Source organism: Streptomyces sp. NBC_00820 (assembly GCF_036347055.1).
Classification (GTDB): Bacteria; Actinomycetota; Actinomycetes; order Streptomycetales; family Streptomycetaceae; genus Streptomyces.
Window position 1 is genome coordinate 2,733,098 of sequence record NZ_CP108882.1, and the last position, 57,162, is coordinate 2,790,259.

Below are 57,162 nucleotides of genomic sequence, written 5' to 3' on the forward strand. Positions count from 1 at the left end.
GTGATCACCTCCAGGCTGCTGTGGAACTGGGTGCGCACCGAGGGCCTGGACGCGTGGCTGCGCTGGGGGCTGAAGCTGCTGGGCGTGGGCTATGTGGTGAACCTCGTCTTCGACGCGGCCAAGCTGGTCGCCGTCGGCGCGCGCTGGCTGGGGCGGAACCTGGACTGGCTGAGCACCGACCTCGCACCGCCCGTGGCCGCGCTGTCCGCCATCCTGATCGCCGTCGGCTTCATCCTTCCGCACGCCGGCCAGTACCTGCACGACCGCTGGCGCATCCGGCTCGCCCACCGCGAACTGCGGCCGCTGTACCAGCTGATGCGGTCCGCGACCGGCGAGGGCGTGCCGTTCGTGCTGCGGGCCACGCCCGAACTGCGGCTGATCCGGCGCGAGACGTTCATCCGGGACGTGCTGCTGCCGCTGGCCCGGCACATCGACACCGCGCTGAGCGAGCGGTGTTACGACGCCGCGCTCGCCCTCGGCCACCCGCCCCGGCGGGCCCGGGCGCTGGCCCGGGCGGTGGGGATCCTCGACGCGGTCGACGCCAGGGCCCGTACGCCGGAACCGCCGGACGCGGCCGCCGCGCCCGACACCACGCACCTCCTCAAGGAGATCGGGGCCGTCTCCCGAGCCCTCCGCCGTCCCGAGGACATCGCGGCGGTCCGCGCGCGTGCGGCCGCCCCAGCAGAGAGCGTTGCCGTACATGAGTGAACGCAAGTCCACGGCCGTCGTGCTCGGCGGCTCCCTCGCCGGTCTGCTCGCGGCCCGCGCCCTTGCCTCGGCCGGCGCCCGGGTGACCGTCGTCGAGCGGGACGCGCTGCCCGCGGGGCCCGAGCCGCGCAAGGGGCTGCCGCAGGCCCGGCATGTGCACCAGCTGTGGTCCGGCGGCGCGCGGGCGCTGGAGGAGCTGCTGCCCGGCGCGGTGGAGGGGCTGCTGGCGGCCGGGGTCCGCCGGGTGCCGATGACGACGGACATGGTCGGGCTGTCGCCGTACGGCTGGTACCGGCGGTGGGAGGAGTCGGCGTACATGCTGCCCGCCGGCCGGGACCTGCTGGACTGGGTGGTACGCCGACTCGTGCTGGCCGACGACCGGATCGAGCTGGTGGAGCGCGCCGAGGCGGTCGGGCCGACCGGTACGGGGCGGGCGGTGACCGGGGTGCGGGTGCTCCCCCACGACGGCGCCGAGCGCACCCTGCCGGCCGACCTGGTCGTGGACGCCACCGGGCGCGGCTCCCGTGCCTCCCACTGGCTGGCCGGCCTCGGGCTGCCCGCGGCCGAGCGGCGGGAGGTCGACTCCGGACTGGGGTACGCCAGCCGGCTGTTCCGGGCGCCCGAGGGTGCACGGGAGGGCTTCCCCGTCGTCAACATCGCCCCCGATCCCCGGGGTTCGGGGACCGGGCGGGGCGGTGTGCTGCTTCCGGTCGAGGACGGCAAGTGGCTCGTCACCCTCATCGGCGGCCGGGGCGACGAACTGCCCGCCGAGGAGGCGGACTTCCTCCCGTACGCCCTGGACCGGCTGCGGCATCCGCTGCTCGGGGAGCTGCTGGCGCACGCGGAACCACTGAGCGGGGTGACGGTCACCAGGACCACGGCCAACCGCCGCCACTTCTACGAGCGGGCCGCGCGCTGGCCGGAGGGGTTCGTGGTCCTCGGGGACGCGGTGTGCGCGCTGAACCCGGTGTACGGGCACGGGATGGCGCTCGCCGCGCAGTCCGCGCTGGCGCTGCGTGAGGTGGCGCTGCGGCGGGGCGGGGTCGGTGCGGCCGGGCTGTCGCGGCACGTCCAGAAGGCGGTCGGGCGCTCGGTGCGGGCGGGCTGGGATCTCGCGATCGGCTCGGACGTCTTCTACCCCGGTGCCACGGAGGCCGGTCCCACCCTGCGGGACCGGGTGCTCTCCGCGTACGTCGACCGTCTGCTGTACACCGCCACGGGCAACGGGCGCATCGCGCGGCGTATGACCGACGTGACGTCGTTGCAGCGGGGGGCGGAGAGTTTGCTGTCGCCTGCCGTGCTTTTGGCTGCCGCGGTGGGGCCGGTGAAGGAGCCTTTGGCTGGGCCGCCGTTGAGTTTGGCGGAGTGGGAGGCGGCGGGGGTTCGGTAGGTCGGGGGGCCTTGGGGGGCCTTTTTTGGAGGCGCTTTCGGGTGCGGGTCCGTTGTGGCCGGTCGCGCAGTTCCCCGCGCCCCTTGGGGGGTTGGGGGGCGGGTCGGCTGGGGGGCGGCCGGGGTTTTCCGCAGTCGGGTGCGGGTCCGTTGTGGCTGGGCGCGCAGTTCCCCGCGCCCCTTAAGGGGTTGGGGTGCGGGTTGGCTGTCGGGGCGGCCGGGGTTTTCCCCGGTCGGGTGCGGGTCCGTCGTGGCTGAGCGCGCAGTTCCCCGCGCCCCTTGGGGGGTTGGGGGGCGGGTCGGCCGGGGGCGGGCCGGGGTTGTTCGTTTTCGGGTGCGGGTCCGTTGTGGTTGGGCGCGCAGTTCCCCGCGCCCCTTGCGGCGGCCGGGGATTCAGGTGGGGAAGGGGGGTTGGGGGAGGCCTTGGGATGTGTTGGGGATGATCAGGAGTGAGCCTGCGAGGGGGTCGGAGGTGGGGAGGCCTTCGCGGGCTGTTGTGACGTAGAGGTCGGTGAGGTCGGGGCCGCCGAAGGCGCAGGCTGTCGTGCGCGGGGTGGGGAGGGTGATGACCCGGTCCAGCTTGCCGGCGGGCGTGTAGCGGCGGACCGCTCCGCCGTCCCACAGGGCGACCCAGACACACCCCTCCGCGTCGACCGTGAGCCCGTCGGGATAGCCCGCGCCCTCCTCGATCTCGGCCAGCGGGCGCCGGTTGCGGATGCCGCCGCCGTCACCGTCGTGGTCGAAGACGTCGACGCGCCGGGTGGGGCTGTCGACGTAGTACATCAGGCGGCCGTCCGGGCTCCAGCCCGTCCCGTTGCTGACGGTGACGTCCACCGGCACGGTCTCCACCGTGCCGGCGCCGGTCAGCCGGCTCAGCGTGCCGCCTCCAGGTGCCTCGTCGTAGCGCATGGTGCCGGCCCAGAGGGAGCCGTCGGGGGCGACGGCGGCGTCGTTGGCGCGGCGGCCGGGGACGGGCTCGTGGTGGAGCCAGCGGAAGGTGTCGTCGGGGTCGAGCAGGCCGACGCCGTCCCGCAGGTTCAGCACCAGGCCGCCGCCCGCGCGAGGCTTCGCGGCGCCGACGTGCTGCTCCGTCGTACGGACCGTGCGGCGGCCGGTGGCGGGGTCGTAGGTGTGCACGCGCATGCCCAGGATGTCCACCCAGAGCAGGCGCCCGGTCGCCGAGTCCCAGGTCGGGCCCTCGCCGAGTGCCGCCTCCGCCCGTACCGCGACCTCGTAGCCCGTCATGCCGCCCCCCGGTGTCCGAGCCGCTCGGACAGTTCCGCCGCGCCCTTCGCGGCCAACTGCTCCAGCTCCGCGCGCCGTTCGTCGCTCCAGCGGATCATCGGGACGGAGATGGACAGGGCGGCGACGACCTGCCCGGCCCGGTCGCGCACCGGCGCGGCCACGCAGCTGACGTCCGGGTTGGACTCGCGGTTCTCCACGGCGACGCCCCGGCGGCGGATCTCCGCGAGAGCGGTCCGCAGGACGGCGGGGTCGGTGATGCTGTTCGGGGTCATCGCGGTCAGTGCGGTGCCGTCCGGGATCCGCTCGGCCAGCTCCCCCTCGGGCAGCGCGGCCAGCAGCATCTTGCCGACCGACGTGCAGTGGGCGGGGAGGCGACGGCCCGCGGCGGAGACCATGCGCACCGCGTGCGTGGAGTCGACCTTGGCGATGTAGATGACGTCGGTGTCCTCGAGGATGGCCACGTGCACCGTCTCGTCGCAGGTCTCGGCGACCGAGCGGGCGACCTGCCGGCCCTCGGCCGCGAGGTCGAGCTGCTCGGCGTAACGGCTGCCGAGCTGGTAGGGGCGGACGCCGAGCCGGTACCGGCCGGGCTGTCCGGGCGCGGGCACGATGTACGAGCGGGCTGCGAGTGTGGTGACGAGTTCGTGCACGGTGGTGCGCGGCAGTTCGAGCCGGCGCACGATGTCGGGGGCGGAGAGTGTCCCGTCCCCGTCGAGGAACAGCTCGAGTATGTCCAGAGCCCGGGTCACGGCGGGCACGAGGCGTCCCACGTCCAGCCCCTCCCTTGTGTCTAAGGAACCTGCGTTCGAGATTTCAACAGGTGATCGGCATGACGAACACAGGCTAGCCAGGGTGGAGTACACGGGCAACGGCCGCGCCCGGGACGGGCACCATGGGTGGCATGGATCTCGACTTCCAGCTGGTGCTGCTGCGCCGCATGGCCGACCACAACCCGGACCTGGTGGAGGAGGCCCGGCACCGGCTGGGCGCGTCGGCCGCGGACATGCGGGAGGCGAACAGGCGCTGGCAGGCCATGGTCCACTCCCCCAGGTCCCGGTCCGCCGCCGCCCTCCCCCAAGTTCTCGGCTCCGCTCGAACAGGGGGGACCCCCATCCGCTCGGTGCTGGGCAGGCCGGAGTCCGTGCTCCCGCGCCGCCTCGGCGACGTCGACTGCGAGGCCTGGCAGTGGACGCTGCCGCTCTGGCCCGACCTGCGCTTCGAGGTGCTGGTCTCCCCCGACGGCGCGGTCTGGAACGAGTGGCTGGTGCGCGCGCCGGACGCCCCGGCCCCCGGCCTGCGCACCCTGGACGACCTCACCCCGTGGTCCTGCACGGTGGACGAGGCCGCCCGCGCCTTCGCCCCGGCCCGCCCGCTGCAGGGGACGGCACCGTCCCGGTGGGGGCTGGCCTTCACCGCGCCCGACCGGGACGGCGTACCGCGGGAGGTAGCCGCCGAGTTCACCTGGGGGCTGCTGCAGCGGACGGCGGTCCGGGACTGAGCGCGGCCGCCTCAGGCGTCGAAGGCCGTGTCCCGGGACCGCTTCTCCCAGGCGGCGATGTCGTCACGGACCTGGTCGAGGTGGGTGAGGACGGCGCCGACCCCGTCGTCGCCGAGCGGCAGCCGGAGCGGGGTCCGCTCAGCGTCCAGCGCGGCGAGGACGACGGCGGCCGCCTTCGCCGGGTCGCCGGGCGGGGTGCCCTCGTCTCCGCTGAGGAAACCGCGGGTCCGGCTCACCGTGGCGTACACCCCGGAGTCCGCGCTGACCCCGGGCCGGCCGGCGTCGAAGAGCTTGGTCCGGAATCCACCGGGCTCCACGATCAGCACCTTGACGCCGAACTCCCGCACCTCGTCGGCCAGCGCCTCGGACATGCCCTCCAGCGCGAACTTGGTCCCGCTGTAGGCCCCGAAGCCCGCGAAGGACATCTGGCCGCCCATGCTGCTCATCTGCACGATCGCGCCCGAGCGCCGTTCCCGCATGTGCGGCAGCACCGCGCGCACCAGGGCCGCCGGGCCGAAGACGTGCAGGTCGAACAGGTCCCGCAGTTCCTGGTCGGTGGTCTCCTCGACCGCGCCGACATGGGTGCGTCCCGCGTTGTTGACCAGCACGTCGATCCGCCCGTGCCGGGCCACCGCGCCCTGGACGGCCGCCTCGATCGCGGCCGTGTCGGTGACGTCCAGGCGCAGCGCCTCCACCTGGTCGGGATGGGCGGCGACCAGGTCGTCGAGCCCCTCGGTGTGCCGGGCGGCACCGATCACGACATCACCGGCGGCGACGGCCGCCTCCGTGATCGCGCGGCCCAGGCCGCTGCTCGCACCCGTCACCAGCCATACCTTGTTCACGGCAACTCCCCGCAAGTCCGTAGATCCTCGTGAGGCCTCGGCTCCGGCACCTGCTTCGGTATCCGCTCCGGCACCTGCTTCGGTACCCGCTCCGATACGTGCTGCGGCACCTGCTCCGGTCCCTGCTTCGGCCCCTGCCTTCCTGGCACGCCTCAGCCTGCCGCCCGAAGCCGTCGCCCGTCCAAGACCCACGGTGATAGCCATCGGTCATGACCCGGCCGGCCCCCCGCGGGGCCGCGAACCCGCGGAACCGGACAGCCCTCTTGACCTTCCCCTTCGGTGAAGCCCCAGCATCGGTGGCGAGCGAGGAACGCGAGGTCCTGATGACGCCGAGGTACCCATGGAACCGCTGACGATCGGCGCCTTCGCCAAGGCCTGCCGGCTGACCCCCAAGGCCCTGCGGCTGTACGACGAGCTGGGGTTGCTGCGGCCCGCCCGGGTCGACCCGGACACCGGCTACCGGTACTACGCCGTCGAGCAGTTGCCGCGGGCCCGGCTCGTGGCCTGGCTGCGAAGGCTGGGCATGCCGCTGGCGGAGATCCGCACGGTGTGTGCCCTGGACACGGCCGGGGCCGCGCGGGAGATCCGCGCCTACTGGGCGCGTGTCGAGGCGGAGACGGCCGCACGGCGGGACCTCGCCGCGTTCCTCGTCGACCAGCTGACCACAGAGTCACGAAGGGACCCCACCACCATGCTGGAACTGCGTTACGCCGCCCGGTCCGACCGGGGGCTCGTCCGCCCCGCCAACCAGGACACCGTGTACGCGGGCCGCAGGCTGCTCGCCGTGGCCGACGGCTTCGGCCCGGCCGGGGCGCCCGCGAGCAGCGCCGCCGTGGAGTCGCTGCGGTTCCTCGACGAGGGAGCGGAGCCGGCCGCCGGCAGCGTACTGAACCTGCTGGAGGAGGCCGTACGGGGAGCGGACGAGGCGATACGGGAGCTGGCGGCCGACGGCGAGGAGCAGGCCGGCACGACGCTGACCGCGCTGCTGTGGGCGGGGCCGAAGCTGGCGCTCGTGCACATCGGGGACTCGCGGGCGTATCTGCTGCGGGACGGTGAGCTGTTCCGGATCACCCACGACCACAGCGTCGTCCAGTCCCTGATCGACGAGGGGCGGCTGGCGCCGGAGGAGGCCGCCAGTCATCCGCAGCGGGCCCTGCTGCTGAAGGCCCTCGGCTCCGGCGCGGCCCCGCTGCCGGACCTGCGGCTGCACGAGGCGCGGGCCGGCGACCGGTACCTGCTCTGCTCGGACGGGTTGACCTCGGTCGTCCCGGACGGGCGGATCAAGGAGCTGCTCGCCGCCGAGGACGCCGTCGGGGCGCTGATCGACGAGGCCAACGCGGCGGGCGGTCCCGACAACGTGAGCTGTGCCGTGGCCGATGTCGTTGTCTCCACGGGGCCGGTGCCCGTCGGGTAGAAGTGAGCGTGTGGCGATTCACGGCACCGACGCGTACGCCGATCAGGACGGCCTCCCGCCTCTCGTGCGGGAGGCGCTGGCCGTCGCCCGCGCCCAGGACTTCCCGTACTCCTGCCGCCCCGAACAGGGCCGTCTGCTGCGCGTGTTGGCGGGCGGCGCCCGGACGCGCATCGCCGAGACCGGTACCGGACTCGGCGTCGGGCCGGCCTGGCCGGCCTCGGGAGCCGCCCCGGGGACACGGCTGTACAGCGTGGAGCGGGACCCGGAGCGGGCCCGGCTCGCCGCCGGGGTGTTCGCGGGGAGCCCGCAGGTGGAGGTGCTTCGCGGCGACTGGCGGCGCGTCGAGGCGTACGGCCCCTTCGACCTGCTCGTGCTCGACGGCGGCGGGCAGGGCAAGGTGCCCGGGGACACGTTCGCCGACGTCGAGCGGCTGCTGGCGCCCGGCGGGACGGTCGTCGTGGACGACTTCACCCCGGCCGCGAGTTGGCCGCCCCGCCACGAGCGCGCTCTCGACCTCGCCCGGCTGCACTGGCTGGAGCATCCCTCCCTGCGCGCCACCGAGCTGCGTCTCGCGGCCGACCTGAGCACGGTCGTCGGGACGAGGCCGCCGGTGCGGGAACTGGTGTAGGAAGGGGTTGTCGTCAGCCGTGGCCGCGACCACCAACACGGCCACGGGTTCAGTCACAGCGAAGGAGTGCGCCGCGTGTCCTCCCTCTTTCCCGCCCTGTCTCCCGGCCAGTCCCCCGCCCGCGCGGACGGTCCGGGCGACCGGGTCGCCCTGCGGTTCGGGCCGCGGACGCTGACGTACGGCGACCTGGCCGCCGCCGCCGGCGCGCTCGCCGCCCGCCTCCAGGGGCACGGCCGTGTCGCGGTGTGGGCGACCCCGGAACTGGAGACCGCGGTCGCGGTGACGGGCGCGCTGCTCGCCGGGGTGCCCGCGGTGCCGCTGAACCCGAAGTCGGGCGAGAAGGAACTCGCGCACATCCTCTCCGACAGCGCCCCGTCGCTGGTGCTGGCCGCCCCGGGTGCCGAACTCCCCGCGGCTTTCAGCGGCTTGGAGCGGATGGACGTCGACGTGTCCGGCACCGGGACCGCCCCGGACGTACCCGTCTGCGACGGCGACCCGGCGCTGATCGTCTACACCTCCGGCACCACCGGCCCGCCCAAGGGCGCCGTCATCCCGCGCCGGGCACTCGCCTCGACCCTGGACGCGCTCGCCGACGCCTGGCAGTGGACCGACGCGGACGTGCTGGTGCACGGGCTGCCCCTGTTCCATGTGCACGGCCTCGTACTGGGCGTCCTCGGGCCGCTGCGGCGCGGCGGTTCGGTCAGGCACCTGGGGCGCTTCACCACCGAGGGTGTGGCCCGCGAGCTGAACTCCGGCGCGACCATGCTGTTCGGCGTGCCGACGATGTACCACCGCATCGCCGAGGCCCTGCCGGACGACCCGGAGCTGGCCAAGGCCCTGGCCGGGGCCCGGCTGCTGGTCTCCGGCTCGGCCGCGCTGCCCGTGCACGACCACGAACGGATCGCGGCCGCGACCGGCCGGCGGGTCGTCGAGCGGTACGGCATGACGGAGACCCTGATGAACACGAGCGTGCGGGCCGACGGCGAGGCCCGCGCGGGCACCGTCGGGCTACCTCTGCCCGGGGTCGGGCTGCGGCTCGTGGAGGAGGACGGCACGGAGATCGCCGGGTACGACGGGGAGAGCGTCGGTGAGATCCAGGTGCGTGGCCCGAACCTGTTCACCGAGTACCTGAACCGGCCCGACGCGACCGCCGCCGCCTTCACCGCCGACGGCTGGTTCCGCACCGGGGACATGGCGGTGCGCGAGAGTGACGGCTACGTACGGATCGTCGGCCGCAAGGCCACCGACCTGATCAAGAGCGGCGGTTACAAGATCGGGGCGGGCGAGATCGAGAACGCGCTGCTGGAGCACCCCGGGGTGCGCGAGGCCGCGGTCACCGGGGAACCGGACGCGGACCTGGGCGAGCGGATCGTGGCCTGGATCGTCCCGGCCGACCCCGGTCTGCCGCCGTCCGACGAGGAGTTGGCCGATCACGTGGCGCGGCGCCTGGCCCCCCACAAGCGGCCGCGCGTGGTGCGCCGACTGGACGCCCTGCCCCGCAACGACATGGGGAAGATCATGAAGCGGGCGCTGGTCGCCGATGCCTGAACGGCTGTCGGCCCGGGAGATCCTGGCCCTGGTCACGGACGACTCGGAGTTCCGTGAACTCCCCTGCCGCATACGCGACTCACCACCCGACGGCCCGCTCGGCTGGCAGGGTTACGACGCCTCGCGCGCCCGTGCCGCCGAGCGCACCGGCGAGGAGGAGTCCGTCGTCTGCGGCACCGCGCGCGTCCACGGCACGCGGGCCGTGCTGATCGCGTTCGAGTTCGGCTTCCTCGGCGGCTCACTGGGCGAGCGCGCCGGTGACCGCCTGGAGGCGGCGTACACCTACGCGCGCGAACACCGGCTCCCCGTCGTGCCGTTGATCGCCACCGGCGGCAGCCGGATGCAGGAGGGGATGCGCGCACTCACCCAACTCCAGCGCGTGGCACGACAGTCGACGCTCACCCGCGAGGCCGGCCTCGCGCAGATCGCGGTGCTGCGGGACCCGACCACCGGCGGTGGCTGGGCCACCCTCGGCGCCGGGGCCGATGTGATCCTCGCCCTCCCCGGTGCCCAGGTGGGCTTCGCCGGCTCCCGGGTCCGCCCGCCCGGCGCGGACCCGGCCGCGTACACGGCGGAGGCCCAGGTGGCGGCGGGTTCGGCCGACGCGGTGGTGCCCATGGACCGGCTGCGGGACACGCTGGGCCTGTGGCTGCGGCTGCTCGCGGACGGGACGCGGACCGGGGCCGAGCGGTCCCCGGCACGGGCCGGTGCCCCCGACGGCCCCGTCCCCCCAGCTCCCGCTCCCGCCCCCGTCCCAGCTGCGCTCCCCACCTCCGCCGCCCCTCTCCCGCCCACCGCCCCCGGCCTCCCCGCGACCGGCTGGGAAGCCGTCCGCAGGGCCCGCTGCCCCGAACGCCCCCGCGCGCACGCCTACCTGGACGCCTACTTCACCCGCCGTGTCGCCCTCTGCGGCGACCGGTGCGGGGGCTCGGACCCCGAGGGCATGCTCTGCGGGTTCGGCGAGCGGGACGGCCGTACCGTGGCGTACGCGGCGCAGACCGGGCGGGCGACCCGGCCCGCCGGGTACCGGACGGCGGCCCGGCTGATCCGGCTCGCGGACCGGCTCGGGATTCCGGTGCTGACGCTGGTGGACACGCCGGGGGCCGCCCATGACGCCGAGGCCGAGCGGCAGGGGGCCGGGGCGGCGATCGCCGAGGTGTTCGGGGCGGTGGCCGCCGCACGGACGCCGGTCACGACGCTCGTGATCGGCGAGGGCGGCTCGGGCGGGGCGCTCGCGCTCGCCGCGCCCGGCAACACGTGGGCCACGCCGGACAGTTACTTCTCGGTGATCGCACCGGAGCACGCGGCGGCGATCCTCAAGCGCCCGCCGGAGGAGGCCGCGACGACGGCGGGACAGCTGCGCATCCGGCCGCAGGACCTGGTGGAGCTGGGGGTCGTCCGCGGAATCGTCGGCACCGCGGACCACCCCCACCCTCACCCCTGAGGGGAGCCAGGCAGTCCGGCCCCAACCCCCCGGACGGTCTCGCACGTCACCGAGCCGCCCCGGCCCCGGCCCCGGCGGCGAGGGGCACGGACCGCGAGGTGGCGCCGCCGTACGACACCTGGAGCCCTCCGCCGGCCGCGACGCCCCGGGGTTTTCCCGCCGCCTCCCCCGTTCAGCGGCACCCCACCCGGCCCCCCTCAGAAGGCACCGGCCTCCCGGCCCCCGCAGGATGCGAGATGGGACCGCCGGAACCAGGCGGCCGCCCATGGCCTGCGCACTCGGGAGGATCTGCCGTGACCGTCAGTCTGGAGCGCTTGCGCCGGTGCCACTTCGCCGTCGACCTGGGCGCGGCCCGCACCCGTGTGTATGTGAAGGGCGCCGGTCTCGTCGTCGACCAGCCCTCGGTCGCGGCCGTGAACACCCGCAGCGGGGCGCTCATCGCGGTCGGTGAGTTCGCGGAGAAGATGACCGGCCGGACGCCGAGTTACATCAGGGTCGTACGTCCGGTGTCCGGTGGCACGGTCGTCGACATCGAGATGGCACAGCGCATGCTGCGGCACCTGATGGGCGACAAGCTGCGCCGTTCCCTGCGCCGCAAGCCCCGGCTGCGCGCGGCGGCGTGCACCCCGCACGACGCCGATCCGCTGGCCCAGCGCGCGACGATCGAGACGCTGGTCGGGCTCGGGGCTCGGCGCGTGGAGCTGGTGGACACGCTGATCGCGGCCGCCGTGGGGTGCGCGCTGCCGGTGGAGCGGCCCGAGGCCACCATGATCGTGGTGTGCGGGGCGGCGGCCACACAGGTCGCCGTGCTCTCCCTGGGGTCGATCGTCACCGCCCAGCGGGTCCCGGTGGGCGGCGAGGCCGTGGACCACGCGATCGTGCAGCACCTGCGGCACCGGCACGAGCTGATGCTGCCCAGCCAGTCCGTACGGCCCCTGCAGCTGGCCCTGTCCGGCAACGGGCTCACCCCGCACGGGCCGGCGTCCACCGAGATCCACGGGCGGGACGTGGCCACCGGCCTCGCGCGCAGTGTGCGGGTGGACACGGCCGCGGTGCGCGAGGCCATCCAGACCCCGTTGACGGCCGTCCTGGACGGCATCGGCAAGGTGCTCCGCAACTGCCCGCCCGACCTGGTGGCCGACCTCACCGACCGTGGGATCATGATGGTCGGCGGCTCCGCCCTGCTGCCCGGCCTCGACCAGATGCTGGGTCAGTTCATCGGCGTTCCGGTGCACATCGCGGAACGGCCCGACGTGTGCGCGGTGGAGGGTCTCGGTGCCATGCTGGAGGGCAGGATCCAGCCGCTCGTCCTGAGCCCGCTGGCGGCCTGAACCGGGGGCCCCGGCCGGAGCCGGCACACCCCCGCACCCTCACATCCCCACACCCTCACGCCCCGTTCGACCCGACCCGGCGCGCGACGGTGACCGTCACGCGCCCGTCGGCCCGAGCCGACGCGGTCCTCAGTACGGCAGGATGCGCCCGGAAGGCGTCCTGCGGTCGATCTCCTGCCCGCGCGGGGCCGCGGGCCGACGACTGACACGCACCCGGATCCTTCGGTCCATGACGCCCTCCTCCTGCCGGCACCGTCCGGCGGTGGACGCCGGTAGGGGGACGGTGCCCCGGACGCGGCATGTCCAAGCCAGAACCGACCCAACTCTTCGATATCGAACGACTGTTGGGAAGGTGACCCGGGCGCCACCGCGCCCCGGCCGCTCCGCGGCGCCCGGAACGCCCCGCACTCCGGCCCCACGGAAAACCCCCGACAGCGCGAACCACCTGCGCGTCTGCGTGCCTGCGTGCCGCCAAGGACGGGGACGAGGCAGGGGCAGGGGCTGGGGCCGGGGAGTCACCAGGCCGCGATCTTCGGCAGCGCGACCCCCGGCATCTCCGCGCCCTCCGTCCCCGGCTCCTTCGGCAGGCCGTACAGCAGCTCGTGCAGGGCCTTCTCCCTGGCCCTGAGCGTCGCCATGTTGATCTCGCGCATCCGGTCGCGGAAGTCGGCCCCCGGAATCCCCGGCGGGGTGAAGTCGTCCCGGTACTCAGCGATCCGTTCCGCGATCTCGTCGCTCACCCGCGCGAAGAACGTCTCCGGCGGCGTGTTCTCCGCCAGCGCGGCCAGCGCCCCGGGCCGGTACGTCACCCAGTACGCCTTCACCAGCGCCTTGTACCCGCTCACTCCGCCGCTCCTCCTGATCGCCGCACTGCCGGACGCCGGCCGGCCCCGGAGTCCGATCATCACCCGGGGACACCCCCACCCGGCACCCAGAAGCCCCTCCGGGGCGTTGCGCGGCTCCCGGTGGAGGGGCGGGGTGCCGCAGCCGGCACGGGGACGTCCAGGGCGGGGTGGCGCGCTCGCGTCGCCGCTCGCCGCCGCGTTCGCGGACGCCGCTGCCGAACGGGGGGACGTGGACACGGATCTGACCGACCGGATCACGCCGTACGCACGGGTGGGACTCGCCGCCTGCCGGGATGTCGCGGACCTCGCCGCCCCGCCGGGGTGTCGCGGGCTCCGGCCGCGTCGGCCGGGCGTCCGCGCGTTCGTAGACCGTCTTCCATGGCCCGTAGCGTTCGGGCAGGTCGCGCCAGGCCGCCCCGGTGTACAGCTTCCACAGGCTGCCGTTGACGACCTGTCGGCGATCCCGCACCGGCCGGCCCATCCGCGGCGGAGCCAGCAACGGCTCGATCACCGCCCACGACTCATCAGCCAGCTCATGACGACGCACCACGAACAGCCCAACGACCCGACCACTTTGCGACACGGCCTAGTGACCAGCAGCGGAGGGATCCCTGTTCCTGGTCGGGCAGCGGCTGGTCGGTGGATCGCGGGCGGTATGACGGTGTGTCTGGAGAGCCGCGCTGGGCGGGTGTGGGTTGATCGTCGGGCGGTCCCGTCCGGGGCCTGAACACCAACCGACGTCCGTGGCACGTTCTGAGTGCCGCGCTCTTTGTCGAGGAGTCCCCATCGTGAGACCGACTCTGCAACATGCCACTTTTCATCGACGTGGTGCCGGAGCCGCGGGTGAGCGGCGGCGCCCGGCCCGGCGTGCTGCCGTCCTGCTCGCCACGGTGGCGCTGCCGGCGGCCCTGGTGGTGCCCTCGGCCACGCCCGCCGCGGCGGCGGTGCCCGTGACCGTCACCTTCAACGCCGGCGCCAACCAGCCCTTCACCGTCCCGTCCGGCGTCACCCAACTGACCGTCACCGCCACCGGCGCCGCAGGCCAAAACGCGCCTAACGGTGGCACAGGCGGGAGCGGCGCAACCGTCACCGGCACCCTGACCGCCACCCCGGGCAGCACCCTGTTCGTGAACGTCAACACCGGCGGCGGCACCATCACCGGAAACTTCCCGGGCGGCGTCGGCGGCGGTTCCAGCGACGTGCGCACCTGCAGCTCGACCGCCTCCGGCTGCACCCTGACCGGCAGCCCCGGCACCGACCCCCGCCTCATCGTCGCCGGCGGCGGAGGCGGCGGCGGCTACGGTTCCGCCATCGGCGACTTCCAGGTCCCCGAGGCCACCGGCGGGGACGCCGGCAACACCGGAGGCGATGGCGGCGACAGACCGCAGGGCGGCGGCGGCGGTGGCGGAGGTACCCAGACCACCGGCGGCACCGGCGGAGCCGCATGCTCGCAGAACCCAACCACCGCCGGCACCAACGGTACGGCCGGTGCCGCCGGCACCGGCGGCACCGGCTTCGGGGGAGGCGGCGGAGGCGGCGGCTGGTTCGGAGGAGGCGGAGGCGGCGGCTGCGGCCAAATCAACAGCGATGCCACGGCAGGTCCTGGTGGTGGCGGTGGCGGGTCGAACCTCGTTCCGTCGGGAGCTACATCCGGACCTGCAGCGGGAGCGGCCCAGGTGACCATCACCTACGAGCCGGCGCCCCCCACCTGCGCGACCGCCACGCCCACCATCACCGGTACCAACGGCAACAACGTCCTGATCGGCACTCCCGGCAATGACGTGATCTTCGGCCTCGGCGGCAACGACGTGGTCGACGGCCGTGGTGGCAACGACATCATCTGCGGCGGTGACGGCAACGACGTGCTGTCCGGCGGCGACGGCAACGACCGCATCGAAGGCGGCAACGGCACCGACACCCTGAACGGCAACAACGGCAACGACGCCCTCTTCGGCGGTCCCGGCAACGACGCCCTCTTCGGCGGCACCGGCACCAACACCAACGACGGCGGCACCGGCACCAACGCCTGCTTCAGCCCCTCCACCGGACCCGGCTGCTTCTGACCCCGCCCCACACGTCTCCGACTCGATCGACGGACATCAGAAACGGGCCCCGGCGCATCCCTCGTCGCGCAGCGGCGACCAATGCACGAGGCCCGTTTCAACGCTTTGTCCATCCGCGACGAGTAAGAGCTCCGACAAAAGGGCTGGGCTCCCCTTTTGTTCGGAGCTCCAAGACCGCGTCCTACATGGTCAGTTGGCAGTTGTGCTGGACATGGGGAGTGGACGGTGGGGGTGGAACACTCCCGAGCGCCAGGCGCCTCCCTCGGGGGCGGTAAAGAGGAGGTCGTTCGGCGCCTTCCCCTGACAGCGCCGCTGGAAGAGCTGCACCTGGTCAGGGGTGAGCACGAGGGTTCGGCGCGACTTCTTCGTCCTGGGAGCGCCGAGGAACGTTCCACCGCCCTCGCCACGTCGCTTCCACGCTCGCTGGACGCGGAGAGTCGGCCGCTTCGACACGAGCGTCAGGTCGCGACGCTGAAGCGCTGTCGCCTCACCCCAGCGGAGTCCGGTGCTCACGAGGACGTCGATGATGTCCACAGCATCAGCGCGAAGGCACGACCGGAGAAGCGCGTACTCCTCGGGTTCGAGGAAGACCTCGTCGTCCTCGGTCTCGTTGCCCTTGGGGAGTCGGGTGTGTGCCCAGGGGTTCGAGTCTCGCAGCGGGTCGGAGACGGAGTGCTCACCGAGCCACGGCACCATGTGGGACGAGGGATCCTACGGAACGTCGGCGCGGGGATCGTGCGGGAAAACCTCCGCAGTGTTAGCGTCTCCACGTCGTTTCCGCAGGTCACGACGATTCTGCTGTGGTGGGGCGGGTGGGACTCGAACCTAATTCGGTGACGCGTCTCACCTGCGGCTTTACCGAGGGAACGGACATATCCACCCGTTTGACTCCTCCTCCGTCCGCCTGGATCCAGCTGAGACGGGATCCGTGCGGGGATCCCCGCACGATGATCCGAGTAGCAAGCCACCGCTGGGAATGACGCAGACACACCAGGCCCACTCCCGGCGCCTCCACCCTAGCCACTCGGGGCATCAGCTTTCCGAAACCCGCTGGCCCACATTCCTGCACGACCACGCCGACTACGTTCCGTAATGGAGAACACGCGCCGCTGCTCGCCAGGCATAGAACGGACATCCCCTGCAGGCGGGGGGGTGCCTCTATGTCCTTCGTCAAGTCCGAGGTGGTCATGCGGTGACTGCCTCGGGCATGCGTGACTCGTAGAAGGCGCCGTCGCGGAGCATGGCGAACAGGACGCTGATGCGGTGGCGGGCGAGGCGGAGGAGGGCCTGGGTGTGGGTTTTGCCGCGGGTCCGGCAGCGGTCGTAGTAGGTGCGGGAGACGGGATCGTGCAGGGAGGCGAACGCGGAGAGGAACATCGCGCGTTTGAGCTGCCGGTTCCCGCTTCTGGGTGCGTGCTCGCCGTGGATCGAGGTCCCGGACGACTTGGTCGCCGGTGCGAGGCCCGCGTAGGAGGCGAGGTGGGCGGCACTCGGGAAGGAGCTGCCGTCGCCGATGGTGACCAGGAGGACTGCGGCGGTCCTGACGCCGACGCCTGGCAGCGACGTCAGGACCTGGGAAAGAGGGTGGGCCTCCAGCAGTTCGTTGATCTGGGCTTCCAGGGCTCGGCGTTGTTCGTGGACGGCCGCGAGCGAGCGGGCCAGGGACGGGACCACGATGTCGAGGGTGCCGGTGCCCGGGACGACGACGGTCTGTTCGTCGAGCGCGTCGAAGACGTCGTCGATGAGCCGGGTGGCCATGCGTGGGGCCTTCGGGCGGATCAGTTCGACGAGTCTGCGGCGGCCGGCTTTCCGCAGGGTGGCCGGGGATCCGTAGCGTTCCAGTAGCCAGGTCACGGCCTGGTGGTCGAGGCGGGGGCCGAGAACACGCTCCAGGCTGGGGTGGAACTGGGTGAGCAGGCCCCGTATCCGGTTGGAGGTGCGGGTGGCCTCGGCGGCGAGGTCCTGGTCGAAGCCGACGAGGACGGTGAGTTCGGCGGTGATCTCGTCGGTGAGTTCCAGCGAGCGCAGGGTGTGGGGCATGGTGCGGGCGGCGTCCGCGATCACCGCGGCGTCCTTCGCGTCGGTCTTGGCCTCGCCCGGGTAGAGGTCGGCTATGCGGCGCATGGCGAGTCCGGGCAGGTAGGCGACTTGGCAGCCCGCGTCCCGGGCCACCGTGAGCGGGAGGGCGCCGATCGAGGCGGGCTGGTCCACGACCACGAGGACGGTGCCGAACTTGTCGCGCAGCTTGTCCAGGACGGCCCGCAGCTTCGGTTCGCTGTTCGGCAGCGTCTTGTCGAAGACCTTCTTCCCGGCCGGGGTCAGCCCGTGCCCGTGATGCGTGCTCTTGCCGACGTCCAGACCGAGGAAGACGCCCACCCCGCTGATGTCGATCATCGTGCCCCCACTCGCTCGTTCCGTGCTGACCTGGGCGTCGGGGCCGTTCGCGCGCATCCACGTTATGCAGACCTGCCGCCCGCAGATGGCCGGGCATTGCGCCCGGCCGGGCGGTGGTCGGACCTCTCATCAGCGTCTCCGACGGCACCCCTCGGGCCCGGTGACACCACCCCCCAGGTCATGCCTTCGACAGGGGGACACAGTCATGCCGGGCCCGGAGGCCAGCGGCCCTCTTGCAGGACCGCGAAGAACATAACGGGGGGGGGGAGACAGATGGTCGAGATGGTTCGTCATCGGCCAGCCCGGACCATCCCCACGGGCGCGGGGTTCGAGGTGCTGCCGAGGCGGTGGGTGGTGGAGAGAACGCTGAGCTGGCTGGTTCACTCGCACCGTCTGGTGCGTGGCTACGAGATACTGCCGGACATACGGGAAGTCATGGTGCTGTGGTCGATGACCATGCTCATGCCCACCCGCCTGGCCAACGCCGACGCGATGCCCTCATGCCCCGGCGGCCAGCATCGGCCGGACCTCTTTGTGGCCCAGTCTCGTGCGACCACACGCTTGACCCACGAGCGCACGCCCTCAATCCGAGCCAGCGGCTGGCATAGCTCCTTGGGGAGACGGCAATAATGAACCGCGCGTCACCAAAATGCCTGCGACGGGCCAGGGGCAGCATCAGAGATTTCAGCCAATCGCTGCCTGCTAGTTTGGATCTCCTGTTATGACGAGAGAAGCAAGACGCTTTTTTCGCTGGCCGGACGCACATGGATTTCCACAACGGATCTCCTTTTCCGAGAAGCCGGCGCGGCGGTCAGGTGGGAGATGAAACTACTCGCTCGGCAATGGGTATCGTCCCAGACGACTAGAAGCTAGCGATCCGTGCTGTTTTCGGCAACCCACGACCAAGTGCATGGGACACCTATTTCTGGCTGGTCCGTCCTCTTGTCTCTTTCTCCCGGATCGGTACGGGAGAGTCGAAGGGGCCGCTCCGCCTGCTTATTCTCCGTTTCCCCCCGAGCGTCCACCTCGGCCAGCGCCATCGCGACGAGTGGTGTCCAGTCACTTTCGCGTCGGCTTGCCGGGTGCCTTCGGAACAGAGGGCGACGCAAAGTGATGCGGTGCGCGAAAGTGAGGGCGCGAGGGCGCGCCGAGGCGGATCCGTACAGGTTCCGCCGGTCAAGGAGGCGCCTGCCCGTCCTCGGCCGGCTACGTAGCTCCTTCCGTACCGGGGCCACCTGGACGCTCCGGCGACGGCATCCGGTACAGCAAGGGGAGGCAGGCCAGGAGCAAGAGGCCCGCCGCGGCCCAGGGGGCTCCGGGACCCACGTGCCCGGCCAGGACGCCCCCCAGTGCAGCGCCTACGGGCGTGGCCCCCCAGGCGGCCAGGCGGTATCCGCTGGTGACACGGCCCAGCATGTGCGGCGGGGCGAGCCGTTGCCGCAGCGAGACCGTGCAGACGTTCCACAGCACCACGGCGGCGCTGTTCACGGCCAGCATCAGAGCGACCAGCGGCCACCAGGGCACCACCGCGACGACCAGGTAGCTGAGCGCGGATACGGTCACGGACACCACCAGGCTCCGTGCGGTGCCCAGCCGGCGTGCCGTGGGGACCGCCGCCCTGGCCCCGGTCAGGCTGCCGAGGGCCGCTGCCACCAGCATCAGGCCGTACCCCCAGGACGGCAGGTCGAGCCTGCCCTCCACGTACACCACAAGCACCGCGTAGACCGCCTGCTGGCCCACGCCGAGCACCGCGACCACCACCATCAGACGGCGCAGGACCCGGTTTCCCGCGAGCATCTGCAGACCGACCCAGGTGCCACGCATCAGGCCCGCGAGACCACTTTCCGCCCGCGCGCCACCCTCCATCCGCCCGGCCGACGCGTGCGCGGCCAAGCCCCTGAGCAGCAGCGCCGATAAGAGGAACGTCACCGCGTCCACCGCGAACGGCCACGGCCGTCCGACCGACCACAGCGCCACCCCGAGCGGGGGTCCGAGAAATCCGGTCCCGATGATCTGTGCGGCGATGATCCGGGCGTTCGTCCGCTCCAGCTCCTGGTCCGCAGCCAGCCGCGGCACCACCGCCTGGGCCGCGCTGTCGAAGAACACCTCGGCGAGTCCGCACAGGAAGGCCGCCGGCACCAGCCACGCAACGGGCACCCGTCCCGTGGCCACACCCGCGCACAGCACGGCCAGCACGGCGCAGCGCGCCAGATCGGCGCCCACCAGGGAGCGGTGCGGCGGCGTGCGGTCCACGAGGGTACCGATGAGCGGCGCCAGCAACCAGGCCGCGCGGCTGGCGGCCGCGACCACGGAGACCCAGAACACGTCGTGCGTGACGACGGCGGCCAGCAGGGGCAACGCGGCGAGCCGCGCACCGTCCCCGACCGAACTGAGCGCGTTGGCGGTGACCAGCCGGCCCAGCGGGGTCGCACGGAGAGGAAGAAAGGTAACGGTGGACCGGGAGCCAACATTCATGGGGCCCGCACGTTCCGCGTCAGCGGAACATGGAGGACACGATGGTCGGTTGTTTTCCTCGGGATACACCACACCAGGCCTCGGTACCCAGTGCCGGCTCCACAGCACCTGCGGAGAACGGACTTTAAGTTCTCTTTTCCGTGTCCCACGTTCACCGTGCACTCCATTCGCTCGAATGGTTGACATCCCGTCGTGGTCCATGGCACGTTCGATGGCACGCAAGCGACGCCGAAAGACGCCCGATCGCCTGTTCGTCACACCAATTCCGGCGCGATTCGACCCCTGACCGGGCCGCAATTCTGGTCCACGGGGTCGGCGTCCGAGCAGGGACACCAGTATGCGAGAGCCCAAAATTGTGACGCTGGCTCGGCAGCCTGTCTTCGCTGACGCCGCCAGTATCCTCAACCGGTTATACGAGACGTACGACTTCCTCCTTGAGTGCGTCGTCCCCGACCTCCAGCCTGCCGCGTCGAACGGACGCCGGATCGCACTCGGCACCGCCCTCGAACCCACCGTACGACACCGACTCGATCAGGCCGTGCGGAAGATCCGTGACGTTCCGGCCTGCCGGGAGGAGTTGGCCGGCCTCGTGAGCGAACTGCGTGACAGGCGCGAGGTCACGCTCGCCGCGGAGGCGGAACGAGCCGGAACACGAGACGTGTTGGTGGCGGTCGGCGACCACGTGGACCTGCTCACTCGCCCGGACCTGCCAGCGCGCGCTCACCAGGACTTCACCGCGCTGTTCCGCGAGCACCTCAGCGCCGGTGAAGGCGCCGATCACCTCGCTCTCCTCACCTCGGACCAGGCCGCGGTCGCCCGAGACGCCGTGGACCTGATGCGGGATACCGCGCCCGACCTGTGCGCAGGACTGTTCCAGCACGCCCGCTACCTCGTCGCCGTCGACGGCCCCGACGCCTTCGACAGCGCCTCCACCTGGGAGATCCCCGGCGCCGCGTTCGTCGCGCTGCGCTGCATGCGCACCCCAGAACGGCTGGCGGAGGCCATGGTGCACGAGTTCGTGCACCTGCGCTTGTACGACCTGCAGATGACGCGGTCGGTCTTCGCTCCCGACTACGACACCCGCACGGCCCCCACGATCGCACCGGAGTGGCACCGGCACTCGACGGTGTCCCACTGGCCGGTCGACCGGGCACTTGCGGCCGCCCACGTCTACGTGCACTTGGCCGCCTGGTTCGAGGAGCGTGCCCGCGCCTGCCCGGACCCGGAACTCGAGCGTTCCGCGCTGACGGCGGACCTCCGGGCGTCCAGTCTGCTCGACAAGGTCGCCCAGTCGGCGGACACGTGTCTAGGTCCAGCCGGCCGAGATTTCCTGAGCTGGCTGGCGCAGGTGCACCAGGACAGAACGGCCCCCCGCCCGGCCACAGGCATGCCGGTGGCCTCGTAATCCCCGCCGCGACGACAGCGGACCCGGACACTGCGGCCGCCCGTGCCCCGACGCATCCGGTTCCCGTTCACGGCCGCCCTGCGACCCCGCCGTTTCCCTCGAGTGCGCGGCACACCCGCCCCCGTGCCGACCAGGACGGAGACCCATGGAACTCGTGCTCCACCAGCCACTCAAGAGCTGGCTGCAAGTTACCCAGTCGTGCAACCTCAAGTGCCGTCAGTGCTACGGGGACTGTTCCTCTCAGCCGCGGACCGGCGAACTCAGCCGCGACGAGTACTCCGCGCTCATCCGGGAGATGGCCGACTCCGGGCTCATCGAGGTCTTCGTCGAGGGCGGGGAGCCGCTCAACCGCCCCGACGTCCTTGAGGTGCTGAGCGAGCTGACCCCGCATGTGATGACCCGCGTCCGCACCAACGCCACCCTCTTGACCCCCGAGGTCGCCCGGCGGCTGAAGGAGATCGGTGTCGGCGAGGTGTACGTGGACGTCATGGGGGCAACGGCCGCTACCCACGACTGGCACGTCGACGTCGTAGGTAGCTTCGCCCGGACGATCGACGGACTGAAGAACGCCCAGGCCGCCGGGCTGCCCGTGGTCCTCCTGGTCATCATGACCCGGCGCAACGTCGGCGAACTGCAGCAGGTGCTCGACATGGCCGCCGAACTCGGCGTGCCGCGGGTCGGCGTGCTGCGGCTCTACCCCCTGGGACGGGCCCGCACCCATTGGAAGGAACTGGCGCTCCGCCTGCCCGACCAGATGGCCGCGCTGGACGCGCTGCGCGTTCCCGCATCGGTGCATCTGATGACCTCCTGGCATCCCAAAGACGGCAACTGCTGTTGGCAGAACGCCGGCGTCGATGCCACCGGCCGCTCCGTCGGCTGCGCCTACCTGCGGGACTACGCCGACTACGGCAACGTCCGCGAGATGAGCTTCCTGGAGACCTGGAACAACCCGATCTACGTGAACAACCGCTCCGGCCACGTGGACGGCGGCTGCGACGGCTGCGAGGAGACCCAGGGCTCCTCGGGCGGGTGCAGGTCCACGGCGTTCGCCTTCACCGGCCGCTGGGACGCCCCCGACCCCTTCTGCTCCGAGACCAACGGAGGCATCGATGTCTCACAGCTCCCCGATGACCTTGAGGAACGACGCGTCCGTCCTGCCATACCGGCGACGAGCCGACTGCTTTGAGCAGAGTTCCTCAGCCCGGTTTCGCCCGATACCGGAGTGGAACTGCATGCTCGCCTACACCCCGCGCAAGCCCGCCAGCCACTACCTCAACCCGGTGGCTTGGGTGGTGATCGAGCTGTGCGACGGATCGTCCGGATCACAGATCTACGCCACGTTCGAGCAGCTCAACAAGGGCCGGATCGGTGAAACGGAACTCAAGGAGGCGTTCGAGTCGGCCATGGCTCAGCTCGTCGACGGCGGGCTGGTGTCCGCCGAGGCAGCCGACTCGGCCCTGACGGGAAGGAGGTGACAGTCATGACTAGGAAGAAGACGGACCTTGAGCAGCTCATGGCCGCGGCCAGCGCGACCGGTGAGGGCCCTGCCGTGGAGGTGGTACAGCCCGAAGTACGCACGGGTGCTCAGTACGCCCTGCTGCCGTCCATGAAGGCCAAGCTGCCGGACACGTCCGCGGCAACGCCGCAGACGGAGGCGGAAGGCGAGTAACCGCGTCGTCTACCGGCGTCGCGCCGGTCGGCATCCGGGCACGGGTCCCGGATGCCGGCTGGCCCCGAAGACCGATGGGGAGAAGATGGGCAAGAAGACCGTCCTGGTGAACCCGCCCCTGTGGAACGCATACGCGCCGCACCTGGCGGTGCCCCTGCTCCTCGGTGACCTGCGAGCCCGCAGGTACGAGGCCGCCGCCTACGACCTGAGCATCGAGTGCGTCGACTGGATGTTGTCCGAGGCCACCCTTGCACGGCTGCGCGACAAGGCGCACCGGCGCCGGGCGGTCGGCCTGCGTGACGAATGGGCGCGCCAGCGCGCGCTCCTAGTCGCCCCCGCCGCGATCGCCGGCGTCGAAGAGGCCAAGGCGCGCCTGAAGTCACTGCCGACCTTGCACGAACCGGACGCCTTCCACCGAGCCCGACACACCCTGCGCGACGCGCTGTGGCTCATCTCCGGCGCCTTCCCCAACTGCGAGTTCGACCTGGTGTCCAACACCTCGGCGTACTCAGCCGAATCGACAGCGCAGGTGCTCGCGGCGACGGAGGATCCGGATGGCAACCCCTACTGCTGGGCCTTCGAGCGCATGCTCGACCGCAACCTCTTCCTCGATCCGGAGGTCGGTGTCGTCGGGCTGAGCATGTCCGCCGACACCCAGTTGATCGCCGGCGTCACGTTCCTGCGGATGCTGCGGGAGGTCCGGCCGGACGTGCATGTCGTCCTGGGCGGCAACTACGCGACCCGGCTGGTGGACCGGTGGCAGCGCCGCCACCCACTGTTCGACTACGTCGATACGGTCGTGACGGGAGAGGGCGAGGGAGCGCTCGCCGCAGTCGTGGACGCTCTGGACGCGCCCGCCGAGGGCGGGGGCGACTTCCGCGAGAAGATTCCCGGCGCCGTCTGGGACGACCACGGCATCCTGCTGCGCGCCCCCCGGCAGAGCGCCGACATCAGCACCACCGCCACGCCCGCCTATACCGACCTGCCCCTGGACAAGTACCTCGCGCCCGGTCCGATCCTGCCCGTCTACGCCTCCCGCAGTTGCCCTTGGGACTGCGCGTTCTGCTCGATCCCCTTCGCCAGCAACTCCTTCCGGCAACGCCCCGCGGAAGCGGTGGTGGACGAGATCGGCCAGCTGCGTGCGGACGTTGGATCCCCGTACTTCATGTTCGTTGACGAGATCATGAGTCTGCGTACGCTGCGCAATGTCGCCGAGGCGCTGGTGCGGACGTCGGCCGGCGTGCGCTGGTACGGCGAGACCCGGTTCGCACGCGGCCTCGATCAGGAACTGGCCGAACTACTGCACGCCTCCGGGTGCCGCCGGATGAACTTCGGCCTCGAGTCGGCCAGCCAGCGCGTCCTCGACCTCATGCGCAAAGGCACCAGGATCGACGACGCCTGTGCGAACATCGAGGACATGCTCTCCGCGGGCGTGCCCCTGCACCTCTTCGTCATCCACGGTTTCCCCGGGGAGACCGAGCAGGAAGCGGCGCGGACCGTGGCGTTTGCGGAGGCGGTACGGCGCCTGTCCGTGCACACCTACGGGGTCGCGCACACCACCTGGGGCGGCTCACCGTTCGTGCTCGACGTGCACTCACCGGTCGGCACGCGGCCCGATGCCTTCGGTGTCCGCATCGCGTCCCCGGCGCCCGGGGACGACCTGAGCCTGCGGCGGGACTACACGGTCGGCTCGGGCATGTCCCAGCAGGACAGCGTGCGGATCGCCGACACGTCGGCGGACTCCGTCAGCGACACAAACGTCTGGTTCCGGGCCGCCCGCGACCCGCTGGCCCGGGAGATCGAGGAGTTCACGTTCCTGCGGGCCTGTGTGGGAGCACCTCTGCCCGAGACCCCCGCAGTGCCCCTTTTCGACTGGCCACCGCCGGATCCCGAGGCTCGGCTCACCCTCGACCCGGACATGACCTACTGCCGGGTTCCCTGGCCGGCCACCGAGACGGACACCGGCCCCGCAACCGCGCTCTACCATCCGCGGCACGACCGTTTCCTGCAGCTCAACGCGCGGGACGCGGACTGGCGGGAGCTGGACGGCTCGACATGGCGCGACCTGGAGACCTGGCTGACCGAGCACGAGTGCCACTACCTGGGCGCCAGCCCCGTCGCCACGGCGGCGCTGCTCGTGCGGCACGGATTCCTGGCGCCCTCGCGGCGAGGGGCCGAGCCGATCCCCGGCCGGCTCCGACCCGAGATCGGTATCGCGGTGGAGAGTCGCGCCGGCATCCACTGCCTCACCAACCCGATCACGGGGGTAACGGTCCGGCTGCGCGACCCGGCCATCGGGACGTGGGAACGATGGACGAACGGCGAGGAACCCACGTCGAACCCGGCCGCCACCGATGCCCTGGTGCGGTTCGGGTTCCTGTACCGCGGCCCGGCCGGGGGCCGGCCGTCGCAGCCAGCGTACGTACGACAAGGTCAGGTGATGTGAACCCATGGAACCCTTCACGACGCGGATCCCGGGCGGGCCGACCGTCCGGCCGCTGCGGCCGGAGGACGAGTCCGCCGTCTCCCGGCTGCTGACGGACTGTGACGACTACTTCGTCGCCGCCACCGGCTCGACCGCCATGCCAGCGGATGTGCAGAGCCTGTACTACTCCCTGCCGGACGGTGTGGACTTCGACCGCAAACACCTCCTAGTACTAGTGCACGAGGACCGCCCGGTGGGTCTGGTCGACGCCGTGGAGGGCCACCCGGAGCCCGCCACCTGCTCGGTGGGGCTGTTCCTCGTCGAGCCGCACGCCCGGGGTAGGGGGCTCGGCCTCCGGGCGGCGCGACACCTGCTCCGGGAGGCCGCGGCCCGGGGAACGCGGCGCGTCACGGCCACCTGCCCGGAGGACTGGGCCCCGGGCATTGCATTCCTGCGGCGCCTGAGCTTCGACGTGCGCCCGCCCGAACCCGAACCGCTCGCCACGGTCGGTAAGCGGCGGCGGGGCCCCCAGGAGCGGCACCTGTGCACCGCTGTGCGGCTCCTCACCAAGGAGGACACCAGCGGTACCGCAGCGGCCGGCCGCGCCGGGGGCGGCACGTCATGACGGCCGTACCGCCTCTCCTCGAGGCAGGCCCCGGCGGCGTCGAGGAGGACCTGGCCTCGGCGCACGCCCTGGTCAGCGCCTTCGACTCGGACCAGGGCGGACCAGGGGGCGGTGATCCGCACAGGGAGTTCGCCGCCCTGCGCCGAACGGGCGCGGTGCACCGGTCGACCCTGGAGCGGATCTTCACCGGAGCGGACCTCTCCGGCACCACAGGTACGCCGGTGTGGCACGTGGTGTCCTTCGCCGCGGCCGATCGGGTACTGCGCGACGAGCACACCTTCTCGTCCTCCGCCTACGCCGACAGCATGGGCCAGGTGGTCGGCCGGTCGTTCCTCGAGATTGACGGCGGCGAGCACCGGGCCTGGCGGAACGTCCTGAACCGAGGATTCCATCGCCAGGCAGTCGCCAGCTGGCAGGCGCGGCTGCGCGCGGATGCGCTGTCCCGGCTGACGGCCATGGCAGACCGCGGCGGCGGGGACCTGGTGGGCGAGGTCGCCTTCCCGGTGGCGCTGACGACCATCGCGGGCATCATCGGGTTCCCGCTCGGAACACGGATCGGCACCCTGTACACCTGGGCGGTCGGCCTGCTCGACGACACCGACGGCAAGATCGCTACCGCGGTGGCGGAGTGGCTCGGGACACCGTCGACGTGGCCTGCGGACAGCGTCGTGGGGCGGCTGCTGCGCTGCGACGACCCGGCGATCGGCACGGGCTCCGCCCTCCTGCCCGCGGTCCGTCTGCTGCTCTCCACCGGCACGGAACCGCCGTACCGCGCCCTTGCCACCCTGATGTACGCGGTCCTACACGATCCAGCGGTCCTGGAGGCCGTCCGCGTAGACGTATCCATCAGCCCGGCCCTGGTTCAGGAGTGTTGGCGGTGGGAGTGTCCGCTGACCTGGGTCCTGCGCCGGTGCACCACCGACACAGAACTGTGCGGCGTGCGGCTACGCGCGGGCGATTCGGTCTGCGTCAACCTGGCATCGGCCAACCGGGACGGGAGCCGGTGGCCCGACGCGGACCGCTTCAACCCCCACCGCCGGCCCCTGCCGCACTTGGCCGTGGGATCCGGCCCTCACCTCTGCCTCGGGCGGCACCTCGCCGCGCTCGAGGCCGAGGAGATCCTCGGCGGACTGCTCCAGGTGACCGCGGGCCGGCCGTCCGGCCCCGTCCTGGACACCGACGGCGTGAGCGGGCGCGGCTTCCGGTCACCGCTACGCCTCACCCTGCGGTTCTGAGCCCCCGTTCTTTTCGTGATCCCGCAAGAGGGCCGCCGAACTCCGGTCCCAGCATGACTGTTGCCCCATCTCGAACGGATGACCTGGGGAGTGGTGTCACCGGGTCCGAGGGGTGCCGTTGAAGACCCTCATCAGAGGCTCGACCACCGCCCGGCCGGGCGCCATGCCCGGCATCCTGCGGGCAGCACGCCTGCATGACGTGGATGCGCGCGAACGGGCCCACCGCCGAGGCCGGCACCGGATCAAACCATGTGGGGAGGGCAGGGTGATCGATATCGGCGAGGTGGGCGGCTTCCTCAGCCTGGACGTCGGGAAGGGTACGCATCACAGCCCCCGGCCTGCGCCCCCGCAGGGAAGAAGGTCTTCGACAAGCTGCGAACCAAGTTCGGCACCGTGCTGGTGGTCGTGGACCAGCCCACGTCCATCGGCGCCCTACCCCTCACCGTCGCCCGCGAGACAGACCGCCAGGTCGCGTACCTGCCCAGACTCGCCATGTGGCGGATCGCCGACCTCTACTCCAGCAAGGCCAAGACCGACGCCAAAAACACGGCCGTCATGTGGGGCCATTGAAGGTCACCGTCGACAGATCCGCTCGCCCAGCGCCTCCAGGTCAACGGCGCGCACCGACCGCAGCCGGAAGTACCGGCGCTCCAAGTCAGCCGGTCCGGTGTCCAGGCCGGGGATTTGGCTCGTAGCGTGGGCCGAGCCGTCGGTAGCCGGACGGCCAGAACGCTCCGTTCGATGTGGCACCGCTGTGGATTGAAGTGGCGGCCGCGGGGGCGCGTCCCGTTTCCATGGAGCTCGCCTCTCCGAGAGACGCATTACTGAGCGTCACAGATTGGGCGCCCGACCTCAAGCCGAACCCTGAGGCATCTGCGCCCTCCACCTATACGAACCAGCTGCCGATCCCACTCCCCGTCAGCCACCCCATGCGGATGAACGGTCGGAATGCAGGCCCTGGGGTAGGCCCGGCGATGCCGTGGCGAGGTGCAGGCGATGCGTCCACTGGGGCAGGATGGAGGCCTCTGCCTGGTGTTTCCAGCGTGGTCTGGACTCACCCATGGCTACGGTGTGTGACCATCCAGCCAGCGGGTCACCCCCCTACCGCACCCCATACGCACTACGGCTCCGAGAAGAAGGCAGAACGCAGGAGCTTGCGGGAGCGCTCCTCCCACACCAACCTGCTGCCCGCTCCCGTACGCGGCGGTCTCTGGAGCCAGTCCCGAGAAACAGGCCTCCATCGTCGCGGCAGCCGGAAGCTCTGGAGTCGCCGGATCGGACGATCATCGTTCGTTGTGGTTGACGGCTATGGCGCCGTCGGCCAAGAGGGAGCCCTTGATCAGGCCCGCGTTCTACCGATGGACCGGAGTGGCCTTATATTCCGTTGGTGTACTTCTGCTACGTCGATGACTCCGGCGCCGATCAAGGCCGCACCCTTACGGGCCTGCTGGTCCCCGAAGTGGGCTGGAGCGACCTGCTCCACCACTGGCTTGAGGGGCGCCGCAAGCTGGAGCAGACGTGGGGCGTCCTCAAGAACACGGAGCTGCACGCCGTCCATCTGGTGAAGGGGCGTGGACGACCGTGTGCCACCGAGGAGCAGAACAAGAACTTCAGCCGGCAGGCACGGATCGCTGCTCACGATTTGATGATCAAGCATCTTGCCAAGTGCGAGAGTGTTCGCGTCCTCACTGTTGCTGGGGGCACGACCCGGATAGCCGCGGTGTACCGGTTGTTCGTGAGCCACCTTGAGGCCTGGGCGCTGGAGCAGGACACTCGAGTGGTGATCATGTTCGATGGTCAGTCTGGTCCTGACGAGGCGGAAGAAATGGGGCAGGATGCGGCCCGGGAGGCCTGGAAGCAGGCCATTCGTGGCGCCAAGCCGTACCGCGAAGCTCACCGCAGCCTGCCGTTGGCCTCCCGCCGGATCCTTGAAGATCCGATCATGCAGGACAGCAGATACAGCCAGTTCATCCAGGCCGCCGACCTGGTTGGATATGCCGCGTTCCACCATCTGATGCTTGAGCGTCCTGAGGCGTGGCCCAAGCTGACCCCGATGGGTTTCATGTCGAAGGCGTACAAGCGACTCGCCCAGCACTGGCTTCCTGGGCACGGAACCGACGGCATCGTCTGGGTTGACTCGGACACCGACAGCTGGCACTGAAACGCAGAAACCCCCGGAGAAACCGGGGGCCCACGAGAGCAAGACCCCCTGGGTATCCTCACTTGGATACATAGGGCCTTGCAGATTGAAGAATGTCAGAGCCAGCCAAGAATGGCAACAGGGCGCGACGGCTAAGTAGCCCAGGACTGCAGAAAATGGCAGGTCAGAGCGCTCTTGTACCCAGCGGCACCTCATTCGCATCGGGCCGCCTCCCCCGGTAAAGGCGGCCTGCCGGGTCGCTGGGTTATAGGTACACGGCGCCGCAGGCGACGATCGTGGCGGGTCCGGTCAGCTTCATGGAGCCGTCGGTGAGGGCGGCTATGCGGAGCTGCCCACCGGGCATGGCGACGGTGTAGGTGCCGGTCGGGGATCCGGCGTGGAGGGCAGCGACAGCGGCGCAGGCGCCGGTGCCGCAGGCGCGGGTTTCTCCGACGCCGCGCTCGTGAACACGAAGAGCGAGATGGTCTGCGCTATGGCGGACGACGAATTCGACGGTGACGCCGTGGGGGTATGCAGTGGTCGGCGTGACCAGGGGCGGCGAGGTGAGATCGCCGGGTTGGGTGAGATCGTCGACAAAGGCGACTGCATGCGGGTTGCCCATGTCGACGTGCAGTGCCGGCCATGAGCGACCGCTGGCGGTGACGGTGAGTCCTGTGGGGCCGGGCAGGAGGGGCTGGCCCATGTCGACGGTGACGGGTCCGTCGAAGGTGGCGGTGCGGTGGCTTATGTGGACGCTGCGGATTCCGGCGCGGGTGGCGAGGGTCAGGATGCCGGGAGGGCAGTGTCCGGCATCGACGAGGTAGCGGGCCAGGACGCGGATGCCGTTGCCGCACATCTGGCCGAGGGTGCCGTCGGCGTTGCGGTAGTCCATGAACCAGTCCGCGCTGTCGGCCATGGTGGATGCCTCTAGATGGGTGGCGCAGCGTACGGCGCGCAGGATGCCGTCGGCGCCGAGGCCGGTGCGGCGGTCGCACAGTCGCACTACGTCCTGGGCGGACAGGCTGAGGCGATCGTCGGGGTCGGGGAGGATGATGAAGTCGTTGCCGGCGCCGTGGCCCTTGACGAAGGGCTGAGGGGTGGGACGCGCAGCGCGGGTGGTCATGAGCGGAAGGTTTCTCCTGCCTCGATGCGCAGCCAGGCGACCTGGCCGGTGTCGGTGTCGGTGAGTCCGAAGTCGAAGCCCTGGGCGAGGAGGGCGAGCAGTTGCTCCCAATGGCGCTGCAGGGCCTCGGTGATGTCGACTTCGATCCGGACGGCGCCGAGCTCACGGACGACGCGTGCGGGAACGCCGGCGAGGGTCGTGAGCTCCGAGCTGACGTGGTGGATTGCGGCCTGCTGGGGGTCGTTGGCCACTGCGGCTCGCATTCGCTGGGTATCACAATGAGCACTTCTAGTTCACTAGCTTTCATCTGGTGGACTAGATTGTCAATGCGTACTGATCACACAAGCGCGCAAGGAGCGCCATGGCTGATGCCAGCTCACCCGGCGCGCCGTACCTGCGGGTTGCGGCCGCTGTCCGGGCCCGCATCGCGGAGGGGACTTGGGTCCCAGGCGACCGGCTGCCGTCCCGAGGGGAGTTGGGCAGAGAGTTCGGTGTCGGGGAGAACGTCGTACGCCGTGCGCAGGAGCTGCTGATCTCCGAAGGTGCACTTGAGGGTCGGGCCGGTTCGGGCACCTATGTTCGGGAGCCGGTCGTCCGCCGCACGCTGCATCGCACCTCCCTGCCCGGGCAGGGAGCAGGCGGCATCGCGCCGGCCGGCTTCACCGGTACGTGGGAAGCCGACTCCACTGCGAAGGTGCCAGCTCCGCCGGCCATTGCCGCCAGGCTGGGCGTGGAGCCGGGCGACCTGTGCGTGCGGACGGTCTACGAGTTCCTCGCCAACCGCCAACCGGTGATGCTGGCCACCAGCTGGGAGCCCATGGCAATCACCGGCGGCACTGTGGTGGTCCTGCCCGAGGGCGGCCCCTTCGCGGGCACCGGCGTGGTCGCACGCATGACACACCTGGGTATCACCGTCACCCGCGTCGTCGAGCAGCCTCGCCCGGCCCAGGCCGACCGCAGTCAGGCTCACCTGCTCGGCATCGCCACCGGTGCTCAGGCCATGCTCATCGAACGCACCCACTACGACACAGACGGCCGGTCCGTGGAGACAGCGGACATCCTCGTCCCCGCCGACCGCTGGAACATCGAGTACGCCATCGCCCTGACACCGGGCGGCTGAGCACCCAGCCGCACGCCGGCCGGGGGACGACGAGACATCGGGCGGCGGCCGACCGTCCGCACAAGGGGGAGGACTTGAATGCCGGAGAAGCGCCGCGACCCGCTGACGAGGATCACGGACGCACTTGGCTCGCCGGTGCTGGGCACGCTCATCGGGATCGCCGGTCTCGTCACGCCGGTGATCGGCTGGGCTGTCGAGCGTGTCAACCTCAAAGTGCTCCTCCTCGTTCAGGCCGTGCTCATCCTGGTCCTGGCCGCCGGCCATCTGTGGACGCGCCGGGCCTACATCCACCTGCGCCGAGCCAATAACCTCAAGGGCATGGACGACGCCCGGTACTACGACCTGGTCCGTGCCCAACTGGAGCGCGAACTCATCTCCGACTACGGCGACATCGCAGACGGACACCTGCGCGTCTACGCCAGCGAAGTCCCCCGCCTCTCTGCCCTGCTGGTCACCACACTCACCGACGCGGCCTCCGAACCCCAGCGGATCCTCGCCGCCGACCTGACCACCAACCCCCACCTGCTGACCCAGCGCCGCGAATACTTCGCAGCCAACCGCCGCTTCACCGAAAACGGCGGCACCATCAACCGCCTCTTCATCGTCTACCGCCACGACCTGCTCAAGCAGGACTTCGCCCAGGCACTGCTGAAACTCATCGACCGCCACCGCGACATCGGCGTCACCTGCGGCCTCGCCGTCCGCGACCAGCTGCGCGCCGACGAAGCCGTCGACTACGTCGTCTTCGCCCACGGCGCCGTCCTGGTCGAAGAGGAGCAGGGCGACGCCGACTACACCCGCGGCCGCAGCTCGGTGTACTTCAAGGGCATCGACCGCTGGCACAACCGCTTCAACAACGTATGGGGCAACGGCGCCGACTCCGCCCCCCGCACCCTCCAGGCCTACGAAGCCATCGTCCGCCCCCTGCTGGACGCCGGCACCTGGGACGAACAGCGCGCCGCCCGAACCATCGACGCACTGTAGAAACTCGTACCTCTGTGGCCTCCGCCTCTCTTGAGGCGGAGGCCACAGGCGTATACAGACCTTCCCGGTCTAGTTGACTAGATGTACCTTGCGTGACGACCATGCACGGGATTAGCCCGCCCCTCTGCCGTCCGTACGGAAACGCCATGCTGCTCGCCTTAGCCGTCATCACCGCCGGCGTCGCACTGCGCCAAGTCGACCGCTGGCGCTTCGCTCGTCGGCGACCTCACGCCGCCGACGCCGCCCACCTCATAGCCCTCCAACGCACCCAAGCCAACAACCTCACCCCGCTCCTGCTGCTGATCGGACAGTGGGTGCAGATCACCGGCTGGTGGCTCCTCGCTGCTCACAGCACCCCTCTCACGGCCCTCTCAGCGGTCGCGGTCGCCGTGCACTTCCGCCATCTCCAAGAGATCAGTCACTTCGCCGTGCACGGCGTCCTCGCCCGCACCGCCCCCGCCAACCAACTGCTCGCCGAGACCTTCGCCCACCACCCCCTCGGGCTGGGGCCAGTCCTGGCACGCCGTCGCCGGCATGTGCGTGACCACCACCCCAACGCCACCCTGGCCAGCGATCCCAACCTCACCGAACTTCGCCAGGCCGGGCTGCACCCCGGCACCAGCGGCCTCACCTATACAGCCGCGCTGATCCACCCGCTCACACCGCGTGGCATCCTCGCCACGGCCACCGGCATCGGCATGCACCTGCGCGGCCCAGGAGTCTGGCATCGCACCACCGCCGTTGTCGCCCTGCCCGCAGCCGCGTACCTGGTCGGCGGTTGGCCCGTCCTCCTGGGCGGCTTCCTCATCCCGCGACTGCTGCTGTATCCGCAGCTCGCCTGGATGTCCCTGCTGGTCGAACACACCTGGTTCGACCCCGAGCACCGCACCGGTACCCCCGCACAGATCGAAGCGGGCCGGTGTCTGCGCTTGTACCCAGACAGCGGCGCACTGGCCATGGTTGCCGCTGGCACGTGGCTCCCGTACGGCGACCTGCACCACTACGCACACTCCGCCCATCCCTCAGTGCGCTGGAACTATCTGCCTGCTCTCGAAAGCCATCTTGCCCCACCGCACTTCACCCCTGACGGTCTCCTCATCGGCACCACCACCGTCACCCGACGCCACCACCGCGCCCTCAACACCCCTGCCGAAACAGCACACCCAGCAATCATCTGACCAGTGCAAGCTGCGGCTCCCGACCCGCCAGGTGTCCGGGGCCGTGACACACATCGCGCTCCGGACGCTCCGTGACCACGCGGCCTGCCAACTGCTGGGGGATCTCATCGTTGCGGAACTATCCACAATCACGGATACAACCGGCATCCTGCACGCGTGGGGGGCTGAGTGGCTCCGACGCTATTGCCCTGGCTCGGAGGGCTCCACAGTGGGCTGGCCAGGGCCGCTTGTCAGTGGGCGCCTTTATCCTCGCTCCTTAAGGCTAGGACGGTTCTGAACCGGAGGCATGATGATCAGGGATTCACGCCGTGTGCAGACAGCGGTGCTCGACAACGCTGACTCCGAGGAGCCGGTCGAACTTCCCATCGAGGCAGTCGACCTGGAGCTGTTTCGCCAGGCTCACCCAGGGCGCACTTTCTGGTGCGGGGTGTGGTTGGGCGGTTGTGGAGGACGGCTGACGACGAGGCTCTACACCGAAAAGGTCTGCCACTTCGCGCATGTGCCAGACCCGGAATCTCCTGACTCCCCATGCCGCAGAACAGATTCGAGGGCGTCTGGATCGGGCAGCGCCGACCACCTCTATGTCAAGGCCGCCTTGGCTGACTGGATGGCCCGTCACAATCTCAGCGGACACACTCGTATTCTGCGGGACGTGCCCGGCGAGATGAGGGTGGGTGCACAGGTCACCGCAGAGCCGACAGGCCACGAACCCCTGCACTTCATCTTGGACGACTCCGCGCTGCCCTCCCCTGGTGAGTTCGACGGTGGCACGGTGTTCGGTCCGGACGTCACGCCTGATGCACGCCTTCTGCGCGAACAGGGCTACGTGCATCGGGTGCGCTGTGTGCCTGACGGGGCGCACCGCAAGGTACAGATCGGCACGCATGGCAGCGACGGCTCACAGGACTGGTACGACTTCACCGCAGATAACGTGCAGCTGACTCCTGAAGGTCTGTCCACGCCTGCGGTCAGGGCGATTCGGCGCCGGCTCAGCCGCACCATGCCGATCGATGTGCCCACACACGACTTCACCGCGAAGACCACCACCGCGGCCCGACCGGTCACCCCCGTGTCGGACAATCCCGCAGACCGTACCGAACTAGCGGAAGCACTGCGTAAGGCTCTAGCTGACCGCGCAAGCGTGACCCCCCTGCAGCGCTGCCTGGACCGACTGGATGCCGCCACGCGGCAGGGAGTCACCGCCGACGAGAACGAATTGATTCAGCAGGCGTCCGACGTGCTGTTGCGCCTACGCCGCGAGGTAGGCGTTCCGGCACCCGAATCTGCAGCCCGTCCCCACCCCAAGAGGCCGACTCCCCTCATCCCCGCACCCGCCGCAGCTCCCGCTGAGAAACCACACCATGGCCCGGAGAAGAAGGGGCCTCGTAATGAGCGGCAGGCCCGTCGTGCGGCGGTCCGTCGGGCGAGAAACACCCTCGACCGGCTCACCCAGCGTGTGCCCCTCAGCTATGCCGAAATGCAGCAGATGGGACGGGACCTCGCTACAGCGCTGGATACCGCGGGAGACAAGCTGCCGCCCAGCGAATATCGCAAGGCACAAACCTGGATCGAGCATCTGTCCCAGCCCGAAGCCGTCCCTAACCGCGTCGACAACGCGTCAACGCCAGACCGCCTGCATTCTGCCAGTAGCGCCGTTCGCGGGGCGCACAGCTAAGGCAGGATTCGTGCGGCGATTACCTCACGGCCGATGTGAGGCCGGCGCACGCCGGGGAAGCGACGCAGAGACGTCTGCCCGGCCTACGCGAGCGCACCGCCGGCCGCTCGTCGCGATGGTCTCAGCCCTATGCCCAATGTCTACTGTCACCCACGACCGATGACACCCTTGAGTAACGGGAGCCTGCCGGCCGGCTCTCCGCTTATTCGATCGAGCATCGGGCAACCCACCTCGTGAAAGCGCGAGGCTAACGGGGTATCGAGCGCCGACAGCTCGTGGCCCTGTGTTCTGTGACGGGCCGGGCCAGGGGTGCCCCGGCCCGTCACGTCAGTGCCCCACGGATGACCAGCCGCGCTTACGGGCACTTACGTTGGGCGGGGATCAGGCCACCGAGAACCTATAGCTCACGGCAGTGCCGTCGCGGTATCCCGTGTCCAGCTTGACTGTCGTGCCGTCGCACGCCTTCCAGGATCGAGAGTAGGTTCCGATGCTGATGGCCGCAGTGATGCATTTGCCGTCTGTTGCCACCGTGTCCTGGAGATTCCCGTTGACTGCTCGTTGTGAAGTGCGGGAACACACGTCGACCACGAGTTTACCGCCGGCAGGGGTCTGCGTTGCCCAACCGCACGTGGATTCGGGTGTTTCCCATTCGAGGAGTTCGGTTCCCTCCTCGTCATCGTCCGCCGGGTCAGGGTCAGAGGAGACAACGTCCGGCGGATTCGTCCCCGAGGTGGAAAGGGGTTCGCTGGGTATTTGAGGTCCCAGCACCGCATTGTCGTTCGGTCGACCATCGGAGAGAACCTCCGGGGCCTCTTGAGGTATGGCCGAGGGGTCGATGGTGCCGTCCGACAGGACCCACGACGGTGGCGCGTCCGGGGGAGGCTCTTCTCCGTCTGCCGTTGTGGCGATTGCCACCGCTGTCCCCGCGATGAGAGTGATGGCGGTCAGGCCGCCGACAAAGAACGCTCTCGTTCGTTTCATGGATCGCCCCTCCGTCACGGAATCGGCAGGTAGTGGTAGCCGGACCAGATGGCTCCGCCGTGCCAACCGCCGTTGTTCACATAGCCCTCTGCAAGGGTCCCGTAGTAGCCCTTACCGCAGTAGCCTTTGCCGCCATTCTTGTACGTGACTCGAAGGTCGATCTTGTGCCGGTTCTTCGTGTTGTAGTACCAGTCGGACGTGTAGCAGTGCGTCCATTTCCCCTTAGAGCTGTTCCACTTGTAGAGGTGGACTCTCGTGGCTATGTACCCGCCGGGACGATAGCTGGGGAACGTGCACTGCGCGATGAGGCTCTTCTCCCAGGCCGCAACATCGGACCGGCTGTATCCCTCGCCATAGCGCCCATGGCTTATTTCCGAACGGTTCGCCGTGCAGTCGTAGTCGGTGCGGTACGTCCACCCGCCCTGATACACGTAGTGGGCGGAGGCGGGCGCCGCCGCCATTATCACTGCGCTAAGAGCGGCGCCGAACGTCAGAAGCCACGCGGATCTGATCCGCGTGAGTCTTAAACGGTATCCCACAACTCTCCTTTCTTTTCTATGCCACAGCTTTGCGTAGAATCAGTGACGGCATGCGAGTATCCTGCCCGCCGTTCAAGTGCTAACTGGCCTGGCGGCGATCAGACGCGCTGCGGCTGTGTTTCGGGAGATTGTGCTTGGTGGTGACGGATGAGCCATGCCGTGGAGACCAGAGGGGCCAGCCACAGCATGGCGAGAGTGATCATGTCCACCCAGGGGGTGGCCGAAATGTGCCCGCACCGCTCCTCGGCAATTCCGCCGGCGGTAACAGCAGTGGTGCACTCCTTAGCCCAGAAGGTGAACACGGCGGCGGGTGCGAAGCCGCCTGGAAGGAGGAGGGTTCCGACGATCTTGTCGCGCGTGCGCCATTGACTCGATGTCCATAGCATCAGGACTCCAGTCAGCCAGCCTACGGCGAACAAGAATGCGCCCACCTCGACGAGCAGGACGATCGCCAGAGGTTCCCAATGGTGTCGACGGTTCCGCGATACGGGATCACTCACGAGGCAGACCGTATGCCTGTGAAGATTCTGTGCGGTAGTGCCGTTCTGGCCATCAAAAAGTGGAAGGAATCATTCGATGCCCGCACCCCCTCTGACGCTAGAGGAAAAGGGTGAAACTGTGTGTAATTATGGGGTTTCGCAACCGAGACTGTCGGTTGCGGCAATGGCTCATTCCGCTAGCCTCGACGTTCGCGAGTCCCCGTCGGTTCACTGAGCGTTTTCAGCGTTGCCGCTCCAGGGTGAGGACGGCTTTGGCGATTGACGTCATGCGGTTTGGACTGCATCGGGATCTGCGGAAGATGTGCCAGGACTTCAGGCGGGCGACCCCTCGTTCGACCGGGCCCGTGCCGCGGCCAGGGCCCGGTTGAGGGTCTTCTCCGTGGGGGTGAGTTCCTGCAGGGGCCTGCGTTTGATGCCCGTGGTCAGCCAGGGGCCGCCGCCCTGGTAGGCGAGGTCAGCCAGGATGGGGACGCCCTGGCGCTCGCAGATGCGGATGATCCGGTGGGTGCGGGCGGCGGTCAGGTCGTGAGTTCGGCCCGGCAGCGTGGGTGAGAGCCTCAGCAGCCGGCCATCTGGATCGGTGACCACCTGTACGTTCACGCCGTGCCGGCGGTGCTTGTGGGAGTAGTCGGTCCGTCCGTCGCCGACCCGGTCGCATTCGGCGACGGTGCCGTCCAGCAGGACGAAGTCGAGGTCGGCCTCGCGCAGGACCTTCAGCAGACCCGGCGCTCGTTCGGCAAGCAGATGGATGACCGCGCTGGTGTAGGCGTGGGCGGTGGACTCGCTGATCCCGAACCTTGCAGCGATCTTCGCCAGGGTGATGTGCTCGCGCAGGTACACCAGTGCCACCATCGCGCGCTGGGACGGACGGAGCTTGCAGGCCGGTCGCCCTCGCGGGTGACGATGAGCATGGTGACCCACTCCACGAGCGCATGGGGCAGGTCGAGTGCGGCAGGATAGACGACCAACGAGGCCCCCGAGCAGCGTGATTGAGACGTCAGACATCTCGATCAACAGCCCAGGGGGCTCGCTCGTTGCGGCTCGTGGACCGTCACCTGATCGGTGGCCGCCTCGAAGAAGCTCACTGCCATCGAGGTGTCGGCCGGCCGTCCGGATCCAGCCCATACGGCCACAACCTCGTCAGGGGTGAGAGCCGCGCCAAAAGGGAGCCGCCGTGGTCGGCGAACTGTCGGTACAGGACCTCGGCGCTGTGCCAGTCGCCGTCCTCCTCCCGCAACTGGGCCAGACGCAGCAGGGCTCTGATGTCGCCATGGTCGGCTGCCTGTCGATACCGCCCTGCGGCGCCGTCCCGGTCCCCAAGCTCCTGCCGCAGCTCGGCCAGGCGAACCAGGGTGTCCTGGTTGCCGAGGTCGGTGGCCTGCCGGGCCAAGGACTCGGCGCCGTCCCGGTCCCCGCTCTTCTCCCGCAGCTCGGCCAGGCCCAGCAGGCCGACGCTGTCGCCGTGATCGGCCGCCTGCCGGTACAGGATGGCAGCGCCTTCCCAGTCCCCGGCCGCCTCCCACAGGTCGCCCAGGCGGATTAGGGCGCTGGTGTCGCCGTGGCCAGCGGCCTGCCGAGCCAGGGACTCGGCGCCATCCCGGTCCCCGACCTCCTCCCACAGCTCGACCAGGCGGGCCACGGCATCGGTGTCGCCGAGGTCGGCGGTTTGCTGGTACAGAATCTCGGCGCCGTCCTCGTCCCCCACCTTCTCCCGCAGCTCGGCCAGGCGGAACAAGGCTCTGGTGTCGCCAAGGTCGGCGGCCTGCCGAGCCAGGGACTCGGCGCCATCCCGGTCCCCGACCTTCTGCCGCAGCACGGCCAAGCGGGCCAAGGCTCTGGTGTCGCCGAGGTCGGCGGCTTGCTGGTACAGAATCCCGGCGCCGTCCTCGTCCCCCACCTTCTCCCGCAGCTCGGCCAGGCGGAACAAGGCGAAACTGTCGCCGAGGTCGGCGGCTTGCTGGTACAGAATCCCGGCGCCGTCCCGGTCCCCCGATTCCTCCCTCAGCCTGGCCAGGCGGCAGAAGACGTCGGTATCGCCCAGGTCGGCGGCCTGCCGAGCCAGAGACTCGGCGCCGTCCCAGTCCCCGGCTTTCTCCCGCAGCTCGGCCAGGCGGCGCAGGGCGTCCGTGTTGCCGAGGTGGGCGGCATGTTGGCGAAGGTGGTGAGCCCATTGGAGGCGGTGGCGTCTTTCGGCTGACGTGGCGAGGTCATCCAGATCGTTGTGGTTAGTGAGGTAGGTGTGGGCGGCGTGCCAGAAGGAGGCGGGTGGGCAGACGTGGCGGCGGGTGGTTCGGCCGTGTTGTTCGAGGTAGTCGGCGAGCCGGAACACCGGCCCTGCCGGCTGCGGTGAGGGGGTGCTGTCAGGTGTGAGGGGGCCTGGTCGTCGTTGTGGTCGGGGGTTGATCCGGCGCAGGGGGGCTTGTTTGCCATGGACCTGTTTGGCGAGGTAGGCGTATGCCTGTTCCGCCCAGTCGTCGGTGAGCTGGTCGTAGTCGGTGTCGTGGAGGTAGTCGGAGACGGCGTTGGTGAGGAAGGCCTGCGGCAGGTGCAGGCCTACTCCGAGCCGACGGGCGTCCATCGCCGCTTCCAGCAGGGCACGGACGGTCGGGGGGCCGGTGCGGAAGCGCTCCACGAGTGCGGGGCCTCCGCCCAGGTCCTGTGCTAGCCGCCCGTCGGTACCGACGCGGGTGAGAGCGTCGGCCAGCAGCTGGTCGCCGTTCTCGGCCAAGGCCTTGGCCGCCGCGAGGGCAGGGGCATCGAAGGCATCGGGTAGGCGCAGGATGCGGCCGGCGAGCAGCTCCCGCACCCTGCTGTGCGGATCCGTTGCGCCCGGCAGGGGCAGCACCGTGTACTCCTCGGCGTATTCGGGCCAGAGGGTGCCCAGCACGAGCACCGGCCCACGGTCCGGATCGACGAGCAGCGAGTGGAGAGCCGCCGCGATCCGCTCACCGACCCTGCCGTCGCCTAGGTAGTGCTGGGCCTCGTTCAGCCACACCACCGTCCGCGGGCCGACCCGATGTAGTTCCTCCAACGCGGCCTCGGCCCGGGTCGGGTCGAACGGATGCCACAATCGCCACCCCAATCCACCCAACGCCTGCACGGCCTCCCAGCAGGCCCGTGTCTTGCCCGTCGACGACTCACCGACCAAGACCACCAGCCCACTGCGCCCCTGCCCGGCCGTCCGCACCACCTGAGCCAAGACCTGGTCGTGCTCCCGCTCCACATACCCAGGCAGCACCCGTGCCTCCATCAGGTCGGCCCCCGCGGGGGCGGTACTGGCGGGATGGACCTCCAGCGCGTGCGGATCCCACTGCCCGACCGGCCGCCCCGGCCCCTCCAAACTCTCCCCGGCCACACCTGCGCCGGCTGCGATCCGCTGCAACGCCAGCAGCTCCTCCACCGGCAGCCCAAGCGCCTGGGCAAGGGCCCCCACGGTCGCCTCCGAGGGCGATTGGGCGTCGGTCTGGAACGCTGCGGACACAGTCGTGCGCCCCAGGTCTGCGCGTCTGGCAAGCAGGGTCTTGTTCGACCCTGCCCGGGCCAGCCCGTTCCCCAGCCTTGTGCGCAGCTCGGTCAGGGCCGAGTCCGGCGTATGGGCGGTCTGCTTGTCGTGCACTGCTCCCCCGAGGTGGTGTGTTCGCCGGCGTTCATCTTCGTCCCGGCGAACCACGGCGGACACCGATTCCAGGACGGTCGTTCACGTCATCAGCCCACCTCCCAGAAGGAAGTCAGTCGTGAACGTCGCCGTGCTCCTCCTCGCCACCGCCCTTGTCGTCATCGTCGCCTCGCTCGCCGCCGCCGGCGCGGGCAAACTCGCCCGCCTCGACGGCGCCACCTACCCAACCGCCCTTACCCGTGCCGCCGTCACCTTTGCCGCCGTCATTGCCCTCGCCGCCACCATCGCCGCTGCCTTTGCCGCCCTTTTCGCCTGACTGCACCGGCCTCGGTGCTGATCTCTACGGCGTGCGTTGAACCTTCGGTGGGTTGCGTCCAGGGGAAGTGGTGTACCGGTTCCCACCTGATCCGGGTGTTCGTCCCGGCGTCGGAGTGAGGGTCCCCCGCAGGGGCGGGGCGACACACCGGCCGAGAAGGTCGCCTGGTCAATGTCCGGACTATGCCCGCAGGCGCGGGGCCTAGTGGGCGAGGACGCTGACCACAGCGAGGTCGATCGGACCATCCCGTGGGCACCCGATCAGATCGGACGAAGCGCAATGCGCCTTGATTGAGTCGAGTCTCTCGACGTGCCAGCATTACCGTCCGGCCACAGAGCCGGGAATCGAAGCAGCATGACACCTTCCAGCGGTCACCGAGACGCGATCGGCGCAGGGCCACTGCCTCGCAGGACAGCAGCCCTCGCCAACGCGCCTCACAACCCGCGGCTCTCTTTGCCCGACCCCAAGCCCGCCGAGTTACGAGCGAACCTGCCGCCCACACACCTGGGGACATAGGTGTGCCCCAGAACCATCATCATTCCTTCTCGGAGCGCACGGATCGTCATCATCGGTGCCGTCCTCAAACGCTTGGTGTCGGCTTCGAAGGCAGCCAGCCGACTGCGGTACACGGCACGATCCGCAACAGCGTCCTTCACGTTTTTCAACATTCCGAGGTAGAGGTCCCAGTCCTCGTGCGGCTGCCGGAGCTCGACCACACCGCACTCGACCTCCACCAACCAGCCCGCCTCGGCCGCCAAGTCGCGGGACAGGTTCGCCGCCTCCTCATCAAGCCCGACGCACCGCGCCAGCTCCTCGTCCTCGAAGCGCACCTGATGGCTGTCTTCGCTCCAGTCGTCCACCGTCAGGTCCAGGCGAGCCGCCAACTCGAAGAGGACCACTTTGGACATCTGAGGCAGATCGGCATCCCAAACAGCATCAATGTAGTCCTCGCGGCGATTGGCGTTCGGGAGCGGCGGCCTGTTGGCGCCGCTCTCGCCGCTCGTTCGCTCGTCACGAAGGCCTCGTAGAGCCGCCTGGTAGCTCTCGCCTGTCTCCTTCATGCGGCGTCGCACTTCCCTCTGTCGTGCATGGCGCTTGGTCACTGATCGCTCTCTCAGCACCGACCCCGTGATCCGATGCGTGAACGGATCGAACCTTGCCGTACAGCGAGGATGCGGAGCACCTTCGGGCTTCACCGCTCCCGTTCACGGGCCGAAGGAGCGAAGCCGGGACCGTCGCCGCTGTGCGGTCCGCCGACTTCAACGAGCAGCTTCCCCCCTCGTTACGGTCGCCCTGCGCCCTGTTGCAGACCACGCGCACCCGCCCCGCCGAGATAGGTCTGGCGAGTCCTCGGTCTACCCCAGACCGACGGACGTCGTCGCCGAATGGCTCAGGAGCGCGCTCTGGAGCAATCTGAAGGGGTGAGTAAGAAGCGCGCCCCGATAGTGGTACACGGGCCGTCGTCCACTGGTGGACGACGCGTGACCGCGCGTACGCATGGGCATGACGAGCCGCTTGGGACCGCGTTTTCAGATCATGACTTGATCGTTTTCCTCGAAGCTGCCGGTGTCACCGACCCTGACAGGGTGGTGGATGATCCGGAGTGGGTCGAGTGGGCTGGAGGGCCGGCACACGAGTGGCGGCTGCCGAAATAACACGACATCGCGCTGCCGCGGACCAAGGACGCGCTCAGCGCTGCCGCCGAACCACTCGCCGCATCACACCGAGGGCCGGTCCCAGTGAAGACGGCCGAGCCTGCTGCCACCCCAGGCGGCACAATGCTGCTGTTCTGACCCGCGCACCTTCAGCGCAGCGACCGCCACTCGGCCAGCGGATCGAACCCGAGCAGATTCACTTTGGTCGCCCTCGTCGACGCCTTCGGCGTCCACGCAAGATACGACGGGTAGGGAAGCTCCAGGTGGGCAGCCGGCGGCGAGTCCATATAGTCGGCCTTCGGGCAGCCGTCGACGTGCGGGCACTCCTCGACGACCCGGTTGCAGAATCTGCACAGCAAGCCCCTGACCAGGCCGGTCGCATAGTCGTGGTCGACCATCGCGCCGGGCAGCGCGTGGCACAGGTGGCAGTCGGCGCCCAGCGCCTCAACCAGCGCGGTACGCAGCCTCCGGACCTCCCGGGTCCGGGCCGGGGGCGGCGGCCAGTAGTGGAAGCTCTCGTAGGGGCCGCCGTACCCGTGCCCCTGGCAACGAAGCCCGGCCGGTACCGAATCGAGGGGGACGCCCTCCTCGCCCACTAGGTTCACGAACCACCGCTGGTCGAGGCAGCGGTACTGCTCGTAATCGCCGGCCTGTACTGCTCCCGCGCTCGTGGACCACCAGGAGCAGTCCTGCCGGTGCTCCCAGCCTTGCTCGACCAACAGCTTCTTCGAGCAGTGCATTTGGTCGCCGCTCATCAGGTGGTAGCGGCCGTCGTCGCCGAGGACAGCCATTCTCGGTGAATCCGGCACCGGCGCGCTGGTCAGGCGGCACGGCGTCCCCGCAGCCTCCCTCACCATCTGGTCCACTCCCCAGACGCCGAAATGCGCGTTGTCCCACAGCAGCTTCGCCCGACGGTAGGGCGGCAGATCGTCCAGGGTTGCCATGAGACACATCGTGCCGGACAGCACTGACAAGGAGGAGCTGGCCAGGGGTGCCACTTTGGGGGCAGCACCGGTTGGTTCCGATACTCCGCGGACTCCCCGCCCCTCACCTGCTGCACCGTGCCCTCATTCCACCTTTGATGCGAATCGCTCAACCTCGCCCTGCACTCGCAAGTCGCGCTTGGTCGACTCTGGGCTGTTGATCGCCGAGTCGGCCCTCCGGCCCACTGGCGGGGCCTTGCGGTGTCGGAGCGAGCGGGACAGATGGCACTGCGGACGGCAGTGTCAGTCCGCGTTCGTACAGTTACTCAATGACAGAGGTGCGCAGACGGGGGACCTCGGTGTCACCAGCAAGAAGCACAAGGAGTCATGTGCGAGCCGACTTCACCGAGCGGACACGACGGCTGCTCGCGCAACGGGCGGCCTTCCGCTGTTCGAACCCTCAGTGCGGGGCGCTGACAATCGGACCCGGGGCCGGCCACGATGGCATCTCAGATACAGGAACGGCTTCCCACATTTTCGCCGCTGCGCCGGGAGGGCCCCGTGGAACCGGCGGCCTGTCTATGCAAGAGCGGTCCGACATATCCAACGGAATCTGGATGTGCGCAACATGCGGGCGCCTGATCGACGCGAACGCAGGAAACCGTTATTCGGCGTCACTCCTCCGCAGTTGGAAGGACCTGCACGAGCACCGGATCCGCCTTGACCAAGCTGGACAAACGCAGCCATTTGGCTGGGTTCAGTCCCTTGAGGTCGTCAGCCATTACGTCCTACCACCAGGAGTGATTCAACTTTCAAAACTGAACCTTCTGTTCGGGATGAACGATTCGGGCAAGACGCGTCTTCTCTATATGCTGAGATCGCTGACTTCGCCACATTTATTGATGGGCAGCCCGTATCCAGCAGACCTCTCATGCTCCATTACCTGGTTCGATCCAGCACTCCGTAAGGCAGAGGTGAGAGTCCAGGGCGAAATACTTGACTATCAGGTCGATGGAAAGAGAGCCCCCCTACCTCCTCGCCCGTACAGGGTACTTACATTTAGCGAGGACATCTCTCGTCGGGAGGACTTCCGTTCAGGCGGGACCACCGTGTCTGGGATAGCTGAATTTCTTGGCATCGATCCCTGGACTGTACGGACAGTGATCGACAACATGCCCGCTTTACTTCCGGATGCTATAGCCGATGTCGCCGTGGACGGTGACTACGTATGGATTGATCACCGGAGAGGTTCATGGGGAGGGAAAGGCGACGAAGACCGGTGGGCCCCGTGGTACTACGCACTCGCAGTATTTGCAGAATTGCAGGCACGCATGGAGCCGACAATTCTCGTGCTGGACCAACCGTTCCTATATATGCATCACCGACCGCAGTTGAAAATTATGGAGCTGTTCGAGTCGACAGCCTGGACCTTCCAAGTCATCTTGGCAGAGCACAGCCCTGTCGCGTACGAGCGGCGGATTCACGGCTGGAGCGCGACGGTGCTCGTTCAGACACCGGGGCTCAGGTCCCGCATCTCGCAGGATGAAGCAGACCTGGAGCGCCTCGGAGGCGACTAGAGCGCTTACCTCCGATCACTGCGCCGACCAGATCAAGATGGCGGCAAGGTGGAGTCCTGCGAGGTAGATGGTGGCGGTCTTGTCGTATCGGGTGGCCCCACCTCCGCTTGAGGGTGAAGCGGTAGCACGCGTGCGGTGAGGCAGGGCCCGTCCAGCGAGATCTGGAAGGGCCCTGCCTGGCCTTGCCGGGACCATTAACCCTTGCTGATCACGAGCCCTGCCATCGCGGCGCTCAATGTGAGACAGGCTCCGAACGCCGTGCCAGCCTTCAGCAGGACAGCCGGAAGAGGGTTGCCGCCGAGGTGGTGCAGCACGCCCGTGATCCCTCCGCAGATCACGGCCGTTTCCACGGCTACCACCCCGCTCAACACCCAGATGACGACGTACTCGTATGACACCTGCAGCCCTCCTCCGTAGTTGTCCGGCCCCACCTTCCACCTGTGATCGACACTCCTTGTTCACCATGCACAATGGTGAACAGAGGTGAACAAGGAGATCGGGGGAGGGTGCGTGACGAGCGACCCGCTGGCTGAACTGGGTCAGCGCCTAACTGACTTGCGTGCGATGAGCGGCTGGAACGTCAATCAGCTCGTCGCTAGGTGCGATTCTTTGGGGCGGACAGTGATCAGCAACGCACTGAATGCCCGTAAGGGCCGGAAAGTCCCATCTGCGGACACGGTCGTTAGGATCTGCCGGGCTCTCGGCGCAGACTCAACTCCGCTGCTTGACCTGCTCAGGCAGGCCAAGGAGGATCGGCGGACTCCGCCCCCCGGGCCGCGAGCAGAGGACCGGAGCCGGCAGTTCGCCCGAGAACCCAGCTCTGAGGTGTATGTTGCCGCCGACACTTCAGGCCGGTTCGACCCGCTACGACGTGAGAATCTGGAACGTTCAGTGCAGTGGGCGCTGGAAAGTGCTCCACCCGTCCCGCTCGCCTCGTTCCCCGCGGCGCCGATTGAAGGTCTGTACGCCCTGTACTACGTGGGGTCGCACTCGCTCTATCACCCGGTGTCCTCACCGGCTTGCGCGGTTCCGATCTATGTCGGCAAGTCCGTGCCGGGTGGGAGGTCTCGTAGCGGGGCGGTCGTCCGGGGTTCCATGAATCGCCGGCTGCGCACCCATCAGCGATCGCTCGAGTACGTCCACGACCTTGATGTCCAGGACTTCCTGGTGCGGTATCTCCCAGTAGACGAAATCTGGACGATCGGCCCTGAGGGGCTCATGATCGGTGATCACCGACCGGTCTGGAACGTCGTCGCCGAAGGCTTCGGGGCCCACATGCCGGGGAGTGCTCGGGCGACGGCGCCTCGAACGCTCTGGGATGAACTGCATCCGGGGAGGCCGCAGGCCGAACACCAGAGGGACGCCAGGTTGAGCCGCGCCGAGCTGCAACGGGCGGTGCAGCAGCACTTCGCTCGCATGGCAGATGACTGACGTCCCTATATCAGAACTCAGCCGGCGTCCTGGCTGTCCCGCGCGACGCCGGAGCCCCATCGCACCGCAGGAGACGGTGCCACCAGGCGGAAGGCTCTTGTTCGGAGCCGCGCCCCCGGCCTTCCCCGCGATCAGACACCGACCCTGATCGCGGGGAACACGCACTCGCTAGATGTCGGTCCGCATGAGGACGATGAACCGAAGGTCCAGGTTACGAAGCGGCGCCAAGGCGTGAATCTTGACGCTCACCTGCTGATCACGATGCGCAGGGAGACGGAGCCGGCGCACATGCCCGTCTGGATGGATGATCGCTTCCTTGTCGGCCCAGAGTTCCCGTGCATCCTGGTTGCCAGCCAGGATGTCGTCCTTCAAACGGCGCAGGCCTTCGTCATCTGGATGACGGCCTGAGGCGACGCGAATTTGGGCAAGGAATGGACGCGCCCAGTCTTCCTTCCAATTGACCAACTGCTCGCGCGCTTCAGGGTAGAGAAATGCCCATCGCATGAGATTCGGCTCGTATGGCATCCACGGGAACCACTCCTCTTGAGGCTCATTGTGAGCAATGATGTCCCAGCTGATGTTCGAGAGGTAGGCCGGGTGAGGCAACATCCCGTTCAGCAGCTTCTGCATGTCCTCGTCCACAGCGACATCCGCGGATAGACCGAAGGGCGGCGGGGAGTACCCCAGGGAGAGCTGGAAGAGCATGACTCGTTCACTCTCGGACAGGCGCAGCGTCAACGCCACGCGCTGCAGAAATTCCGGAGAGAAGTCGGCATTCCTCCCCTTCTCCAATGCCCTGTACCACGTCAGGCTGACGCCAGTCAGCATGGCAACTTCGGCTTGAGTCAGGCCAGGCTTCAGGCGTCGCCGGCCTGTATCAACACCGAGAATCCGACGCGGGTCAAGCCGCTGACGCCAGAAGGCGAGCAGGTTACCCAACTCGTCGAGCCGGTCCTTCTCCGAAGAGAGAGGCTCCTCACACACGCACACGACCCCTCACTCGCGCTCAACCCTCTTGAACTCACAGACAGTGAAGGCGTATGCACAAGCACAAAAGGTGACGCGAGTCATTCTCCTGCAAAACGCGCAGGTCAAACCAACTTCTGAATGAGTGCCAGGCGTCAATGGCGGACACTCGCAGACGACCCCGAGGAGCAGATGGTTGACGCCTTCAACTGTCGCCACCACTGCTGTCGCCACTGCGGGTGACGACAATACGTGCGCATGATGTTGAAGTCGAACTGATCAGTCAGTTGTGGATCATTCGTACATCTAACTCATACGCACTCACGGAGGTAACTCAGTCATGGCACGGTCCGTCCTGATCACCGGAGGAAACCGGGGAATCGGTCTCGCCATCGCTCAGGCGCTCGCCGCCCAGGGTGATCGCGTAGCCGTTACCTATCGCAGCGGCCAGCCGCCGGAGGGGGTGCTCGGCGTGCGCTGTGACGTCACCGACACAGCAGACGTCGACAGGGCCTTCGCCGAAGTGGAAGAAGCCCACGGACCCGTCGAGGTCCTCGTGGCCAACGCCGGCATCACGCGAGACGGTCTCCTGATGCGGATGCCCGAAGAGGACTTCGACGCGGTACTCGACACCAACCTCAAGGGCGCCTTCCGGGTGGCAAAGCGCGCCACTCGCGGCATGATGAGGGCTCGCCGGGGGCGCATCATTCTGATTTCGTCGGCGGTCGCCCTGGCGGGCGAAGCCGGTCAGACCAACTACGCCGCGTCCAAGGCGGGCCTCGTCGGGTTTGGGCGGTCACTCGCCAAGGAACTGGCCCCGCGAAACGTGACCGTGAACATCGTCGCCCCGGGCCTTACGGTGACCGACATGACGGCCGCCCTTCCCGAGGAGCGGATGCAGGCCATCGTCGACCAGGTTCCGCTCGCTCGCGCGGGCGAACCGCGCGAGATCGCCCACGCGGTCACCTTCTTGGCGAGCCCCGATGCGGCATACATCACCGGCGCCGTCATCCCGGTCGACGGTGGCGTCTCCATGGGGCACTGACTAGGCGCGCACTAGTGCTGCCTCGCAGAAGTTCGTTGAGGGGGTTGAGCAAGCTCACCCCGTCGTAATCGGCAAGGTGCTGGAGCCCGTTTGTTCACCGGATTCCAGAGTCGGGGTGTTCGGCATCCCATTCCTGGCGCGCTTGCGCGATGGCGTCGCGGTGTTGAGCCGACCAGTCCGTGAGGGCTTTGACCAGATACGTGAGGCTGTGGCCCATCGTCGTGAGCTCATACTCGACCTGCGGGGGCACCGTGGGATGCACAGTCCGGGTGACCAGGCCGTCGCGTTCCAGCCGCCGCACGGTGAGCGTCAGCATCCGCTGCGAGATACCGGGGATGGCGCGCTGTAGTTGCCGAAAACGGCGGACGCCCTGGGCCAGTTCAACGACGACCAGGACCGACCATTTGTCGCCGATCCGGTCGAGCACGTCGCGGATCCCGCAATCCTCGTGCTCGTCGCCGCAGCTGACGACGGGGACGGTGGTTACCCCGGTGTGCCCCACTGACATGGAAGTGCCTCCTTACGTTCCCCGGCACAAAACCGCAGGATGATCCCGGTTACCGAAGAGAACCTACCGGAACGGGAAGACCCTGATGATCCTGATTACTGGCGCCACCGGCGCCCTGGGCACACTGATCTCCGAACGGCTGGCCGACCGCGACGACACCGTCCTTGGAACGCGCGACCCTCAGCAGCTCAAGGCCCCGCTGCCGGTCCGCCGCATCGACTTCGACGAGCCCGGCACCCTTGCCGGAGGCTTCGAAGGTGTGGATGTGCTGTTGCTGATCTCCGCGGGCTACGGCGAGGACGACACCGTCATAGCCCGGCACGGCGCCGCCATCGCCGCCGCAGAGAAGGCCGGCGTGAGGCATGTCGTCTATACGAGCCTGACCGCCGACGGCGATCACCTCCCCTACGCCCTGCCGCACCGCTGGACCGAGCGTCGCCTGCAGGAGAGCGGCATGGACTGGACGATCCTGCGCAATGGCCTGTATGCAGAGTTGCTGGGCTGGCTCGCGGCCCCGTCGGCCGACGGGCGGATCACAGCCCCGCTCGGAGAGGGCCAACTGGCCGCCGTGGCCCGAGCGGACCTGGCCGACGCCGCGGCACGTGTGACGGTGGACGCACCCGCTCATGCGGGGCGCATCTACGAACTCGTCGGCGAGCAGGCCATCGGCGGCGGCGAGCTGGCCCGCGCGCACGGCCCGCACGTGACCTACGAGCCGGAGACTCTTACCCAGGCCCGCACCCGTATTGCCGCTTCCGGCGCCGAGCCCTTCCAGGTGCCGATGCTGGTGGGTACCTACTCCGCCATCGCGGCCGGGTTCATGTCCCGCACCGGCGGTGACCTGCGTCAACTGTTGGGCCGCGCACCCCACTCTGTGCTCGCAACAGCCCTCGCATAGCCCCCCAGCCACCAGCCCGCGCCGCCAGGAAACGGCCATGCCTCATCCAACTACGTCGATTTCAACGGCGGTTGTGGTGAACCTCGCCGCGCCAGGGCGTACGCGCCTGCGGCGGCTGGCAACCTCCGTGACCGCACAGGTGAGGCAGGTACTGCGGGCGAAGATCGTTCTCGCAGCGGCCGACGGGCTGACCAACGCCGCGATCGCACGCGAGCTGAAGATCAGCGTCAACACGGTGCGCAAGTGGCGGGGCCGGTTCGCCGCCGACGGCGTAGCCGCTCTGGCCGACGCGCAACGCTCCGGCCGGCCCCGCCTCTACGGACCACAGGTGCGCGTCGCCGTCGTGGCCGCCGCCACCAGCGCGCCCCCGTACCCGGAGTCAACCTGGTCGCATCGCAGGATCGCCGCGCAGGTCGCGGGCACGGCCTTCGCCGAGATCTCACCGTCCCAGGTCGGCCGCATCCTGGCGGACCTGGATCTGAAACCGCACCGGGTGCGGGGCTGGCTCACCCGCCGGGACACTCCGGACTTCTGGCAACGGGCCACCGACGTCTGCAACCTGTACCTCAACCCACCCGAGGGCGCGGTGGTGCTTTCCATCGACGAGAAGACCGCAATCGCCGCACGATCCCGACGCCACCCTGGGCAGGCGCCCCGGCCCGGACGAATGGCCCGGCAGGAGTTCGAATACCGCCGACACGGCACCGCCTCCCTCGTTGCAGCACTGGATGTACGAAGCGGTGAAGTCCTCACCGAGACCATCACGCGCAACAACGCGGCCACCTTCACCGCCTTCCTCGAACAGGTCGATACGGTCATCGACCCCGCCAAAGACATCCACATCGTCCTCGACAACGGCTCCTCGCACACGGCAAAGCACACAAAGACATGGCTGGCCGCCCACCCGCGCTGGCACGTCCACTGGACACCCCCGCACGCTTCCTGGCTGAACCAGATCGAGCTGTTCTTCTCCTCCCTGACACGTCGGGTCCTGCGCAACGGCGACTTCCGCAGCCGAGACCACCTCATCGACAAGCTGGACGCCTACGTCATCCAGCACAACAAGACCGCGAAGCCGTACCGCTGGACCTATGACGGCACCCCACTCAAGACAGCGTGATCGGCACCCCTCTACGAACTTCTGCGGGGCAGCACTAGGTGTTCTGTCCACGGAGGTTGGGTGCGGTGACAGTGGTCACCGTCTGGGGATCTTGAACGAGTGAGGGCCTTCCGGGTTCGGTGTGGATTGCGACGTCTACACCAGCCCGAAAGGCCCTCATGCCCCACCGTAATGCACCTCTGACCGAGACCGGACGTCTGCGGCTGGCCCGCTGCGTGGTTGATGACGGATGGCCTCTGCGCCGGGCGGCGGAGCGGTTCCAGGTCTCGCCGACCACAGCCCAGCGGTGGGCCGGGCGATACCGCCAACTCGGCGAGGCGGGGATGAGCGACCGTTCCAGCCGCCCCCACCACAGCCCTCGACGCACGCCGACGCGGGCCGAACGCCGGATCATCAAGGTCCGCCTCACACGGCGGTGGGGACCTGCCCGCATCGCGCACCTGCTGGGCCTGGTGCCCTCCACCGTGCACCGCATCCTGGTCCGCTTCGGCCTGGCCCGGCTCAGCCACCTCGACCGAGCCACCGGCCGGGTCATACGCCGCTACGAACGCGACCGGCCCGGCGAACTCGTGCACGTGGACATCAAGAAGCTCGGCAACATCCCCGACGGCGGCGGCCACAAGGCCCTGGGCCGCCAGGCAGGCCGCAAAACCCGCTCCGGAGCCGGCTACAGCTACATCCACACCGCCGTCGACGACCACTCCCGCCTCGCCTACAGCGAGATCCACACGGACGAGAAGAAAGAGACCGCCACCGCCTTCTGGACACGCGCACACGCCTACTTCACCGGCGTCGGGATCACCGTCGAACGGGTCCTGACCGACAACGGAGCCTGCTACAAGTCCTACCTCTGGCGCGAAACCCTGACGGCGGCCGGGATCACCCACAAGCGAACCCGGCCCTACCGGCCACAGACCAACGGCAAGGTCGAACGACTCAACCGCACCCTGCTCGACGAATGGGCCTACGCAAAGCCCTACCACTCAGAACAGGAACGACGCGACGCGTTCCCCCGCTGGCTGCACTCCTACAATCACCACCGCGGACACACCGCGCTCGCAGGCAAACCACCCGCCAGCCGCGTCCCCAACCTCACAGGGCAATACAACTAGGTGTCGTTGCCCTTGGGGAGACGGGTGTGTGCGCAAGGGTTCGAGTCTCGGAGCGAGGGCTCGGCGTTGACTGCCGACTGGAGGATGCTGAACAGGAGCCCGTGCAGGTTAGCGATGGTCTTGGCGGCATAGGGGCGCCGCACAGTGCCCGCGGGATGCAGGGGGCCGGGCCGACCGTGCTGGAGGTCAAGGATCCACTGACTGACGTGGTCTCGGGTGATCTTGTTTCCGAGGTCGGAGATGGAGTGCTCGCCGAACCACGGCTGCATGTGCCTATCGACGAATTTGCCGTAGTTGGCCCGAGTCTGGTCGGATATATCCGTCAGCAGCCCTATGTAACTGTGGGCGTAGACCGGGAACATGAGCGAGTCCGGCACATCTGACTCTTCTGACTCGACGAACCCTCTGCCCTTGACCCAGCCCGGCGGCCATTGCTGTCCGTGACCGTTGACGAGGTCGCGGAAACGTTTCGCCTTGTCCTCGTCGTCGAAAGTCTCCTGCTCGCTGCGCCCCGTTCGAGTGCCGCCAGCTCGCCACGTCACCGTGTAGGAGACGTCCCCGGACTTCCGTCTGTAGGTCCTGATCCCAGCCATACGAGGGATCCTACGGAACGTCGGTGCGGGGATCGTGCGGGGAAGGGCGCTACGGTGTTAGCGTCCCTTCATCGTTTCCGCAGGTCAGGTCGTTTCTGCTGTGGTGGGGCGGGTGGGACTCGAACCCACGGCCGACGGATTATGAGTCCGCTGCTCTAACCGGCTGAGCTACCGCCCCATAGCGGCGTGTCGCGTACAAGTGTGCGCGCCGTCTGCCGCAGCATAGCCGCTCATACGATCTCCTGCTTCGGATGGTCGGCTTCTGCGCTGCTTACTGACCTTGAGGACTTCAGCCAGGTCGGCGCGGTTCCCGCACACATGAAAAAGGACCCCGAAGGGTCCTGGTTCACCGCGCTCCCCCGACTGGACTCGAACCAGTAACCTGCCGGTTAACAGCCGGCTGCTCTGCCAATTGAGCTACAGGGGATCGAAGCTCCCCCGACTGGACTCGAACCAGTAACCTGCCGGTTAACAGCCGGCTGCTCTGCCAATTGAGCTACAGGGGATCGCTTCGTTGCATCGAACGCTCTGACCCGGGTATTCGCCAGGGGGCGGGCGCTCGCTGCGAGACATACATTAGCGCAAGCAGGGGGGTGCTCCGCCAATCGGTATCTCCGGCGGCCCCACGCCGCACCAGAGACCAACCCAAGAGAAGGGTGGCCGCCATGCGCTACCGGCTCACGTTCGTCGCCGGACTGGCCCTCGGTTATGTACTCGGCACCAAGGCCGGACGCGAGCGCTACGAGCAGCTGAAGAAGTGCGCCCGCCAGGTCGCGCAGAACCCGGCCGTACGCAACACCGCGGAGACCGCCACCCAGCAGGGCCGCGTCTACGCCGGCAAGGCCGTCCACGTCGTCACCGAGAAGGTCGGCGACCGCTTCCCCGACTCCCTCACCCAGCGGGTCCGCACCTTCCGTACGCGCACCGTCGCCACGGAGGAGGACGACTGGGGCACGAGCAACACGTGACGGCGGCGGGCAAAGACCCCCTCGGCCGGAAGGCGCCCGGGGGTCGTGGGCACCCTCGGCCAGAGCAAGCCTCGTGTTACGGCAGAATTCACCGGCATGGGGATAGTCGCCGGCTTGGACAGCTCGCCCGATTTCACACGCATCGTGGTCTGTGACACGGACACGGGCGCCGTGCTGCGCCAGGGGTATGCCCAGCACCCGATCGACACGCCGGACGGCGCCTCGCGCCCGAGCGACGTGGACCCGCAGGCCTGGCTGCTGTCGCTGGGCGAGGCCGCGGGGGGCGGCCTGCTGGAGGGCGTGCAGGCCATCGGCGTCTCCTCCCAGCAGAACGCGCTGATCCCGCTGGACGCGCAGGGCAACACCGTGCGCCCGGCGATCGCCGGCGGCGACAAGCGGGCGCAGGTCGCGGCGGCCGACCTGATCGACGCGCTCGGCGGCCGGGAGGCCTGGGCGCAGGCGGTCGGCAGTGTGCCGCAGGCCGCCCAGCCGGTGACCAAGCTGCGCTGGCTCGCGAAGAACGAGCCCGAGAACGCCGCCAGGACCGCCGCCCTGCTCCAGGCCCACGACTGGCTCGTCTGGCAGCTGCTGGGCCGGCCGGTCCGCCGTACGACCGACCGGGGCGGGGCCTCCGGCACCGGGTACTGGTCCGCCGCCACCGGCGGCTACCGGCCCGACCTGGTGGACCTGGCGCTCGGTCACCAGGCGATGCTGCCGGAGGTGATCGGCCCGTCGGACGCGGCCGGTACGACCCCGGAGGGGCTGCTGATCTCCGCCGGCACCGGGGAGACCATGGCCGCGGCGTTCGGGCTGGGGATCGGGCTGGAGGACGCGGTCGTCTCGCTCGGGGCCTCCGGGTCCGTGATGGCCGTGCACCCGGAGGCGCTCGCCGACCAGTCCGGGATGATCACCTCTCTCGCCGACGCCACCGGCATGCACCTGCCGGTCGTCACCACCCTGAACGCCGTACGCACCCTGCGCGGCACCGCGGAACTCCTCGGGCTGTCCGACCTGGAGAGCCTGTCCGAGCTGGCGATGAAGTCCACGCCGGGCTCCCACGGCCTGGTCATGCTCCCCTACCTGGAGGGCGAGCGGACGCCGAACCTGCCGCACACCGCCGGCACGCTCGCCGGGCTGCGGCGGGAGTCGATGAAGGCCGAGCACCTGGCGCGGGCGGCGTTCGAGGGCATGCTGTGCGGGCTCGCGGACGCGCTGGACGTGCTGCGCGGCCGGGGCGTGGAGGTGCGGCGGATCTTCCTGCTGGGCCAGGCGGCCGAGCTGCCGGCCGTGCAGGCGGCGGCGCCGTCGCTGTTCGGCGCGCAGGTCGTGGTGCCGCAGCCCGCCGACTACGCGGCGATCGGCGCGGCCCGGCAGGCCGCCTGGGCGCTCGGTGTGACGCAGGGCACGCTCGACCCGCGCACCCCGCCCGCCTGGCACGGAGCGGCCGCGCAGATCCTGGAGCCGGGCGACGATCTGGCCGTGGGGCAGGCGGTGCGCCAGCAGTTCGTCGCGGTACGGGAGCAGACGCATCCGGGGGCGTTCCGGGTGTGACCCGTTCGGCGGTGTTCCGCCCTCGGCTCAATGGGCCAGCCTGTTGGGTTAATCGGTTGAGGTAACACGGGTGGAGTGTTCGACGATAGGGGCCAAGGGCACACCGACCGCCCCCACCGCCGACTCCGAGAGACCCAGCGTGCTCATACGACTTCTGCGGACCTATCTCAGGCCCTACAGGAAAACCATCACTCTGCTGGTGCTGCTGCAGTTCCTGCAGACCTGCGCCACCCTCTATCTGCCCAACCTCAACGCGCGCATCATCGACAACGGTGTCGTGAAGGGGGACACGGGTTACATCCTCTCCTCCGGCGCCCTGATGATCGGCATCTCGCTGATCCAGGTCGTCTGCAACATCGGCGCCGTGTACTACGGCGCCCGGACCGCCGCCGCGCTCGGCCGGGACGTGCGCCTCGCGGTCTTCGAGCGGGTGCAGTCCTTCTCCGCCCGCGAGGTGGGCCACTTCGGGGCGCCCTCGCTCATCACCCGTACGACGAACGACGTACAGCAGGTCCAGATGCTGGCCCTGATGACGTTCACGCTGATGGTGTCGGCGCCCATCATGTGCGTGGGCGGTGTCGTGCTGGCCCTCGGCCTCGACGTGCCGCTGTCCGGGGTGCTCGTCGCCGTCGTCCCCGTGCTCGGCATCTGCGTCACGCTGATCGTGCGCCGGCTGCGGCCGCTGTTCCGGTCCATGCAGGTCCGCCTGGACACGGTGAACCGGGTGCTGCGCGAGCAGATCACCGGCAACCGGGTGATCCGCGCCTTCGTCCGCGACGAGTACGAGCAGGAGCGGTTCGGGAAGGCCAACGGCGACCTGACCGAGATGCAGCTGGCTACCGGCCGGATGCTCGCGCTGATGTTCCCGATGGTGATGACGGTGGTGAACCTGTCGTCCATCGCGGTGGTGTGGTTCGGCGCGCACCGCATCGACAGCGGCGGCATGCGGATCGGTGACCTGACCGCGTTCCTCGCCTATCTGATGCAGATCGTGATGTCCGTGATGATGGCCACCTTCATGTTCATGATGGTGCCGCGCGCGGAGGTGTGCGCCGAGCGCATCGAGGAGGTGCTGGACACCGAATCGAGCGTGGTTCCGCCGCTCGCGCCGGTCACCGAGCTGCGCCGGCACGGCCACCTGGAGATCCGGGAGGCGGGCTTCCGCTATCCGGGAGCAGAGGAGCCGGTGCTGAGGTCCATCGGGCTGGAGGCCCGGCCGGGCGAGACGACGGCCGTGATCGGCTCGACCGGCAGCGGCAAGTCCACCCTGCTCGGTCTGGTCCCGCGGCTGTTCGACGCCACCGAGGGCCAGGTGCTGGTGGACGGCGTCGACGTGCAGGAGGTCGAGCCCGCTCTGCTGGCCAGGACGGTCGGCCTGGTGCCGCAGAAGCCGTACCTGTTCGCCGGCACGGTCGCGACCAACCTGCGCTACGGCAATCCGGACGCCACCGACGAGGAGC

At 69.3% G+C, this 57,162-nt stretch carries 50 protein-coding genes, 3 tRNA genes and 4 pseudogenes (2 of these 57 only partly in view); 33 read left to right on the forward strand and 24 right to left on the reverse strand.

Annotated elements, in window-relative coordinates:
- Together OIB37_RS12485 and OIB37_RS12490 are read left to right on the forward strand one after the other, a co-directional pair.
- A protein-coding gene (locus OIB37_RS12485) for an MAB_1171c family putative transporter (protein ID WP_330457657.1) crosses the window boundary here: on the forward strand, positions 1-708 show its 3' portion. It extends 522 nt beyond the left edge of the window; the window shows 708 of its 1,230 coding nt (coding positions 523-1,230); its start codon lies beyond the left edge, outside the window; its stop codon occupies positions 706-708.
- On the forward strand, positions 701-2,098 hold the full coding sequence (locus OIB37_RS12490) for an FAD-dependent monooxygenase (protein WP_330457658.1): 1,398 nt from the start codon (positions 701-703) through the stop codon (positions 2,096-2,098). The genes OIB37_RS12485 and OIB37_RS12490 overlap by 8 nt, the downstream gene beginning before the upstream one ends.
- A 392-nt stretch (positions 2,099-2,490) precedes the next feature.
- On the opposite strand, the gene OIB37_RS12495 is transcribed toward OIB37_RS12490, so the two are convergent.
- Both OIB37_RS12495 and OIB37_RS12500 read right to left on the reverse strand, forming a co-directional pair.
- Positions 2,491-3,342, reverse strand: a complete 852-nt coding sequence (locus tag OIB37_RS12495; protein ID WP_330457659.1) for an SMP-30/gluconolactonase/LRE family protein — start codon at positions 3,340-3,342, stop codon at positions 2,491-2,493.
- The gene (locus tag OIB37_RS12500) at positions 3,339-4,112 is read right to left on the reverse strand and encodes an IclR family transcriptional regulator (RefSeq protein WP_330457660.1); all 774 of its coding nucleotides are present in this window, start codon (positions 4,110-4,112) and stop codon (positions 3,339-3,341) included. Before OIB37_RS12500 ends, OIB37_RS12495 begins: the two co-directional genes overlap by 4 nt.
- 131 nt (positions 4,113-4,243) lie before the next feature.
- On the opposite strand from OIB37_RS12500, the gene OIB37_RS12505 reads away from it, so the two are divergent.
- Positions 4,244-4,840 carry a hypothetical protein gene (locus tag OIB37_RS12505; protein ID WP_330457661.1) on the forward strand — a complete coding sequence of 199 codons (597 nt, stop codon included), beginning with the start codon at positions 4,244-4,246 and terminating at the stop codon, positions 4,838-4,840.
- Positions 4,841-4,851: 11 nt separating this feature from the next.
- Here the strand turns inward: OIB37_RS12505 and OIB37_RS12510 are convergent, their stop codons facing one another.
- The gene (locus OIB37_RS12510) at positions 4,852-5,682 is read right to left on the reverse strand and encodes an oxidoreductase (protein ID WP_330457662.1); all 831 of its coding nucleotides are present in this window, start codon (positions 5,680-5,682) and stop codon (positions 4,852-4,854) included.
- A gap of 340 nt (positions 5,683-6,022) precedes the next feature.
- Between OIB37_RS12510 and OIB37_RS12515 the strand changes: the two genes are divergently transcribed.
- The 5 genes from OIB37_RS12515 (at position 6,023) to OIB37_RS12535 (ending at position 12,047) form a co-directional block, all read left to right on the forward strand.
- On the forward strand, positions 6,023-7,096 hold the full coding sequence (locus OIB37_RS12515) for a MerR family transcriptional regulator (RefSeq protein ID WP_330457663.1): 1,074 nt from the start codon (positions 6,023-6,025) through the stop codon (positions 7,094-7,096).
- A 10-nt stretch (positions 7,097-7,106) separates the two neighbouring features.
- On the forward strand, positions 7,107-7,724 hold the full coding sequence (locus OIB37_RS12520) for an O-methyltransferase (RefSeq protein WP_330457664.1): 618 nt from the start codon (positions 7,107-7,109) through the stop codon (positions 7,722-7,724).
- 75 nt (positions 7,725-7,799) lie between these two features.
- On the forward strand, positions 7,800-9,272 hold the full coding sequence (locus OIB37_RS12525) for an acyl-CoA synthetase (protein WP_330457665.1): 1,473 nt from the start codon (positions 7,800-7,802) through the stop codon (positions 9,270-9,272).
- Positions 9,265-10,716 carry a carboxyl transferase domain-containing protein gene (locus OIB37_RS12530; protein WP_330457666.1) on the forward strand — a complete coding sequence of 484 codons (1,452 nt, stop codon included), beginning with the start codon at positions 9,265-9,267 and terminating at the stop codon, positions 10,714-10,716. The genes OIB37_RS12525 and OIB37_RS12530 overlap by 8 nt, the downstream gene beginning before the upstream one ends.
- A gap of 293 nt (positions 10,717-11,009) precedes the next feature.
- Positions 11,010-12,047 (forward strand): rod shape-determining protein, encoded by a 1,038-nt coding sequence (locus OIB37_RS12535; protein WP_330457667.1) that lies wholly within the window; start codon positions 11,010-11,012, stop codon positions 12,045-12,047.
- 515 nt (positions 12,048-12,562) lie between these two features.
- Here OIB37_RS12535 and OIB37_RS12540 read toward each other — a convergent pair.
- On the reverse strand, positions 12,563-12,892 hold the full coding sequence (locus OIB37_RS12540; RefSeq protein WP_330462097.1) for a hypothetical protein: 330 nt from the start codon (positions 12,890-12,892) through the stop codon (positions 12,563-12,565).
- A 358-nt stretch (positions 12,893-13,250) separates the two neighbouring features.
- Positions 13,251-13,439, reverse strand: a pseudogene (locus OIB37_RS12545) (transposase); the annotation flags it as partial.
- A 241-nt stretch (positions 13,440-13,680) separates the two neighbouring features.
- Here OIB37_RS12545 and OIB37_RS12550 point away from each other — a divergent pair.
- Entirely contained in the window at positions 13,681-14,955 is a 1,275-nt protein-coding gene (locus tag OIB37_RS12550) for a calcium-binding protein (protein ID WP_330457668.1), read from the forward strand.
- 189 nt (positions 14,956-15,144) lie between these two features.
- On the opposite strand, the gene OIB37_RS12555 is transcribed toward OIB37_RS12550, so the two are convergent.
- The 3 genes from OIB37_RS12555 to OIB37_RS12565 all read right to left on the reverse strand — a co-directional run bounded on the left by OIB37_RS12555 (position 15,145) and on the right by OIB37_RS12565 (position 19,824).
- The gene (locus tag OIB37_RS12555) at positions 15,145-15,651 is read right to left on the reverse strand and encodes a hypothetical protein (protein ID WP_330457669.1); all 507 of its coding nucleotides are present in this window, start codon (positions 15,649-15,651) and stop codon (positions 15,145-15,147) included.
- A gap of 489 nt (positions 15,652-16,140) precedes the next feature.
- Positions 16,141-17,349 (reverse strand): IS110 family transposase, encoded by a 1,209-nt coding sequence (locus tag OIB37_RS12560; protein WP_330461827.1) that lies wholly within the window; start codon positions 17,347-17,349, stop codon positions 16,141-16,143.
- 1,206 nt (positions 17,350-18,555) lie between these two features.
- Positions 18,556-19,824 (reverse strand): MFS transporter, encoded by a 1,269-nt coding sequence (locus tag OIB37_RS12565; RefSeq protein ID WP_330457670.1) that lies wholly within the window; start codon positions 19,822-19,824, stop codon positions 18,556-18,558.
- Positions 19,825-20,161: 337 nt separating this feature from the next.
- Here OIB37_RS12565 and OIB37_RS12570 point away from each other — a divergent pair, with 337 nt between their 5' ends.
- The 9 genes and pseudogenes from OIB37_RS12570 to OIB37_RS12610 all read left to right on the forward strand — a co-directional run bounded on the left by OIB37_RS12570 (position 20,162) and on the right by OIB37_RS12610 (position 29,344).
- Positions 20,162-21,229, forward strand: a complete 1,068-nt coding sequence (locus tag OIB37_RS12570) for an aKG-HExxH-type peptide beta-hydroxylase (protein ID WP_330457671.1) — start codon at positions 20,162-20,164, stop codon at positions 21,227-21,229.
- Positions 21,230-21,374: 145 nt separating this feature from the next.
- Positions 21,375-22,415 carry a radical SAM protein gene (locus OIB37_RS12575; protein ID WP_330457672.1) on the forward strand — a complete coding sequence of 347 codons (1,041 nt, stop codon included), beginning with the start codon at positions 21,375-21,377 and terminating at the stop codon, positions 22,413-22,415.
- A gap of 46 nt (positions 22,416-22,461) precedes the next feature.
- Complete coding sequence (locus OIB37_RS12580; RefSeq protein ID WP_330457673.1) at positions 22,462-22,704, forward strand: hypothetical protein; 243 nt, start codon at positions 22,462-22,464, stop codon at positions 22,702-22,704.
- 5 nt (positions 22,705-22,709) lie between these two features.
- Positions 22,710-22,898, forward strand: coding sequence for a hypothetical protein (locus OIB37_RS12585; RefSeq protein ID WP_330457674.1), 189 nt, complete (start codon positions 22,710-22,712; stop codon positions 22,896-22,898).
- 85 nt (positions 22,899-22,983) lie between these two features.
- The gene (locus OIB37_RS12590; protein ID WP_330457675.1) at positions 22,984-25,344 is read left to right on the forward strand and encodes a B12-binding domain-containing radical SAM protein; all 2,361 of its coding nucleotides are present in this window, start codon (positions 22,984-22,986) and stop codon (positions 25,342-25,344) included.
- Positions 25,345-25,348: 4 nt separating this feature from the next.
- Complete coding sequence (locus OIB37_RS12595) at positions 25,349-25,948, forward strand: GNAT family N-acetyltransferase (RefSeq protein WP_330457676.1); 600 nt, start codon at positions 25,349-25,351, stop codon at positions 25,946-25,948.
- Positions 25,945-27,183 carry a cytochrome P450 gene (locus OIB37_RS12600; protein WP_330457677.1) on the forward strand — a complete coding sequence of 413 codons (1,239 nt, stop codon included), beginning with the start codon at positions 25,945-25,947 and terminating at the stop codon, positions 27,181-27,183. Before OIB37_RS12595 ends, OIB37_RS12600 begins: the two co-directional genes overlap by 4 nt.
- Before the next feature lie 265 nt (positions 27,184-27,448).
- Positions 27,449-27,741 (forward strand): annotated as a pseudogene (locus OIB37_RS12605) (IS110 family transposase); the annotation flags it as partial.
- 829 nt (positions 27,742-28,570) lie between these two features.
- Positions 28,571-29,344 (forward strand): DUF3800 domain-containing protein, encoded by a 774-nt coding sequence (locus tag OIB37_RS12610; RefSeq protein ID WP_330457678.1) that lies wholly within the window; start codon positions 28,571-28,573, stop codon positions 29,342-29,344.
- A 244-nt stretch (positions 29,345-29,588) separates the two neighbouring features.
- Here the strand turns inward: OIB37_RS12610 and dapF are convergent, their stop codons facing one another.
- Both dapF and OIB37_RS12620 read right to left on the reverse strand, forming a co-directional pair.
- The gene (gene dapF, locus OIB37_RS12615) at positions 29,589-30,446 is read right to left on the reverse strand and encodes a diaminopimelate epimerase (RefSeq protein ID WP_330457679.1); all 858 of its coding nucleotides are present in this window, start codon (positions 30,444-30,446) and stop codon (positions 29,589-29,591) included.
- Positions 30,443-30,709 (reverse strand): hypothetical protein, encoded by a 267-nt coding sequence (locus OIB37_RS12620; RefSeq protein WP_330457680.1) that lies wholly within the window; start codon positions 30,707-30,709, stop codon positions 30,443-30,445. The genes dapF and OIB37_RS12620 overlap by 4 nt, the downstream gene beginning before the upstream one ends.
- A gap of 98 nt (positions 30,710-30,807) precedes the next feature.
- On the opposite strand from OIB37_RS12620, the gene OIB37_RS12625 reads away from it, so the two are divergent.
- The 4 genes from OIB37_RS12625 (at position 30,808) to OIB37_RS12640 (ending at position 35,403) form a co-directional block, all read left to right on the forward strand.
- The gene (locus OIB37_RS12625) at positions 30,808-31,566 is read left to right on the forward strand and encodes a GntR family transcriptional regulator (RefSeq protein ID WP_330457681.1); all 759 of its coding nucleotides are present in this window, start codon (positions 30,808-30,810) and stop codon (positions 31,564-31,566) included.
- A 78-nt stretch (positions 31,567-31,644) separates the two neighbouring features.
- Positions 31,645-32,550 carry a hypothetical protein gene (locus tag OIB37_RS12630; RefSeq protein ID WP_330457682.1) on the forward strand — a complete coding sequence of 302 codons (906 nt, stop codon included), beginning with the start codon at positions 31,645-31,647 and terminating at the stop codon, positions 32,548-32,550.
- A gap of 146 nt (positions 32,551-32,696) precedes the next feature.
- Positions 32,697-33,728, forward strand: coding sequence for a dihydrouridine synthase (locus OIB37_RS12635; RefSeq protein WP_330457683.1), 1,032 nt, complete (start codon positions 32,697-32,699; stop codon positions 33,726-33,728).
- A 310-nt stretch (positions 33,729-34,038) separates the two neighbouring features.
- A complete protein-coding gene (locus OIB37_RS12640) occupies positions 34,039-35,403 on the forward strand; it encodes a hypothetical protein (RefSeq protein ID WP_330457684.1) in 1,365 nt (454 codons plus the stop codon).
- A gap of 381 nt (positions 35,404-35,784) precedes the next feature.
- Here OIB37_RS12640 and OIB37_RS12645 read toward each other — a convergent pair whose 3' ends face one another.
- From OIB37_RS12645 to OIB37_RS12665, 5 genes and pseudogenes are all read right to left on the reverse strand, one after another.
- Positions 35,785-36,384 carry a hypothetical protein gene (locus OIB37_RS12645; RefSeq protein WP_330457685.1) on the reverse strand — a complete coding sequence of 200 codons (600 nt, stop codon included), beginning with the start codon at positions 36,382-36,384 and terminating at the stop codon, positions 35,785-35,787.
- A 14-nt stretch (positions 36,385-36,398) separates the two neighbouring features.
- A complete protein-coding gene (locus OIB37_RS12650) occupies positions 36,399-36,923 on the reverse strand; it encodes a hypothetical protein (protein WP_330457686.1) in 525 nt (174 codons plus the stop codon).
- A gap of 98 nt (positions 36,924-37,021) precedes the next feature.
- Positions 37,022-37,423, reverse strand: a complete 402-nt coding sequence (locus tag OIB37_RS12655) for a hypothetical protein (RefSeq protein WP_330457687.1) — start codon at positions 37,421-37,423, stop codon at positions 37,022-37,024.
- 220 nt (positions 37,424-37,643) lie between these two features.
- Positions 37,644-38,391 (reverse strand): annotated as a pseudogene (locus tag OIB37_RS12660) (transposase family protein).
- Between the two features lie 113 nt (positions 38,392-38,504).
- The gene (locus OIB37_RS12665; protein ID WP_330457688.1) at positions 38,505-40,856 is read right to left on the reverse strand and encodes a tetratricopeptide repeat protein; all 2,352 of its coding nucleotides are present in this window, start codon (positions 40,854-40,856) and stop codon (positions 38,505-38,507) included.
- Positions 40,857-41,157: 301 nt separating this feature from the next.
- Here OIB37_RS12665 and OIB37_RS12670 point away from each other — a divergent pair, with 301 nt between their 5' ends.
- Complete coding sequence (locus tag OIB37_RS12670) at positions 41,158-41,355, forward strand: hypothetical protein (RefSeq protein ID WP_330457689.1); 198 nt, start codon at positions 41,158-41,160, stop codon at positions 41,353-41,355.
- Positions 41,356-41,789: 434 nt separating this feature from the next.
- Here OIB37_RS12670 and OIB37_RS12675 read toward each other — a convergent pair whose 3' ends face one another.
- A complete protein-coding gene (locus OIB37_RS12675; RefSeq protein ID WP_330457690.1) occupies positions 41,790-42,416 on the reverse strand; it encodes a hypothetical protein in 627 nt (208 codons plus the stop codon).
- A gap of 743 nt (positions 42,417-43,159) precedes the next feature.
- Positions 43,160-43,954, reverse strand: a complete 795-nt coding sequence (locus OIB37_RS12685) for an endonuclease domain-containing protein (protein WP_330457692.1) — start codon at positions 43,952-43,954, stop codon at positions 43,160-43,162.
- Between the two features lie 881 nt (positions 43,955-44,835).
- Between OIB37_RS12685 and OIB37_RS12690 the strand changes: the two genes are divergently transcribed.
- Complete coding sequence (locus OIB37_RS12690) at positions 44,836-45,510, forward strand: hypothetical protein (protein WP_330457693.1); 675 nt, start codon at positions 44,836-44,838, stop codon at positions 45,508-45,510.
- A 194-nt stretch (positions 45,511-45,704) separates the two neighbouring features.
- On the opposite strand, the gene OIB37_RS12695 is transcribed toward OIB37_RS12690, so the two are convergent.
- Positions 45,705-45,908, reverse strand: a complete 204-nt coding sequence (locus OIB37_RS12695; protein ID WP_067167963.1) for a hypothetical protein — start codon at positions 45,906-45,908, stop codon at positions 45,705-45,707.
- Between the two features lie 112 nt (positions 45,909-46,020).
- Between OIB37_RS12695 and OIB37_RS36295 the strand changes: the two are divergent.
- Positions 46,021-46,212: pseudogene (locus tag OIB37_RS36295) on the forward strand (helix-turn-helix domain-containing protein); the annotation flags it as partial.
- Between the two features lie 189 nt (positions 46,213-46,401).
- Positions 46,402-46,941 carry an Eco29kI family restriction endonuclease gene (locus OIB37_RS12700; protein ID WP_330457694.1) on the forward strand — a complete coding sequence of 180 codons (540 nt, stop codon included), beginning with the start codon at positions 46,402-46,404 and terminating at the stop codon, positions 46,939-46,941.
- A 168-nt stretch (positions 46,942-47,109) separates the two neighbouring features.
- Here OIB37_RS12700 and OIB37_RS12705 read toward each other — a convergent pair whose 3' ends face one another.
- Positions 47,110-47,925 carry an MmyB family transcriptional regulator gene (locus tag OIB37_RS12705; RefSeq protein ID WP_330457695.1) on the reverse strand — a complete coding sequence of 272 codons (816 nt, stop codon included), beginning with the start codon at positions 47,923-47,925 and terminating at the stop codon, positions 47,110-47,112.
- Positions 47,926-48,247: 322 nt separating this feature from the next.
- Between OIB37_RS12705 and fabG the strand changes: the two genes are divergently transcribed.
- Positions 48,248-48,952: a 3-oxoacyl-ACP reductase FabG gene (gene fabG, locus OIB37_RS12710; RefSeq protein ID WP_330457696.1), complete on the forward strand. Its 705-nt coding sequence runs from the start codon at positions 48,248-48,250 to the stop codon at positions 48,950-48,952.
- A gap of 94 nt (positions 48,953-49,046) precedes the next feature.
- Here fabG and OIB37_RS12715 read toward each other — a convergent pair whose 3' ends face one another.
- Entirely contained in the window at positions 49,047-49,460 is a 414-nt protein-coding gene (locus tag OIB37_RS12715) for a winged helix-turn-helix transcriptional regulator (protein WP_330457697.1), read from the reverse strand.
- Positions 49,461-49,545: 85 nt separating this feature from the next.
- Between OIB37_RS12715 and OIB37_RS12720 the strand changes: the two genes are divergently transcribed.
- The 3 genes from OIB37_RS12720 (at position 49,546) to OIB37_RS12730 (ending at position 52,590) form a co-directional block, all read left to right on the forward strand.
- Positions 49,546-50,358 (forward strand): NAD(P)H-binding protein, encoded by an 813-nt coding sequence (locus OIB37_RS12720; RefSeq protein WP_330457698.1) that lies wholly within the window; start codon positions 49,546-49,548, stop codon positions 50,356-50,358.
- A gap of 127 nt (positions 50,359-50,485) precedes the next feature.
- Entirely contained in the window at positions 50,486-51,478 is a 993-nt protein-coding gene (locus OIB37_RS12725) for an IS630 family transposase (RefSeq protein ID WP_330457699.1), read from the forward strand.
- Between the two features lie 158 nt (positions 51,479-51,636).
- Complete coding sequence (locus tag OIB37_RS12730; protein ID WP_330457700.1) at positions 51,637-52,590, forward strand: IS481 family transposase; 954 nt, start codon at positions 51,637-51,639, stop codon at positions 52,588-52,590.
- Here the strand turns inward: OIB37_RS12730 and OIB37_RS12735 are convergent.
- The 4 genes from OIB37_RS12735 to OIB37_RS12750 all read right to left on the reverse strand — a co-directional run bounded on the left by OIB37_RS12735 (position 52,587) and on the right by OIB37_RS12750 (position 53,689).
- Entirely contained in the window at positions 52,587-53,183 is a 597-nt protein-coding gene (locus OIB37_RS12735) for a hypothetical protein (RefSeq protein WP_330457701.1), read from the reverse strand. The genes OIB37_RS12730 and OIB37_RS12735 overlap by 4 nt on opposite strands.
- Positions 53,184-53,284: 101 nt before the next feature.
- Positions 53,285-53,361, reverse strand: a tRNA-Ile gene (locus OIB37_RS12740).
- Between the two features lie 176 nt (positions 53,362-53,537).
- A tRNA-Asn gene (locus tag OIB37_RS12745) sits at positions 53,538-53,610 on the reverse strand.
- A 6-nt stretch (positions 53,611-53,616) separates the two neighbouring features.
- Positions 53,617-53,689 (reverse strand) — tRNA-Asn (locus tag OIB37_RS12750).
- Between the two features lie 159 nt (positions 53,690-53,848).
- Between OIB37_RS12750 and OIB37_RS12755 the strand changes: the two genes are divergently transcribed.
- The 3 genes from OIB37_RS12755 to OIB37_RS12765 all read left to right on the forward strand — a co-directional run.
- Positions 53,849-54,151, forward strand: coding sequence for a YtxH domain-containing protein (locus tag OIB37_RS12755; protein WP_330457702.1), 303 nt, complete (start codon positions 53,849-53,851; stop codon positions 54,149-54,151).
- Between the two features lie 96 nt (positions 54,152-54,247).
- Entirely contained in the window at positions 54,248-55,702 is a 1,455-nt protein-coding gene (locus OIB37_RS12760; protein WP_330457703.1) for an FGGY family carbohydrate kinase, read from the forward strand.
- Between the two features lie 139 nt (positions 55,703-55,841).
- Positions 55,842-57,162, forward strand: partial view of an ABC transporter ATP-binding protein gene (locus tag OIB37_RS12765; RefSeq protein WP_330457704.1) — the 5' portion only. It continues 413 nt past the right edge of the window; 1,321 of the gene's 1,734 nt are visible here — the first part of the coding sequence; its start codon is at positions 55,842-55,844; its stop codon lies beyond the right edge, outside the window.

Coding starts and splice junctions, on each gene's coding strand:
- OIB37_RS12675 (WP_330457690.1), bottom strand. CDS start 42,416: ATGAAGGAGACAGGCGAGAGCTACCAGGCGGCTCTACGAGGCCTTCGT.
- OIB37_RS12595 (WP_330457676.1), top strand. CDS start 25,349: ATGGAACCCTTCACGACGCGGATCCCGGGCGGGCCGACCGTCCGGCCG.
- OIB37_RS12735 (WP_330457701.1), bottom strand. CDS start 53,183: ATGGCTGGGATCAGGACCTACAGACGGAAGTCCGGGGACGTCTCCTAC.
- OIB37_RS12690 (WP_330457693.1), top strand. CDS start 44,836: ATGGGCAGCCCGTATCCAGCAGACCTCTCATGCTCCATTACCTGGTTC.
- OIB37_RS12565 (WP_330457670.1), bottom strand. CDS start 19,824: ATGAATGTTGGCTCCCGGTCCACCGTTACCTTTCTTCCTCTCCGTGCG.
- OIB37_RS12760 (WP_330457703.1), top strand. CDS start 54,248: ATGGGGATAGTCGCCGGCTTGGACAGCTCGCCCGATTTCACACGCATC.
- OIB37_RS12580 (WP_330457673.1), top strand. CDS start 22,462: ATGCTCGCCTACACCCCGCGCAAGCCCGCCAGCCACTACCTCAACCCG.
- OIB37_RS12505 (WP_330457661.1), top strand. CDS start 4,244: ATGGATCTCGACTTCCAGCTGGTGCTGCTGCGCCGCATGGCCGACCAC.
- OIB37_RS12490 (WP_330457658.1), top strand. CDS start 701: ATGAGTGAACGCAAGTCCACGGCCGTCGTGCTCGGCGGCTCCCTCGCC.
- OIB37_RS12555 (WP_330457669.1), bottom strand. CDS start 15,651: ATGGTGCCGTGGCTCGGTGAGCACTCCGTCTCCGACCCGCTGCGAGAC.
- OIB37_RS12645 (WP_330457685.1), bottom strand. CDS start 36,384: ATGAAACGAACGAGAGCGTTCTTTGTCGGCGGCCTGACCGCCATCACT.
- fabG (WP_330457696.1), top strand. CDS start 48,248: ATGGCACGGTCCGTCCTGATCACCGGAGGAAACCGGGGAATCGGTCTC.
- OIB37_RS12730 (WP_330457700.1), top strand. CDS start 51,637: ATGCCCCACCGTAATGCACCTCTGACCGAGACCGGACGTCTGCGGCTG.
- OIB37_RS12560 (WP_330461827.1), bottom strand. CDS start 17,349: ATGATCGACATCAGCGGGGTGGGCGTCTTCCTCGGTCTGGACGTCGGC.
- OIB37_RS12495 (WP_330457659.1), bottom strand. CDS start 3,342: ATGACGGGCTACGAGGTCGCGGTACGGGCGGAGGCGGCACTCGGCGAG.
- OIB37_RS12755 (WP_330457702.1), top strand. CDS start 53,849: ATGCGCTACCGGCTCACGTTCGTCGCCGGACTGGCCCTCGGTTATGTA.
- OIB37_RS12625 (WP_330457681.1), top strand. CDS start 30,808: ATGGCTGATGCCAGCTCACCCGGCGCGCCGTACCTGCGGGTTGCGGCC.
- OIB37_RS12600 (WP_330457677.1), top strand. CDS start 25,945: ATGACGGCCGTACCGCCTCTCCTCGAGGCAGGCCCCGGCGGCGTCGAG.
- OIB37_RS12715 (WP_330457697.1), bottom strand. CDS start 49,460: ATGTCAGTGGGGCACACCGGGGTAACCACCGTCCCCGTCGTCAGCTGC.
- OIB37_RS12585 (WP_330457674.1), top strand. CDS start 22,710: ATGACTAGGAAGAAGACGGACCTTGAGCAGCTCATGGCCGCGGCCAGC.
- OIB37_RS12530 (WP_330457666.1), top strand. CDS start 9,265: ATGCCTGAACGGCTGTCGGCCCGGGAGATCCTGGCCCTGGTCACGGAC.
- OIB37_RS12630 (WP_330457682.1), top strand. CDS start 31,645: ATGCCGGAGAAGCGCCGCGACCCGCTGACGAGGATCACGGACGCACTT.
- OIB37_RS12590 (WP_330457675.1), top strand. CDS start 22,984: ATGGGCAAGAAGACCGTCCTGGTGAACCCGCCCCTGTGGAACGCATAC.
- OIB37_RS12720 (WP_330457698.1), top strand. CDS start 49,546: ATGATCCTGATTACTGGCGCCACCGGCGCCCTGGGCACACTGATCTCC.
- OIB37_RS12685 (WP_330457692.1), bottom strand. CDS start 43,954: ATGGCAACCCTGGACGATCTGCCGCCCTACCGTCGGGCGAAGCTGCTG.
- OIB37_RS12620 (WP_330457680.1), bottom strand. CDS start 30,709: ATGCGAGCCGCAGTGGCCAACGACCCCCAGCAGGCCGCAATCCACCAC.
- OIB37_RS12515 (WP_330457663.1), top strand. CDS start 6,023: ATGGAACCGCTGACGATCGGCGCCTTCGCCAAGGCCTGCCGGCTGACC.
- OIB37_RS12575 (WP_330457672.1), top strand. CDS start 21,375: ATGGAACTCGTGCTCCACCAGCCACTCAAGAGCTGGCTGCAAGTTACC.
- OIB37_RS12635 (WP_330457683.1), top strand. CDS start 32,697: ATGCTGCTCGCCTTAGCCGTCATCACCGCCGGCGTCGCACTGCGCCAA.
- OIB37_RS12570 (WP_330457671.1), top strand. CDS start 20,162: ATGCGAGAGCCCAAAATTGTGACGCTGGCTCGGCAGCCTGTCTTCGCT.
- dapF (WP_330457679.1), bottom strand. CDS start 30,446: ATGACCACCCGCGCTGCGCGTCCCACCCCTCAGCCCTTCGTCAAGGGC.